Source organism: Herbaspirillum sp. SJZ107, from assembly GCF_006715485.1.
In the GTDB taxonomy this organism is placed as follows: domain Bacteria; phylum Pseudomonadota; class Gammaproteobacteria; order Burkholderiales; family Burkholderiaceae_D; genus Telluria.
Map to the genome: position 1 here is coordinate 1,761,815 of NZ_VFNH01000001.1, position 55,733 is coordinate 1,817,547.

A 55,733-nucleotide genomic window follows, 5' to 3' on the forward strand; every position below is an offset into this window, starting at 1 on the left:
TAGCCGCGCCGCTCGAACGAGCGGCCGAGGGTGCGGGCAAAAGCGTCGTCGTCTTCGATGATCAGGAGCAGACGCTCGTTATCGAAGGCGCTATCGGTATCGGTATCAGTGTTGGACATGGTCTGGTTTCTTGTCCAGGGCAATTGCCGACAGCGGCAGGGTCAGCCTGACCTCGGCGCCGCCCTCGGGACGGTTGGTGGCGGCGACGAAGCCGCCCAGCGTGCGCGCCACGTTCACGGCCAGGAACAGGCCGAGTCCACCGCCGGGACGGCCCTTGCTGGACTGGTAGGGTTTGCCGAACTGGGCCAGCATGCTCGGCGCGAAGCCGGGGCCGCGGTCGCGCACGGTGAGGTTCAGGGTGCCGTCGTCGACGCCCGCTTCCAGGCTGACCCAGTCGGGCGAGGCTTCGAGTGCGTTGTCGAGCACGTTGTCGATCATCTGCTTGAGGGCCGAATCAAAGGCCACCGGCAGGTCGTCCTCGATGTGGTTGTCGTAGGCGAAATCGCGCACCGGGCGGCTGTCCTGCCATTCGTCGACCAGCTCGTCGAGGAAGCTGCGGATGGTGGTCCTCACCGCCGATTCGCCGCGCGTTTCGCCGGCCGACAGCAGGATGCTGGTGACGATCGACTTGCAGCGCTTGAGCTGGGTCTGCATCTCGTTCAGCTCTTCCAGCATTTCGGGGCTGCGCTTGAACTCGGGCATGCGCTTCCAGTCCCCCAGGATCACGGACACGGTCGCCAGCGGCGTGCCAAGCTCGTGGGCGGCGCCCGAGGCCAGCAGGCCCATGCGCACGATGTGCTCTTCCTCGGCGGCGCGCTGGCGCAGGTCGGCCAGCTGCGCGGCCCTCACCCTGAGCGTGGTCGAGATGCGCGAGATGAAGACCACCAGCAGCGCCGCATTCAGCACGAAGCAGATCAGCATGCCCTGCACGTACAGGCTGGCTATCCCGCGCGCGTGGTCGAACGGCAGCGGCAGCGGCTGGGCGAAGATCGAGAGGCCGGCCAGGCAGGCCAGCGTGATGCCGACGATGGTCCAGGTCGACCAGGCTTCCAGCAGCACCGCCGACAGGATCACCTGCAGCAGGTAGAGGAAGGCAAAGGGATTGGTGGTGCCGCCCGACAGGTAGAGCTGGATGGTCAGGCTGGCGACGTCGACCAGCAGCGCGAGGAACAGCTCGTTGTTGGTGACGGGGCGGTGTTCGTGCCAGCGCAGGTGGCTGGCGACGTTGAAGGCGATCAGGCAGGCCAGCACTTCGAGCATCTGCACCAGCGGCAGCTGCACCCCGAACACCAGGATGGCGGCGGCGATGGTGGTGACCTGGCCGATGACGGCGATCCAGCGCAGCTCGATCAGCTGCAGCATGTTCTTGTGGCCGGCCGCGTATTCGACGTCGGCAGCGGAATGCGCGCGCCGCAGCGCGGCCGCTATCGGTTTGCCGTCAGTTGTCGCGCTCATCGTCGTTTGCCCTGGTTCTGACTCCGGCGCGCATGGCCCACCACCACGCGCCGCCGACCATCAAGGCAAGAGCATACCAAGTGACCGCATAGACCAGGTGGCTGTTCGGGAATTTCACGACGGTGAGGCCGCCGATCGGGCGGTCCGGCGAATCCGGCGGGTTCTGGTCGGCGGCGGCGTCGACGAAGAACGGGGCCGCCTGCGGGACGCCGCGCGCGGCGGCGATCGCGCGGATGTCGCGCACGAACCAGCGGTTGGCGGCAGGGTCGTTGTTGCGGGTAAAAGCGCCGCCCTGCTCGCCGATGCGCAGCAGGCCGGTGATCGTCGTGGCCGCGGACGGCGCTGCCGTGCAGGGCGCCGGGCCGGCCTCCTGTGCCGCATAGCGCGTCGGCGCGCCCAGGTCGGACGGGATGAAGCCGCGGTTGACGATGATGATCTGGCCGTCGACGGTGCACAGCGGCGTCAGCAGCCAATAGCCGCTGCCCTGCTCGGTGAGCGCCTGGACGGGGGTGGTGAGGTCGTACAGATAGGTGCCGCGCAAGACGGTGCGACGGTATTCGTCGCCGGCGGCGGTGATGCCGGCCCAGCGCGCCGCGGGCGGCGGCGCCACCGGGGCGGCGTGCACGCGTGCTTCCACGCGTGCGATGAGGTCCAGTTTCCATTGCAGGCGATAGACCTGCCAGGTTCCGAGACCCGCGAACAGCACGATCAAGAGCAGTGCCAGGATAACCAGGAAGGGGTTGGACCGCTTGCCGGCGGCGCCCGGTACTGCTGCTTGATCGCTCTCTCGCATCGATGCTGCTTACTGCATGTCGTGCATGCCGTGCACGGCGGATCCGTCGTTGCTCATGTGCGGCATCATGTTGGCGTTCATGTGCATCATGACCCAGATCGAACCGACCATCACGATCGCCAGCAGGATGATGGTGAGCAGCAGCGCCATGAAGTTCCAGCCGCCTTCCGACTTGGTGTTCATGTGCAGGAAGTAGATCATGTGCACGACGACCTGGACGGCCGCGAACGCGAGGATCACGTACTTGGTCGTGCCCGGCTGCAGCTGGTGGGTCATCACCAGCCAGAACGGGATCGCGGTCAGGATCACCGACAGGATGAAACCGATCGCGTAATCCTTCAGGCTGCCATGGGCATGCAGGTGTTCGTCGTGATCGACGTGGTGGCCGTCGTGGCCGTGGCCGTGTGCGTGGTGCAGGTCGCTCATGGCAGGACTCCAATCAGGTAAACATAGGTGAACACGCCGATCCAGATGACGTCCAGGAAGTGCCAGAACATCGACAGGCAGGTCAGGCGGCGGTAGTTGGCGCCGTTGATGCCGTGCTTGCCGAGCTGGAACATCAGCGTGATGAGCCACACGATACCGAAGGTCACGTGCAGGCCGTGGGTGCCGACCAGCGCGAAGAACGAGGTCAGGAAGCCCGAACGCCACGGGCCGAAGCCTTCGTGGATCAGGTGCGTGAACTCGTACAGTTCCAGGTACAGGAAGCAGGCACCCAGGATGCCGGTGATGCCCAGCCAGATCTGGGTCTTGCCCAGGTTCTTCTTCGCCGCGGCCAGCATGGCGAAGCCGTAGGTGATCGACGAGAACAGCAGGAAGCCCGTGTTCAGGGCCACCAGCGGCAGGTCGAAGATCTCGGCGCCCGACGGGCCGCCTGCGTAGTTGCGGCCGAGGACGGCATAGGTCGCGAACAGGCAGGCGAAGATCAGGCAGTCGCTCATCAGGTAGATCCAGAAACCGAGCAGCGTGCCCTGTTCCGGATGATGTTCGCGCACGAAGTAGCGCGAGCTTGCGTCGGCGCCGCGAACGGCGCCTGCAGTGGTTGCTTTGATATCAGACATGGGCATTCAGCAGTCGGGTATGGGCTTCTTCCGTACGTGCCACTTCTTCCGCAGGGATGTAGAAGTCGCGCTTGTAGTTAAAGGTGTGGTAGATGATCGCGGCGAGCATCGCGATGAACGATGCGCCCACCAGCAGCCACATGTGCCAGATGATGCCGAAGCCGACGCCGGCCGACAGCACGGCGATCACGAAGCCGGCCCAGGTGTTCTTGGGCATGTGGATCGCGACGAAGTCGTTCAGCGGACGCTGGTAGCCGTTCTTCTTCATGTCGGCGAAGGTGTCGTTGTCGTACACCACCGGGGTGAAGGCGAAGTTGTAGTCAGGCGGCGGCGACGAGGTGGCCCACTCCAGGGTACGGCCATTCCACGGGTCGCCGGTCACGTCGCGCAGTGCCTTGCGGTTCATGATCGAGACGACGAACTGCATCAGCATGCAGCCGATACCGGCGGCGATCATCAGGGTGCCGAACAGCGAAACCTGGAACAGCCAGTGGATCGACGGGTCTTCGAAGTGGCTCATGCGGCGGGTGACGCCCATGAAGCCCAGCACGTACGGCGGGATGAAGGCGAACCAGAAGCCGATCGACCACAGCCAGAAGGAGCGCACGCCCCACTTCTTGTCCAGCTTGAAGCCGAACATCTTCGGCCACCAGTAGTTCACGCCGGCGAACAGGCCGAACAGCACGCCGCCGATGATCACGTTGTGGAAGTGAGCGATCAGGAACAGCGAGTTGTGCAGCACGAAGTCGGCTGCCGGCACCGCCAGCATCACGCCGGTCATGCCGCCGATGGTGAAGGTGATCATGAACGAGATGGTCCACATCATCGGCAGTTCATAGCGGATGCGGCCCTTGTACATGGTGAACAGCCAGTTGAACAGCTTGGCACCGGTCGGGATCGAGATGATCATCGTGGTGATGCCGAAGAACGAGTTCACGCTCGCGCCCGAGCCCATCGTGAAGAAGTGGTGCAGCCACACGAGGTAGGACAGGACCATGATGACGGTGGTCGCGTACACCATCGAGGTGTAGCCGAACAGGCGCTTGTTGCAGAAGGTCGGGACGACTTCGGAGAAGATACCGAAGGCCGGCAGAATCAGGATGTAGACCTCGGGGTGGCCCCAGATCCAGATCAGATTCACGTACATCATGGCGTTGCCGCCCAGTTCATTGGTGAAGAAGTGGGTGTCGAACAGACGGTCCAGGCCCAGCATCGCCAGCACGGCGGTCAGGATCGGGAAGGCCATCACGATCAGGATGTTGGTGCACAGTGCGGTCCAGGTGAAGACCGGCATCTTCATCAGGCCCATGCCCGGCGCGCGCATCTTGACGATGGTGACGACCAGGTTCACGCCCGACAGCAGCGTGCCGACACCGGCGATCTGCAGCGACCATATGTAATAGTCGACCCCGACATCAGGACTCGCCAGGATACCGGACAGCGGCGGGAAGGCCAGCCAGCCGGTGCGGGCGAATTCGCCGACGAACAGCGAAGCCATCACCAGGGCGGCGCCCATCGCGGTCATCCAGAACGAGAAGTTGTTCAGGAACGGGAAGGCCACGTCGCGCGCGCCGATCTGCAGCGGCACGATGTAGTTCATCAGGCCGGTGATCAGGGGCATCGCCACGAAGAAGATCATGATCACGCCGTGGGCGGTGAAGACCTGGTCGTAGTGATGCGGCGGCAGGAAGCCGTGCGAATCGCCGAACGAGAACGCCTGCTGGGCGCGCATCATCAGGGCGTCGGCGAAGCCGCGCAGGAACATGACGAGACCGAGGATCATGTACATGATGCCGATCTTCTTGTGGTCGATACTGGTGAACCAGTCCCTCCACAGGTAGCCCCAAAGCTTGAACTTGGTAATGGCGGCCAGGACGACGATGCCGCCCAGGATCACCGCGATGAAGGTACTGATCAGGATCGGCTCATGGTAGGGAATCGCTTCCCAGCTGAGCCGACCGAAGATCAACTTTGCTAAGTCAAATTGGTCGTTCATTGTGATTACTTCTTCTTCACAGTTTCGTTGGGCGTGGTGCATACCTCGCCGTTGGCCTGGGCCAGGCGGGTTGCCGCGGCTTGCGGCATGCGGGCCATGGCCATCTCATGCGACTTGCGCGCATCGTCCATCATCATCTTGTCCATGCAGACGACGCCGTCGACGACGCAGCGGTTCAGGACGCGATAGAACAGGTCGCCGTCGACGCCGGCGTAGCGGCGCACCGGATCCTTGATGGACGGCTTCTCGAGCGTCAGGTAGTTGGCGCGGTCGAGGTTGCCGCCGCCGGCTTTCACCGACTGCACCCAGCCGTCGAAATCGCCCTGGGCGACGCCGCGGTAGGCGAACTTCATGTCCGAATAGCCTGCGCCGCTGTAGTTCGACGAGATGCCGAAGGACGTGACCGGCTTGTTCTGGACGGCGTTCAGCGTGGTTTCCATGCCCGGCATCGCGTAGATCATGCCGGCCAGTTCAGGAACGTAAAACGCGTTCATGACCGAGGTCGCGCTGATCTTGAAGCGCACCGGCACGTCGACCGGCACCACCAGTTCGTTGACCGTCGCGATGCCCTGCTCCGGATAGATGAACAGCCACTTCCAGTCCATCGCGACGACCTGCACCACCAGCGGCTTGGTCGATGCCGGGATCGGACGGCCGGCGTCCAGGCGGTCGAGCGGACGGTAGGGGTCGAGCTTGTGGGTGGTAATCCAGGTGATCAGGCCCAGCACGATGATGATCAGGAGCGGTGCGCCCCAGATGACCAGTTCGAGCTTGGTCGAGTGATCCCAGTCGGGTTCGTAGGCGGCCTCGGTATTGCTCGCGCGGTACTTGCGGGCAAAGTAGATGACCAGGAAGATCACCGGGACGATAATCAACAGCATCAACAACACCGAAACGACGATGAGCTGTGCCTGCTGTGCAGCGATGTCACCGGACGGGTTCAGCACCACCGTGTTACAGCCGGAAAGCAGCGCTGCAGCCAACGGGGCGAGGAACAGTCCTCGACGGAGGGTTTTAGGAATCATGCTTGTGTTTTACGTTACATGGGAAAGATAACATGATAATGTAACGCCATCGGTGCACGTTTGGCGATTGGACGTTTTGTCCCACCCGTTTTTGTCCACCCGTTTTTTACCGTTTCGCAGCCGTAGCAGTCGTAGTCTTTCCGAGCAAGTCCAAACGCGCCGTTTGACATGAGGAGACGAAATATGCAGAGCACGAACACCACGTACGGCGACGCAGGCGCCGCACCCATCACCAGCCCGCAAAGCGGCGCACGCAACATCAACGCCCGCGACGGCCACGTCTCCCCCGGTGACATCGCAGTCGGCGTGGTCATCGGACGCGCCTCCGAGTATTTCGACTTCTTTGTATACGCGATCGCCTCGGTGCTGGTATTCCCGGCGGTGTTCTTCCCGTTCGCCGACCGCCTCGAAGGCACCCTGTATTCGTTCGCCATCTTCGCCCTTGCCTATATTGCACGTCCGATCGGCACCCTGGTCTTCATGTTCATCCAGCGCCATTTCAGCCGCGAAGTGAAGCTCACCATCGCCCTGTTCATGCTGGGCAGCGCCACCGTCGCCATTTCCTCGCTGCCGACCTACGCGCGCTGGGGCGAATGGTCGATCGTCGCACTGGCGGTCCTGCGCTGCGGCCAGGGCGCCGCGCTGGGCGGGTCCTGGGACGGCCTGCCTTCGCTGCTCGCGCTGAACGCGCCCGAGGGAAAACGCGGATGGTACGCCATGCTCGGTCAATTGGGAGCACCGGTGGGTTTCATCATCGCCGCCGGCATCTTCGCCTACATGATGACCCAGCTGTCGCAGGACGATTTCCTGGTCTGGGGCTGGCGTTTCCCGTTCTTCGTCGCCTTCGCGATCAACGTGGTCGCCCTGTTCGCCCGCCTGCGCCTGGTGTCCACCCACGACTACGTGCACCTGCTGGACGAGCACCAGCTCGACGCCGTGCCGGCGCGTGAAGTCTTCGGCAAGCAATGGACCACGATCGCCCTGGGCGCCCTCGCCGCCCTGGCCAGCTACGCGCTGTTCCACCTCGTGACCGTGTTCCCGCTGTCCTGGATCCAGCTGTACGACACCCGTTCGGTGGCCGACTTCCTGGTCGTCCAGATCTGGGGCGCGGGCGTCGCCATCCTCGGCGTGCTGGCCTCGGGCCTGATCGCCGACAGGTTCGGGCGCCGCAATACGCTCGGCACGCTGGCGATTCTGATCGCGATCTTCTCGTTCTTCGTGCCGACCCTGATCGATGGCGGCGTGTCGGGCCAGAACACCTTCATCCTGCTCGGCTTCCTGCTGCTCGGCCTGTCGTACGGCCAGGCCGCGGGCGCCGTCACCTCGAACTTCCTGCCGCAGTACCGCTATACCGGCGCCGCCTTCACCTCCGACCTGGCCTGGCTGGTGGGCGCGGCCTTCGCGCCGCTGGTTGCCCTCGGCCTGGCTGCCAACTTCGGCCTCGGTTACGTCAGCCTGTACCTGCTGTCGGGTGCGGTCGGCTCGCTGGCGGCACTCAGCCTGAACCGCGCCCTGGAGATCAGGAACTGAGCAGGCACTGAATCAGCAGAGCTTGAGCCCCGGTCGATACCGGGGCTTTTTTTTTGCTGCCCAGCCGTGCGCTGCGTCCGGGGCGGAGCCGCGATAATGAAGCCATCCAATGGATGGAGGCTGCCATGCAGCGTCGCCGTCTTCTCATGCTCGGCCTTGCTTGCGCCCTGCCCGCCAGAGTGCCCGCCGGGGTGCCCTCAGCAGAACTCTGGCAGCGCCTGCAGGGCGGAGGACTCGTGCTGCTGGTCCGGCATGCCGCCACCGACCCGGGCATCGGCGATCCGCCCGGCTTCGCGCTGGCCCAGTGCCGCACCCAGCGTAACCTGTCCGCCAGCGGCCGGCGCGACGCCGAGGCGCTCGGCGCATTGGTCCGTGCCCACGGCGTTCCGGTCGGCCAGGTGTGGTCGAGCCGCTGGTGCCGCTGCCTCGATACCGCCCGCCTCGCCTTCGGCCGGGCCGAACCCGAACCGCTGCTCGATTCGCTGTTCCAGCAGGATGCCGGCCATGTCCGCGCCGCCACCGCCGCGCTGCGTGCGCGTCTGGCGGCTCCGCCAGCCGGTGCCAATACCGTGCTGGTCACGCACGACATCAATATCCGCGCCCTGGTCGACGAATCGGTCGCGTCCGGCGAAGTCCTGGTCCTGCGCCCCGCTCCGGGCCGTCTGGAAGTCCTCGGGCGCCTGTGGCGGCCTGGCTGATCCGCAATCTCACTCACGGGAGTCACCATGAAACGCCGCCTGCTGCTCTCCGCCCTGCTCTCCACCCTGCTGGCCGGTACCGCCTGGGCCCACCATGGCTGGAGCGAGTACGACGACAAGAAGCCGCTCGAGCTCAAGGGCACCATCGAATCCTCGGGTTACCAGCAGCCGCATGGCTTCGTCGCGCTGAAGACCGCCGGCAAGACCTGGCACGTGGTCCTGGCGCCGCCGGGCCGCATGGACAACCGTGGCCTGGCCAGGGAGATGCTGGCCGCCGGCACCGCCGCCACCGTGTACGGCTATCCGCACCGCAGCAAGCCGGAGGAATTGCGCGCCGAGCGCATCACGATCGCCGGCAAGACCACCGAGCTGCGCTGACCGTGCTCGCGGGCGCGGCACCGGGCGGCCTGGCCGGCCTGGCGCAGTGGATCGCGGCGACCGCCCCGGCCCAGGCCATGCGCACCAATGCCTGGCTGTACCCGGCGGTCGAGACCGTGCACATCGTCGGCTTCGTGCTGCTGGTGGGCGCGGTGGCGATGTTCGACCTGCGCGTGCTCGGGTTCGGGCGCGCGCTGCCGCCGCGCGAACTGGCGCGCCACCTGCTGCCGTGGTCGGCCGGCAGCTTGCTGCTGGTGGTGCCGAGCGGGCTGCTGCTGCTGTCGGCGCAGGCGGCTGACATGCTGCGCAATCCGGTGTTCCTGCTGAAGATGGTTCTGGTGGTGGTGGCCGGGCTGAATGCGCTGGCCTTTCACCTCGGGTCGTGGTGGCGCACCCGCGGCAGCGGCGCGCCGACGGTCGCGGCGCGCGTGAATGCGGCGCTGTCGCTGCTGTTCTGGGTGGCGGTGATTGCGTGCGCGCGCATGCTGGCTTACGTGTGAGCCTGTACGATGCGTGGACGGCGAGCCGTCCACCCTACAGCAAGCGCGCCATTTGCATCAGCCCAGCGCGGTATCGAGCACCGTCATCAGGATGAAGCCGAACACCAGTGCCCCGCTGGCCCAGGTGCCGTTGCCGTTTTCCTGCGACTCCGGCACCACGTCGTTGACGATCACGAACAGCATCGCCCCAGCAGCCGCCGCCAGCGCAAACGGCAGCAGGCCCGCCGAGACGCCGATCACGGCCACGCCGGCAGCCGCGGCGATCGGCTCGATCACGCCGGACAGCATGCCAAGCGCCGCCGACAGCACGCGGCCATAGCCGACCGTGCGCAGGGCCAGTGCCACCACCAGGCCTTCCGGGACGTCCTGGATCGAAATGCCGGTCGCCAGGGAGTTCGCCTTGGACAGGTCGATGCCGCCGTAGGCGACGCCGATCGCCAGGCCTTCCGGCAGGTTGTGCAGGGCCACCGCCCAGACGAACAGCCAGGCGCGCCGCATCGAGTGCGACAGGCGCGCATCCTCGGTGTCGAGGATGCCGTCGGTGCTGATGAAGCGGCCCATCAGCAGCAGCAGGGTGGCGCCGATCATGATGCCGGCACCGACGGTCAGGCTGGCGCCCCAGTTGCCGGCACCGGCCGCCTTGGAGGCGGCCAGCGCCGGGATCACCAGCGAGAACGCGGTCGCGCCGAGCATCACGCCGGCACCGAAGCCGAGGAAGCAGTCGTAGGTCCGTTTCGAGAAATTCTGGGAGAACAGGATCGGCAGCGTGCCGAGCGCGGTCGCGGCGGCGGCAGTACCGCCGCCCAGCAGCGCGGCGCGCAAATTCGGGGAGGCATGCGTGATCTGGTTGACCAGGCCGGCGATCAGCAGCAGGCAGCCGAGCACGCAGATGAACATGCCGACCGCGCGGCGCGGGGTCGACAGGCGTGCAATGCCGCCCGCGGGCCGGGCTTTGTGCGCATGCGTTTCCATATTGATATCCTAAACGAAAAACAGCGCCGCACAGCACGAGGCTGCGCGGCGCCGGTTGCCGATGCGAAGCCGCGTCCTGCGGGCATTCGCATCGTGACTGGCGTGCCGCGACCTTATTTCGGGGCGCCCGGGCTCGGGATCGCGCCCGGTTGCACGGTCAGGCCGTCGGCGGTGGTCTGGTTGCCCATGCCCAGTTCGGCGCCGGTCGGCGGATCGACAGCCGGATTCGACATGGTGCGCTCGGCAAACGCCTTGAGGATGTCGATGTCTTTCGCCGGCAGCTTGACCTCGGCTTCGCCGGTGCCGCCATCGACTGCCATCTGCTTCTCGCGGTCGGTGACGAATTCCCACTGCTCGCCCTGGTTCCACGAACCGCGCATTTCGCCCGGGCCCTGGGACATGTTGAAGTAGGTGTTGGAAAAACGCGGATCGACCGGCATTTTCCCTGGCGGGAAGTTCGGGTTCATCGAGTACAGCGCTTTTTCGAAGGACTTCTGGTGCGCCACTTCGCGCGTCATCAGGAAGGTCAACGCTTCCTTGACGCCCGCATCGTCGGTACACGCAATCAGACGCTCGTAGACGATCTTGGCGCGGGCTTCGGCGGCAATGTTCGAACGCAGGTCGGCACTCGGCTCGCCGATGGTGTCGATGTAGGCCGCAGTCCAGGGCACGCCGGCCGAGTTGATCAGTGGGGTGCCGGCACCGTACAGGATCTGGGTGACGTGGCTGTCATTGCCGCCGCCGCTGATCTTGCGATACATCTCCGCTTCGGTATCGACCGCTTCGGCCAGCTGGCCCTTGGCGCCCTTGTTCAGCATCGCGATGATGTGGCCGATGATTTCCAGGTGGCTCAGCTCCTCGGTGGCGATGTCGTAGAGCATGTCCTTGCGGCCCGGATCGTCTTCGCTGACGGCCTGGGTGAAGTAACGCATGGCGGCGGCCAGTTCGCCCTGCGGCCCGCCGAACTGTTCCAGCATCAGATTGGCCAGGCCCGGATTCGGTTCGCTGACGCGCACCGTGTACTGCAAGCGTTTGTTGTGTGCAAACATGCGTAGTCCTCCTAGATAGTTGTGTATCAGAAACGTCCTGCGGACATACTCCTGATTCGGGGGTGTGGTCACACTTGCCTTGTGACTAACCATGGACCCATCATCGCAGGCTGAGGATTTGTCGGAATCGGAGCGTTTGCCGTGTCTGTGTAGGACAAAAGACGACAGCCTGTCGAGCTAGCTTGATAGCAATGTTATGATGCAACTTTTCGAGCCGATAGTTTTTGACAATAACTCTAATAGCCTTTTCTAGCGGCTTACCTTGAGGTGTAATAGACTCGTTTAATTGAATTTTTTCCCTTCTGGAAAGTGAACGATGACCGCTTCCGAATCCGTCCTGCGCGATGCCTGTGCCGCCGACGCCGCTGCCATGGCCGCGATCTATAACCACTACGTAGCCACGACCGTGATTTCGATGGAATCGGACCCGGTCGGCGCCGACGAGATGATGCGCCGCCTCGCCGACGTGCAGGGCGCCGCCCTGCCCTGGCTGGTCCTGGTGGACGGTGGCGTGGTCCTGGGCTATGCCTACGCCAGCAAATGGCGCGCCCGGCCCGGCTACCGTCATGCGGTCGAGTCGAGCGTCTACGTGGATGCCGCGCAGCGCGGCCGTGGGCTGGGATCGACGCTGTACCGCGCTCTGATCGCGCGCCTGGCCGGGCGCTTCCACTGCGTCATCGGGGGCATCGCCCTGCCCAACCCGGCCAGTGTCGGCCTGCACGAACGCCTCGGCTTCCGCCAGGTTGCCTGTTTCACGGAAGTCGGTTACAAGTTCGGCGGCTGGATCGACGTCGGTTACTGGCAGCTGCACCTGCCGGCCTCGCCGTCGCCGGAAATGTCAGCGTAGGAGACTGTGGGCCGCGAACTGACAACCCCTTGCGTAGAATTCCTACGTGCGTGTCATGGCATTAAGCATAAGATGGACATATCGACAAAACCACTGGAGCAGATGATGTTTTCTCTCAAAAAGCTGAGCCCGTCCATCACCGACATGATCCGCTTCGACCATTCGCACGTGATGGTCACCTTCCACCAGTACACCCGCGACAAGCGTCCGAGCGTCAAGAAGGCATTGGCCGAAACCATCTGCGATGCACTGGAAATCCACGCCACGCTGGAAGAGGAAGTCTTCTACCCGGTGATGCGCCCGAAAGCACATGACCAGAAGGTCATGGAAAAGAGCGAGCCGGAGCACGACGAAATGCGCGCCGTGATCGCCGAGCTGCGCCGCACCGATCCGAAATCGCCGCGCCACGACGAGCTGGTGTTCGAACTGATGCGTGACGTGGTGCACCACGTGGCCGACGAGGAAACCGTGCTGCTGCCGGATGCCGAGCGCACCCTGAGCAAGGACCGTCTGTCGGAATTGGGCGCCCAGATGACCAGGCGCCGCCTGGAACTGGTGACGCCGAAGGCCGGCAAGATTGCCAAGAACACCGCGGTCGGTTTCTCCGGCAGCACCGCTGCACTGGTGGTCGGCGTGGCCAGCGCGCTGTTCGCCGCCAAGGCGTTCGGCCGCAAGACTGCCTGAGCGGCGTTTCGCGCCAGCTATCTGCCCGCAAGCATGTTCGCGCACGCTTGCGGGCATTTCGTTTGTACTAGGTCATTTCCCCGCGGCCAGCCGGCGGCAACCTTCCAGGCCACGCTCGGGATTGGTGCCCCAATCCGCGGTGTGGATGGCGTCGCCGATCCGTTCCAGCAGGACCGCCAGCGTCTGGCGGTCTTTCGCGACGCACGCCATGTAGGCGTAGCGGTTCAGACGATGGGGACTGTCGGGGAAACGGGCCAGCAGATCCTCGAAGGACGCTTTCATCCGCGGCCAGTCCGCCAGGCTGTCCTCGAACAGGTCGAAGCCATACTGGTCGCCGGCGGCCATCGAATACAGCCGCGCATACATACTGGTCCCGAACCGGGCGCGCGTCTGCTGGACCGCGTGGTTGACGTAACTGTCGAGTATCCTGGCATCGCCGTGCCATTTCGGTAGCAGGCTGAACGCCACTGCGAAGATCAGCTCGGTATCCTCGGGATTGCGCTTCAGCCCATCGTCGGCGATGGCGATGAGCTGTTCGGGTTTCCATGCCAGTCCCCTGCCGATCTGGATCAGGACATGGTGGGCATAGCTGTCAGTCAATGCCACGTCGGCATGCGCATGCAGGTATTCTGCTGCGCGGCGCAGATAGGCATGGAAATCCTGCCAGGCCGCGGGCGGAACATCCTTTGCATAGCTGCCGCCGCGGTAGGACCAGCCATGCGCATACAGTGCCCTGGCGTGCAGGACGTGGGCAAAGGCCGACTTCGGGTGCTCGGTGGCCCACTGCAGCGTCAGGCGGTCGACTTCCTGCAGATAGGCCTCGACGTTGCCGACGTCATTCGAGAAGACAGTGTTGAGTCCGCCGCGGAACAGGTCGAGCTGGGAGGTCGCGTCGGGCTCGATACGGCCCGGCTGGCTGTAGTAGGCGTTCTGCCGTTCGAGTTCGGCAAAGTCGCCGGTCCAGAATGCTTCCTGGGCGGCCTGCGTGATCGGCGGCAGCGGCTTGTCGGCCGCGCATGCCGAGGCGGCCGCCACGCAGGCAAGCACGCCCGACAGCAGGATCGATGATGCGAACTTCATGGCTTGCCTCCTTGCGTGGCGGCACCGCGGGTGGACGGCTCCAGGTCCCATACCATCTCGAATGTCTGCGCCGGCCCCGACCCGGACGGTGCGACGCTGGCGCCGCCCAGGGCGTAATGCACGGCGAGCGCGTCGAAGGTATCCTCGAACGCGACCGGCCGCACGCCGCGGATGCCGCGCACCTGGATGCGGCGGTCGATCACGCTGGCCTGGACCGGCTTGCCGCCGGCATCGAAACGGCGCGTTACGCGGGTGACGCCGGTGACGTCGAAGCGTGCCGCCATCTTCGGATAGGCCGGCGGCGCGGCACTGGCTGCCGTCCTGGGCTTGGTACGCGCGGTGCCCGCTTCGCGCTCGAAGGCGTCGCCGAAACCTTCGCCCGCAGTGATCAAGGTGCCATAGCGGAAGGCAGTCAGCGCCTCGGCGGCCGGACGGCCCTGCGCCAGGCTGACGCCGAGCCACCAGCGCTGGAATGCGCAGCGGGTCGGCCAGGGCATGCTGTCGTAGCGCTCGCGCTCCGCCAGCAGGATCGACGCCAGCACCGGACTCAGGGCCAGCGGCGGCCGCGCGCCGCCGCTCCGTATCTGCACGACGGCTTCCATGCCCGCCTCCTGCGGCAGCGGATCGGGCCACGGCGGCGGCGCCGGGTGCGGCTTGCCCCAGGCTTCCAGCAGGCGGCGCTCGGTGGCCAGCGCCGCCGCGCGTGCCTGGGGCGGCATCGCCTGTACGCGCACGATCCGGGTCAGGAAATCGTGATGGCGATCATGGCCGGCGTTGGCGCACACCGCCGGCGTGGCCCGGATGGCGTCGAGGGTCGCCTTTTCGTAGGCGGCATCGCCAGGTGCCAGCTGCCACAGTGCCAGCTCGTTCAGCATGCGCGCGAACACGGCGTAATACACCGGTCCTGATGGCGCCTTGCCGTCGGGACCGGCCTGCAGCCGGCGTTCTTCCTCGATCCACCGCGGTACCAGTGTGTGCATGCGTGCCAGGTGGGCAGCGGCGATGGCATCGGCTTCCGTACGCAAGCCAGGGTCGAGCTTGATGTCAGGCGGCATAATGAAGACCAGGCCGAGATCGCGTTCCACGCGCTGCGCCATCGCCGCGTCTTCCTCGCTCGGCACGTTGGCCGCGGCAGGTGGAACGGCGCAGGCGCTCCCGGCGAGGATGCCGATCGACAGCAGGAGACCGATGCGCAAGCTGAATGTGCTCATGACTTTCCGATCGAAAATAGATCAGATCAGTTTAATATGTCATTTAAGCAATAGCCAGCGTTTCGTGCCGTCTATTCGCACGGCATGGGGCGGCGTTTCAGCCGCCCATCCAGGCCATCAGGTGCGGGACCAGCCAGGGCGCCAGCAAGGCGGTGAGCACGCCGTTGACGCCCATCCCGAGGCCGGCGTAAGCACCCATTTCAGGGCTCACCTGGAAGGCGCGCGCGGTGCCGATGCCGTGTGAAGCCACGCCCAGCGCCAGGCCGCGCGCGGCATGCGATTTCACGCCCAGTGCATTCATCAGGAAGCGCGCGAAAATGGCGCCGAAGATGCCGGTGCAGATCACCAGCACCGCCGTCAGTGCCGCCACCCCGCCCAGGTGTTCCGAAATCGCCATCGCAATCGGCGTGGTGGCCGACTTCGGCGCGATCGAGGCGGCCAGCTGGGGCGAGGCACCCAGCAGCAGCGCGACGCCCACCGCGCTGACGATCGCGGTGACGCAGCCGCACACCAGGGCGCAGGCCAGCGGCAGCAGGTTGCGGCGCAGGCGCGGCACCTGGCGTGCCATCGGCACCGCCAGCGCAACCGTTGCCGGCCCGAGCAGGAAGTGGACGAACTGGGCGCCGGCAAAATAACGCTGGTAGGACATCCCGCTCGCCGTCAGGACCAGGCTGATCAGGGCAATGGCGATCGCCACCGGATTGGCCAGCGGCGAGAAGCCGCAGCGCGCATACACCCACTGCGCGAACAGGTAGGCGCACAGGGTCAGGGTCAGGCCCAGCAGCGGCGATGCCGACAGGTAGACCCAGAAATGGCTGAGTTCCGCGAAATTAAACACGGCGATCCTCCTCGCCCGGGGCCGGCGCATCGATGCGGCTGCCGAAGGCCTGCAGGACCAGGGCGGTGACGGCCAGCGTGGCGAGCGTGCTGAAGATTACCGAGGCCGCGATCGCCAGCCAGTGCCCGCTGCCGCTGGCGGCAGCTGCGACGATGCCGACCCCGGCCGGCAGGAACAGCAGCGACAGGTGGCGCAGCAGCTCGTTGGCGCCGTTCTCGACCACGTCGTGCAGGCGTGGCCAGGCGATCAGGGCCGCCAGCAGGGCCAGCATCCCGGCCACCGGTCCGGGCACCGGCAAGCCCAACAGAAACACCAGGCCCTCGCCCAGGCACTGGAACGCGAGTAAGACGGCAAACGCTTGCAGCAAGATTTCTCCTCATCATGGCGGCGGCGGCGCAGCAGCGCACCAACCTCGACCGCCCGAGGCATCAAGCATAACAGCTGGATTCAGAAGCGGCGGCTCAGGGTCATGACCAGCGCACCGCTGCGGCTCTTGCTGCCCGACAGCGGACGCAGGTCGGTGCGCGGCATCGCGCTGGCATAGCGGTCGAAGGCCCCGCCGGCACCGGCGCCGAAGGCCCGGCTGTAGGTGCCGGACAGCGCCCAGCCGCCTTCGAACCTGCGGCTCAGCCCTGCCTTGAGGTCGTGCCAGTCCATGCCGCCATTGCCGGCCCCGGCGACGCGGCCGTCGCCGGCATGCAGGTTCAGGGTCATGGCGCCGCCGATCTCGTGCTTGACGCCGACGTCGAGGTAGCCGGACCCGCGCGCGTCGGCGATCCCGAAGAAGTCGCGGGTGAAGGTGCGGTAATAGCGGGCGTACAGCGAGCGGTAGCTCAGGCCGGCGGCGACCTCGCCGTAGTCGTAGCGGCGGCCGTCGCCGCCGACACGGGCGCCCGGGTACATGTAATAGTAGGCCATGCCGCTATAGCCGATCCCGCCTGCCGTGGTCCCGCCATAGCCGCCATACACGTCCCACTCGAGCCAGCCGTCGTCGACTGCGCGCTCGCCGATACTGGAAGCCCAGGTGCCCGCCGACCAGCCGCCCGGGCGGCGATAGTCGAGGCTGAACTGGGCCGCCGGGCGGCCGTCCGACTGGCGGATACCACGCCACAGGTATTGCGAGGCCAGCGTGGCGGTCGCGGTGACCGGCGCCATGCTGGCGGAATACGGTTCGATGCTGCCGTTGCCGGCGGCGTGGGAGTCATACGATGCGAAGCTCAGGAGCGCGAGCGGCAGCAGCCGTTGTGCAAGTGTCATGGGACAGCGGGAGTCGTCGGGAGGTGCGGGTGAATTACATTCCGTACGGAAATTCTATGCGGAATAGGACGACTTTTGGTTGCTTCCCGGGCAGATAATTGACCGAGACCCATGATGTGCGGCGCGTATGCAACACGGATGCCGGGAATTGCTGACAGGCCGGCAAGTTGTTGAAAATACGGCTATATGACGGATTCTGCGAGTATGAGGCACATGCAGAACAGGGGGCATCGCTGCCGAGATAGACGATTAATGGTAACTCAACAACGTCGCCCCTGCGCAGGCAGGGGCGACGGTTATGCCACTGGTTCAGGCAGCGGTTTTCAGCGCGCCGCGGCGCAGCTGGTCGCGCTCCATCGACTCGAACAAGGCCTTGAAATTGCCCTCGCCGAAGCCGTCGTCGCCCTTGCGCTGGATGAACTCGAAGAACACCGGCCCCAGCTGGTTTTCCGAGAAGATCTGCACCAGCAGGCGTTTGCTGTCGCCGTCGACCTTGCCATCGACCAGCAGCCCGCGCGCCTGCAGCGCGCTGACGTCCTCGCCGTGGCCCGGCAGGCGATCGGCCAGCATTTCGTAATAGGTCGCCGGCGGCGGCGACATCAGCGGCACGCCGCTGGCGCGCAGGCCGTCGACGGTGGCATAGATGTCGTCCACCAGCAGCGCGATGTGCTGGATGCCCTCGCCGTTGAACTTGAGCAGGAATTCCTCGATCTGGCCCCCGCCCGCCTGCGACTCCTCGTTGAGCGGAATGCGGATCTTCCCGTCCGGCGCAGTCATTGCCTTCGAGGTCAGGCCCGTGTATTCGCCCTGGATGTCGAAATAGCGGATTTCGCGGAAATTGAACAGCTTTTCGTAGAAACCGGCCCAGTAAGCCATGCGGCCGCGGTAGACGTTGTGGGTCAGGTGGTCGATGATCGACATGCCGTGGCCTTTCGGGCGGCGCTCGACGCCATCGATGAATTCGAAGTCGATGTCGTAGATGGACTTGCCGTCCTCGAAACGGTCGATCAGGTACAGCGGCGCGCCGCCGATGCCCTTGATGGCCGGCAGGCGCAGCTCCATCGGACCGGTCGGGATTTCCATCGGGATCGCGCCCAGCTCGAGCGCGCGCGCGTAGGCCTTGTGCGAATCCTTGACACGGAAAGCCATGCCGCAGGCCGACGGGCCGTGCTCGGCCGCAAAATACGCTGCGTGGCTCTTCGGCTCGTTATTGATGATGAAATTGATCTCGCCCTGGCGGTACAGCGCCACGTCCTTCGAGCGGTGCACGGCGACCCTGGTAAAACCGAGCGCTTCGAACACGGGTTCCAGCACGCCGGGGGTGGGCGACGCGAATTCGACGAACTCGAAGCCCATCAGGCCCATCGGATTCTCAAACAAGTCAGCCATGGTGTCTTTCCTCATGTAGTTATAGTTTCCAGCTCCTCCACCGCATCCGCCCGGCTCTATTCGGCGAATACGTCGGCAATCAATCCCCGCAGCCACTGGATGCCGGGGTCGTGGTTGAAGCGCCGGTGCCAGAACACATTGGTCTGCAGCGTGGGCAGCTGCAGCGGCGGTTCGATCCACTTCAATCCAAACGGTGCCGCGGCGCTCTCCGCGAGCTTTTGCGGCACGGTCACCACGAGATCGGACGTGGCGACAATGTAGGGCACCGCGGTGAAATGCGGTACCCGGAACCTGGCGTTGGCGGTCACGCCCGCCTTTTCCAATAAAACATTGACCCTGTCATAGGGACTGTGTGCTGCGTCCACCACCAGATGGGCCGCCGCCGTGAAGCGCGCCAGGTCCACCGTCCCGCTCGCCAGCGGATGTCCCTTGCGGAACATGCTCACGAAGGCCTGGCGGAACAGCTGCCGCTGGAACAGCGCGTCCGACATGTCCTCGAAGGCGCCGATGGCGAGGTCGACGCGGCCGGTTTCCATCTCGTCCTTCAGGCCGATGCTGCTCGCACGCACGGAGGCGATTTCCACGTTCGGCGCCAGCGTTCGGCAGCGCTCGGTCAGTACCGGCATGAAATACACCTCGCCGACGTCGGTCATCGCCAGCGTGAAGCGGCGGCGGCTGGTGGCCGGGTCGAAACGGCTGCGCTGGCTGAGGGCGAGCGCGACCTGCGCCATCGCAGCGCCGATCGGCTCGGCCATCTGCTGCGCCAGCGGCGTCGGCTGCATGCCGTGTGCCGTGCGCACGAACAGTTCGTCGCCGAAGGTGCGGCGCAGGCGCGCCAGCGCATTGCTGACCGCGGACTGCGTCAAGCCCAGGCGCCGCGCCGCGGCCGAGATCTGGCGTTCGCGGTACACCTCCTGAAAGACGGACAACAGATTCAGGTCGATGCTAGAGGGTTCGATCATGCCGGAGATAGGGTTATTGATGTGCTGAATAGTCTACATTTTTCTATTCACCTCGTAAAATGTCCGGCCCTGCTACAGAATGAGGCGAAAGAACCGGAGACTCGCAATGCACCTTCAGGAAGGCTATTTATCCGGCTTCGGCAACGAATTCGCTACCGAAGCCCTGCCCGGCGCCCTGCCCGCGCACCGCAATTCGCCCCAGCGCGTGGCTTACGGCCTGTACGCCGAACAGATCTCGGGCACGGCCTTCACCGCGCCGCGCGGACAGAACCGGCGCTCGTGGCTGTACCGCATCCGCCCGGCGGCAATGCACGGCCCCTTCCGCCCGCTCGACAGCCGCCGCATCGCCAGCGATTTCGAGACCGGTGCGCCCTCGCCCAACCAGATGCGCTGGAGCCCGCTGCCAGTCCCGGATGCACCCACCGATTTCATCGACGGCTGGGTGACCATGGCCGGCAACGGCGCGGCGGCGGCGATGAGCGGCTGCGCGATCCACCTGTATGCAGCCAACCGCTCGATGACGGGCCGCTATTTCTACTCCGGCGACGGGGAATTGCTGGTGGTGCCGCAGCAGGGCCGCCTGGCGATCGCGACCGAACTCGGCTTGCTGGAGGTCGAGCCGCAGCAGATCGCCGTGATCCCGCGCGGCGTGCGCTTTAGCGTCGGCCTGCCCGACGGCACGGCACGCGGCTATATCTGCGAGAACTTCGGCGCCCTGCTGCGCCTGCCGGACCTCGGCCCGATCGGCGCCAACGGCCTGGCCAATCCGCGCGATTTCCTGACCCCGGTGGCGCGTTACGAGGATGTCGAAGGTGATTTCGAACTGGTCGCCAAGTTCGGCGGCAAACTGTGGTCGGCGCGGATCGGCCATTCGCCGCTGGACGTGGTCGCCTGGCACGGCAACCATGCGCCCTATAAATATGACCTGCGCCATTTCAATACCATCGGCTCGATCAGCTACGACCACCCGGACCCGTCGATCTTCCTGGTCCTGCACGCGCCGACCGACACGCCCGGCGTGGACAGCCTCGACTTCGTGATCTTTCCGCCGCGCTGGCTGGCCGGCGAAGACACCTTCCGCCCGCCCTGGTTCCACCGCAACGTGGCGAGCGAGTTCATGGGCCTGATCCACGGCGCCTACGATGCCAAGGCCGAAGGCTTCGTCCCCGGCGGCTCCAGCCTGCACAACTGCATGAGCGGACACGGCCCTGATGCGGCGACCTTCGACAAGGCCAGCAGCGCCGATACCAGCCGCCCGCACAAGGTCACGGACACGATGGCCTTCATGTTCGAGACGCGCAATCCCCTGGTCGCGACGGCACAGGCCCTTGCCTCGCCCCAATTGCAGGGCAATTACCAGGACTGCTGGGCCGGTATCCAGAAGCATTTCGACCCGGCGCGCCCCTGAACGCGCCCCTGGCTGCCCCTTAATTTTCCCTTGGCTGCCTGTTTCAGCCGTGCGCCCGTTGGCGCACGCTGGCCGGCATGCGATGATCAGGCCGAATAGTGTTGTAACCGGCATAACCATCCTGACATCGCATGACCGACATCATCATCATCCTCGTTCTCATCCTGCTCAACGGAGTCTTTTCGATGTCGGAACTGGCCGTGGTGTCCGCCAAGCGCCTGCGGCTCGAAAAACTGGCGGCGGAAGGCAGCGGCGGTGCAGGTACCGCGATTGCCCTGGCCGACGACCCCAGCCGCTTCCTTTCCACCGTCCAGGTCGGTATCACCCTGATCGGCATCTTCAACGGCGCCTTCGGCGAAGCGTCGCTCACGGCGCGCCTGACACCGGCCCTGGCCGAACTCGGCGTGCCGGAAGCCTGGGCCCGTCCCACCGCGCTGGGCGTGGTCGTGGTGTCGATCACCTTCCTGTCCATCGTGCTCGGCGAGCTGGTCCCGAAGCGCATCGCGATCCTGTATCCGGAGTTCATGGCGACGGTGGTATCGCGCCCGATGCACTACCTGTCGCGGCTGATGCATCCCTTCGTCGCCCTGCTCGGGATGACCACCGACTTCATCATGCGCCTGCTCGGCATGCGCCAGCGCAAGGACGAGGTGCCGACGGAGGACGAAGTCACCGGGATGATCCGCGAAAGCACCGACGCCGGCGTGTTCGAGCGCACCGAATACGACATCGCGGCGCGCGCCCTGCGGCTCGACGACTGGCACCTGCGTGCGCTGATGACGCCGCGCGTCGACCTCGAGTTTCTCGACCTCGACGAGCCGCTCGAACGCAGCCTGCAGCGCATCGCCGAATCGCCCTACAGCCGCTTCCCGGTCTACCGCGGCGACCGCTCGCAGGTGGTCGGCGTGGTACGCGCACGCAACCTGTTCGAGCAGGCGATCCGGGCCCGGACCCTGCAGTCCATCGACGTCGGCGCAGCCGTCGAACCGCTGCTGTTCGTGCCGGAATCGGTCAGCGCGATCGATCTGCTGGAACAATTGAAGAAGCATCGGGCCGAACTGGCGATGATCGTCGACGAGTATGGCGATATCCAGGGCATGATCACCCTCACCGACGTGATGGGTGCCCTGGTCGGCGAAGTCCCGACCGGCGAAGACCACGACCCGGGCGACGGCGTCCGCCGCGAGGACGGCAGCTGGCTGATGGATGGCGGCATGATCCTGGACCGCTTCCGCTACCTGACCGGCGTCGAGTTCGTGTTCCCCGACGAGGATGCGGCGGCCTACCACACGCTGGCCGGCTTCGCCCTTTACCGCTTGGGCTACATCCCGAAAGTCGGCGAGACCCTGGAATGGAACGGCTGGCGTTTCGAGGTGGTCGACATGGATGGCAACCGCATCGACCGGCTGCTGGTCGTGCCGGGCACGTTGCAGGATGAGGGAGAAACCCGGGACGCCGCGCCTGCCGGCCGTTCGGCAGACTAGTCTGCCTGCCGGTTTTTTGCATCTTGGCTTGCGTCCTTCGGCCTCGCCTGTGTTGGTGGCTGGGGTTGTTTTTGGTTTTTTGGCCATTGTCGGTTAGTTGCATTATTAAGATAAAGTCGAAGCTGCTCGTATCGCCATGCGCTGGTCAAACGACAGGCGCTGGCTACAATGCCTGGTGAGACTTGTACATGCACGCGGCACAAGCAAGCTCGACGCAACCATGGAGACTCCCATGCATATCGACTGGACCCACTTCACGCCGCTGGCCTCGCTCGGCGGCGGCATCCTGATCGGCCTGGCGGCCGTCCTGCTGCTGCTGGCGAATGGCCGCATCGCAGGCATCAGCGGTATCGCCGGCGGCTTGCTGCGCCCTGCCGGCGGCGACATCGGGTGGCGTCTCGCCTTCCTGCTCGGCCTGGCCAGTGCGCCGCTGGCGTGGCTCGCCTTCGGCGCGATGCCGCCGGCACAGATCGACCATTCGCCTGCCCTGCTGACGGTTGCCGGCCTGCTGGTCGGCATCGGCACCCGCTTCGGCTCCGGCTGTACCAGCGGCCACGGCGTATGCGGCATCTCCCGCCTGTCGCCGCGCTCGCTTGCCGCGACTGCCTCCTTCATGGCGGCCGGCTTCCTCATGGTTTTCGTGATGCGTCACGTAATAGGAGCCTGATGCCATGCCCCTCGTTACCGCCTTCCTTGCCGGCATCCTGTTCGGCAGTGGACTGATCCTCTCCGGCATGACCAACCCGGCCAAGGTACTCGCCTTCCTCGACCTCGCCGGACCGTGGGACCCGTCGCTGGCCTTCGTGATGGTCGGGGCGATCCTGGTCGCCGCGATCGGCTTTCGCTTTGCCGGCCAGCGCGGGCGCTCGCTGTTTGGCGGCAAGCTGCACCTGCCGGGGGCCGTGGGAATCGACCGGCGCCTGCTGCTCGGCAGCCTGACTTTCGGTGTCGGCTGGGGGCTGGTGGGCTACTGCCCCGGTCCGGCGATCGCGGCGCTGGCGGTCGGCGGACGGCCGACGCTGATGTTCGTCGGCGCCATGATTGCCGGCATGGCCGTGTTCGAGGTCATCGAGCGCCTGGCATCGGTGCGTGCCGCGCGCCTGCAGCCGCCCGCGCACGCGGGGGAATAGGATGCCGCGCAAGCCGGAACGCGTGCGGCGCTCCGCCATCGGCGGCGCCACCCTATACTGAGCCGGCGCCTGCGCCGCTGCGGCCACGCCGGCCCCGGCGCATGACGCAACACTCTACTGAGGGAACTGAACATGTGGAAATCACCGTGGCTCCGCTGGGGCGCCGCTCTCGGCTTCGCGCTCGGCGGCTTTTTCGACGGCATCCTGCTGCACCAGATCCTGCAGTGGCACCATCTGCTGAGCCTGGTCCGCGGCCTGGACGACTTGCGCGTGCAGGTCTTGTGGGACGGCTATTTCCACGCACTGATGTACGTGATCGCGGTCGCCGGCCTGTGGGGCATGTGGCGGGCACGCCGGCGCGGCGTCCAGGCGCCGCCGGCGGCCGTGCTGGCCGGCATGCTGATGCTGGGCTTCGGCACCTGGCACCTGATCGATGCGGTGCTGTCGCACTGGATACTCGGCATCCACCGCATCAGGCTCGACAGCCCGCAACCGCTGGCGTGGGACCTGGCCTGGCTGGCGATCTTCGGGCTGGCGCCGCTGTTCGCCGGCCGCGTGCTGGTGCGACAGGGGCCGGCGCGTCCGGGCGGGGCGGCAGCCGCACTGTGCCTGGTGGGCGCGCTGACCGGCGCCGCCGGCGCCTGGGCGCTGCGCGAGCCGCCGGGGCAGCGCTTCACGACCGTGGTGTTCGCACCCGGCACCGGGGCGGCGCAGGTGTTCCGGGCGCTGGATGCGACCGGGGCGCGGCTGGTGTGGAGCGACCGCAAAATGGGCGTGGTCGTGGTGGATGTGGCGCCTGGGGAGCGCTGGCGCCTGTACCGGCATGGGGCGCTGCTGGTGGGCGGGACGGTGCTGGGGGCGGGGTGTGTGAGTGCGAGTGGGGTGTGAGCGAGTCGTTTCCGGCAATGCCGGGAACGACTCCCTGGATGCGCGCATCAACACTGCGCTGACGACATGCTACATGCCGGGTCCGCCACCACCCGGCCCGCCACCGAAGCCGCCACCCGGGCCGCCAGGCCCGCCCGGCGGCGGACCGCCGCGCCAGCCTTCGCCATCCGGGCCTTCGCGTCCGGTGCGCGGGCGCTGCGGCACGCCGCCGAAGCGCCATGACAGGCCGACGTAGGCAATCCGCCCATCGAAGCGGCGGATCGAACGTTCCTTCAGCGTGGCCGAATCGGTCACGGTTTCCATTTTCTGCGAACTGAACACGTCGGTCACGTTCATCACCAGCGACAGCGTCGGCGTGAGGTTGCGGCGCCAGCTCAGGTTCAGGGTCGACATCGGCTGGCGGTAGCCGGTGCCGGCCAGGGTCTTGCCCTGGGCGTTGATCATCAGCTGCAGCGCGTCCTGCGGGGTAATCTGGTAGTTCACGCGGCCGCGCACGCTCAGCGAGTTGGCGCTGCGGCGGGTCTCGGCGCCGTTCAGGTCGATCTGTTCCTGCTCGGTGAAGGCGAGGTTGCCGCTGGTGCTGATCGACAGCTTCGGCGTCAGCTTGCCGCTCAGCGTGAATTCGAGGCCGCCGGAGCGGTTGCTGCCGCCATTTTCCAGCGTGGTGAGCAGGGTGTTCTCGCCGACCGGCACCTGGCGGCTGCGGATGGTATCGCGATCGTTGCGGAAGTAGCCGCGCAGGTTGGCGTCCAGGCCGCCGGCCTTGGTTTCGTAGCCGATCTCGAAGGAATCGGTCTGCACCGGCTTGAGCATCGGATTGCCGCTGCTTTCGTTCAGTTCGTCGACGTAGACCACGAACGGGTTCAGCTGGTTGGCATTGGCGCGCCGCAGGCGGTGCGAATAGGCGAAGCGCAGGTTGCTCTTCTCGCCCAGTTTATAGGTGGCGAACGCGCTCGGGATCCAGTTCAGATAACTGTTGGTGGCGTTCAGTGCGGTCGTGACCTGGTCCAGGTCGAGACGGGTGTACTCGGTGCGCAGGCCGACCAGCGCGCCCCAGCGCTCGCTCAGCTTCCATTGGTAAGAACCGTACAGGGCCACGTTCCTCTCGTCGACCTGGAAGGCGTTGGTGCGGCGGCCGTTGACCACGTCCAGCGCCGTGAGCGGATCGACGTCGAAGTAGCGCGTGTCGAAGCCGCTCTTGTTGTCGGCGATCTTGTAGCCGAGCTTCAGGATGGCGCCGCCGTCGAGCGGGCGCTCGTAGTCGCCGGTGTAGTCGACGATGCGGGTGCTGTTCGCCACCGACTGGCTGCTGTCGGCGCTTTCCGCGTTCGGCGGCGCCACGGTATAGGTGTTGGCGTAGCGGGTATCGCTGTCGTTGCTGCTGCGCGAGACGCGCAGGTCCATGCGGAACAGCTCGCCGATCTTTTCGCCCTTGTGGTCCCAGCGCAGCCCGCCCATGCCGTTGCTGTTGTCGCCGTTGCGGCGCGTGGTGCGCAGGTAGTCGCTGGCCGGCACGCCGTCGGCGTCGACCCGGTAGTGCTCGAGGCCGGTCTGGTCGTTGGTGCGCTTCATGAAGCCGACATTGGCTTCCAGCGTGTCGTCGTCGTTCAGGTTGTAGGTGATCTGCCCGCGCAGGCCGGCGCTGTCGTTGAGGCCGGTGCTGGCCGAGGTCTGGCTGCTGTGGCGGTCGGCACCGGTGACCGGGTCGATCTGGTCGCGCTCGGTGTCGCCGGTCGAATTGCGGCCGTCGTGGCGCACGTTGACGCCGCCCTGCATGCCCCAGCGCCCGGTATTGTACGAGCCGTTGACGGCCGAATTGTAGCGGCCCGCGGTCCCGTAGTTGGCATTGACCACGCCGAAGCCGCCGGCGCGGCGGTTGCGTTTCATGACCAGGTTCAGGATCGGACCGCCGCCACCCTCGTTGCCGAACTCGGCGCCGGGATTGTTGATGACTTCGATCGAGTCGATGTCTTCCGAGGGCATCGCCTGCAGCGCCGGGCCGCGGTTGTCGCCCTGCAGCATGGCCGAGGGCTTGCCGTCGACCAGGATCTGGACGTTGCTGCTGCCGCGCAGCGACACCGTGCCGTCCGGGTCGACCGATACCGAAGGGACGTTGCCCAGGGCGTCGGCAGCGGTGCCGTTGGTGCTGCCGACATCCTGCTTGACGTCGTAGACCTGGCGGTCGATGCGGTTGTTCTGGCGCTCGCCGACCACATTGACCGAGGTGACCGTGCCGCTAGCCGCCGGGCCGGGGGCGCTGGTGGCGCTGGTGGCGCTGGTGGTGCCAGCGGCCGCGGCCGCCGCGCCGGTCGCAGTGCCGGCGGCGCCCACGGTCGCCTGCGCCTGCGCCAGGCCCGACCCCAGCGTCGCCAGCGCGAGTGCAACGTAATGCAGTTTTAAGGAAGAAATACGATGAACCATCTGCAAGCTTGTCTCGGTATAAAGGTATTGGATAAAGTTTCCAGATTTTAAGACAACCCATCCCGCGTGGCGGCGCCGGCCGTGTAAAGAAAAGTAAATCAGCGGTCTCCCCTGCCCGACCGTTTCCTTTAGAATCCTGTCTTTTCCAACAAGTATTTTCACCCTGGCAGATCCAATGGCCCCAGAAGACAACCAACTCCACCGCGGCCTCAAGAACAGGCACATCCAGCTGATCGCGCTCGGCGGCGCCATCGGCACCGGCCTATTCCTCGGCGTGGCGGAAAGCGTCAAGATAGCCGGACCGGCCGTGCTGCTCGGTTACGCCTTGGCCGGCCTGATCGCCTTCCTGATCATGCGCCAGCTCGGCGAAATGATGGTCGACGAACCGGTGGCCGGCTCCTTCGGCTACTTCGCCGACAAATACGGCGGGCGCTTCGCCGGCTTCGTCTCGGGCTGGAACTACTGGGTGCTGTACGTGCTGGTCAGCATGGCCGAGCTGTCGGCAGTCGGCATCTACGTCCAGTACTGGTGGCCGGACGTGCCGACCTGGGCCTCGGCGCTGGCGTGCTTCTTGTTGGCGAATGGCATCAGCCTGATCAACGTACGCGCCTTCGGCGAGAGCGAATTCTGGTTCTCGGTGATCAAGGTGGCGGCGGTGGTGGCGATGATCGTGTACGGCGTATTCCTGCTGCTGAGCGGCGGCGCCGGTCCGCAAGCCTCGGTGGCCAACCTGTGGCAGCACGGCGGCTTCTTCGCCCACGGCATCGAAGGGCTGGTGATGTCGATGGCGATCATCATGTTCTCGTTCGGCGGCCTGGAGGTGATCGGCATCACGGCCGCCGAAGCCGCGGACCCGAGCCACTCGATCCCGCGCGCGACCAACCAGGCGCTGTGGCGCATCCTGGTGTTCTACGTCGGCGCGCTGGCGGTGCTGCTGTCGCTGTACCCGTGGAACCAGATCGTGCCCGGCGCCAGTCCCTTCGTCCTGATCTTCAAGGCGCTGGACGCCAACGTCGTCGCCCACGTGCTCAACCTGGTGGTGCTGACCGCGGCGCTGTCGGTCTACAACAGCTGCGTGTATTCCAACAGCCGCATGCTGTACGGCCTGGCGACCCAGGGCCACGCGCCGAAGTCGCTCTTGAGGGTGAACGAGCGCGGCGTACCGCTGGCGTCGCTCGGCGTGTCGGCGCTGGCCACCGCGCTGTGCGTCGGCGTGAATTACGCGTTCCCGGGCAAGGCGCTGGGCATGCTGATGGGCCTGGCGGTGTCCGGCCTGCTGATCAACTGGACCATGATCAGCTGGACCCACCTGCGCTTCCGCGCCGCCAAGCGCGCCGCCGGCCAGGGCACGACCTTCCCCAGCCCGGCCTACCCGCTGACCAATTACCTGTGCCTGGTGTTCCTGGCCGGGATCGTCGCCGTGATGCTGGCGACGCCGGAGCTGCGGGTCTCGGTGTACCTGATTCCGGCATGGCTGATCGTGCTGGCGATCGGTTACCGGCTGGCCGAAGGACGGCGCAGCGCGGCGCGCGCCGGCGCCCCGGTTCGCTAACGACCACAGGGTGGACGGGTTTCCCGTCCACGCGCCCCGTCAGCCCAGCTTCGTCACCTCGAACGCTGCGCCGGTCTCCATGAAATGGCCGCCGGCCACGTAGTGGATGCTGCGCTTGCCGCCCTCTTCCATGTGCCAGTGGCCGTCGGTGAACACCGCCGGATCGGCCCACGCGCCCACCACCTCGCCGAGGAACAGGTCGTAGGCCTGCTGGATGTGCGGCTCGGGAATCAGGCGGCACTCGAGCCACGCCAGGCAGCCCTCGACCAGCGGCGCGCCGGTGTGTTCGCCGGGTGTCCATTCGATGCCGTGGGCGGCGAACTTGTCGATCTCGCGGCCGGATTCCGAGCCCACGGCCAGCGTCAGCGCCGCCAGCTCGCGCGAGGGCACCGCCAGCACGAAGGCGCCGGAGGCTTCGATCAGCCCGCGCGTGAAGGTCGACTTGTCGATCACCACGGCGACCTTGGGCGGCGCGAAATCGAGCGGCATCGACCAGGCGGCCGACATCACGTTGGCCTTGCCGGCGTGGACGCTGCTGACCATCACGGTGGGACCATGGTTCAGCAGGCGGTACGCTTTGGCCAGGTCGACCGGCACACGGGTGGGTTGCATCGTCATCGGGACTTCCTTATTGCGTTGGATTCATTGGAAAGTCCCATTATCGCGGCTCGGGCGCAAACCTGCTGGCGGCGCCAGGCGCGGCGCCCGATGTTGCTGAGCGGTATTTTGACCGACCGGGTACAATCGGGGCGTTCAAAACACCTAAGGAGAACGACTATGTCGGGTTACAGCATCAACATCGAAGAAAAAACACTGGCCGGTAATAATTTCCGTGAAGTGCTCTACACCACCGCGCGCAGCCAGCTGGTCATCATGACCCTGCAGCCGGGCGAAGACATCGGCCAGGAAAAGCACGAAGGCCACGACCAGTTCATCCGCGTCGAAGCGGGCAGCGGCGAAGCGATCCTGGACGGCGAAAAGCATGCGCTGGAAGACGGCACCGCGCTGGTGATCCCGGCCGGCACCGAGCACAACGTGATCAACACCTCGTCCACCGAGCCGCTGCGCCTGTACACGCTGTACACCCCGCCGGAGCATCCGGACGGCATCGTGCATGCGACCAAGGCCGAGGCCGACGAGTACGAGAAGCAGCACGGCCATCACTGATCTTCATGGGGGCACATCGGCCCCCATCACCCCGCCCCTGCAGGCCAGCCCGAAGCGGGTCATCTCGCATTCGCGCCGTATGCACTGGCCTTCGTCGTAACCGAGCGCCCGGCACTGCAGCAGGGTTTCCTCGCGCCGGCGTCGGTCCGACTGCACCCGTTCCACAGGCGCTCTCGACGCCGCTTTCGACACGGCGTGCTCGCGCCGGATGCCGGGCATCGCCGGCTCCGTCGACACCGGCGCGGCCGGCTTGACGACCTCTTCCAGGATGGTCGGGGCTGGCCGCGGCGAGGACAGCACCGGGGCCAGCGTCGGCTTTGGTGCCGGCACGGGGGCCGGCACCAAAGCCGGCGAGCCTGCGGCCGGCGTCCCTGACGTCGACGTCCCCGCGTCCGGCGCGCCGCCCGCCGGAACGTCTGCCGCCGGAACGCCGGCCGCCACCACCGCCATCGCACCGTCCACCCGGCGCGCCTCCGTCATCCACAGCGCCCCTGCTGCCACCAGCGCCAGCAGGCCGGCGCCGATACTCCAGCCGAACACACGGCGCCGCCAGCGCCCGGCCTTTTGCTGCGCGTCCGCGCGCGCGGCATCCTGGCGCATCAGCTCGGCGAGCCAGTCCGGTTCGGGGGCCGTGGCGACATCGTCGGCGGGGTCGACCGAGGGCTCGATCCGGCCTTCGGGTTCGGGTAATTGTGCAGTCGCATCGGGCGCCGCCTGGGCGCGATGCCAGACCGCCGGCCGCACCTTGTGCGCAGCCGGCCCGGCTGGCGCTGCGGCGCCGCTGTCGCCGATATCCTGCAGGAGTTGGGTTTTCATGGTGCGCTCGACGTCTGCCTCGCATGATCGCAGTCTAGCCGATCATGGACGCAGCGCCAGCGCACCCGGCAGTACGACGATCAGAGCGTGATCGCCACTTTCATGGCCGTGTCCGCCAACGGCGGCAGGCTCACTTGCAGCAGGCGGCGCTTGGCGTCCCAGGCGAAGGGCAGCGATTTTCCGGCGGCCTGGACCGCGCGCGGACGGGTGCCGACGTTGTGCACCTTGAGCGCAAACGTGCGCGCCATCGGCGTCGCGTTCGCACCACGTTCCGTGCGCAAACCGATCTCCAGCCGGCCGGCGCTGGCCTCGCTGTCGAAACGCACCAGCGTCGACTGGCCCGACTCGAAGGCGTGGGCAGTCGTGCCGTCGTCGTCGTAGAGCTGGCCCGACGCGGCGCTCACCGAGGCGTCATGGTAATAGTGCAGCTCGAGCGCCTTGCCGCTGTAGTCCTGGGTGCTGTGCCCGACCCTGGCCAGCGGGATGAAGGCGCCGGCGCGCACGTAGGTCGGGATGTGCTCTGGCACCGTCGATACCGTCTCCAGGATGCCGCCGCGGTGCGGCTGGTCGCTGTAGAAGTCGAACCAGACGCCGCCCGCCTTGCCGCCCTGGTTCGGGAAATAGACTTCCTTGCGCAGCTGGCCGGCTTCGACCACCGGCGCCACCAGGAAGTCCGGCCCCCACAGGTAGGTGCTGGAGATGGCCGGGGTCGGCACCATGTCGTTGTCCGGGTCTTCGAACAGCACCGGACGCATCAGCGGCATGCCGGTGCGGCTGTTCTCGAAGGCGGCCGTGTAGTTATACGGCAGCATCGCGTAGCGCAGGCGCACCGCATCGCGCGCCAGCGCTTTGGTACGCGCCTCGCGGAACACCGGCTCGGCCGGCACCGCTTCCTGCGCGTGCGGGCGGAAGACCGGCTGGAACACGCCGTACTGCAGCCAGCGCACGTACAGCTCGTCGTCCAGCACCGGCCCGGCAAAGCCGCCCAGGTCCGAGTGCATGTAGGCCTGGCCCTGCATGCCCATCTGCAGCGAGATCTCCATCTGCGACTGCAGGCCGCCCCAGCCGCGGCTGACGTCGCCCGACCACGGGATCATGCCGAAGCGCTGCGAGCCCGAGTAACCCGAGCGCATCAGGATGAAGGGACGCTCCTTCGGGAAGTCGCGCGCGTAGCCGTCGGCGATCAGGTGCGCCCATTCGTGGCCGTAGATGTTGTGGACCTCGTCGGCGCTGCCGGTGGCGTGGCGCGCTTCGCTCGGGTGCATCTCCGGTTCGCCCAGATCGCCCCACCAGCCGGCCACGCCGCCGGCCTTGAGTTCCTTGTAGATGTCCCAGAACCAGCTGCGCGCGGACGGCTTGAAGACGTCGACCAGGCCGGTGTTCCCGAAATAGAAATCGAAAGTGAAGGGCTTGCCGTCCTTGTCCGTCGCCAGCACCTGGCGCTCGGCCGCTTCCTGCCAGCGCTTCGAGCTGGTGAGGATGAAGGGTTCGGTGATGACGACGGTCTTGACGCCCTGGCGCGAGAAATCGGCCATCATCTTTTCGGCGTGCGGGAAGCTGTCGCGGTCCCAGGCCAGGTTGCCCATCGTCCCCTTGACCGTCTTGCCGAACCAGTACAGGTCGAGCACGACGGCGTCGAGCGGGATGTCGTCCTGGCGGAACTTGTCGACCACGGCGCGCGTCTCGGCTTCGCTGTGGTAGCCGAAACGGCTGGCGAAATTGCCGAAGGCCCAGCGCGGCGGCAGCGGCTGGCGCCCGGTCAGGCGGGTGATGCCGTCCATGACCCCGGCCCAGTCATCGCCGGCCACCACCTGGTAGGTCTTGCGGCCGCCCGGCGTTTCGAATCGCAGCGTGCCGTCCTTGTGGCTGTCCATGTCGAGCCAGCCGGCCTGCGGATTGTCGAAGTGGATCGCGTACCTGCGCGAGGACAGCGCCATCGGGATGCCGTAGCCCATCTGCTCGGCGCGGTTGGCGAAGCCGTAGGACGCCTTGTTATACAGGCGGAAGCGGTTGCCGCGGCGATTCATGCCGACCGCGCGCGAACCCGCCCCGTACAGCGCCTCGTCGGGCTCGAGCGCGAATTCGACCGCCTGCAGGCTGTCGGCCCGGCCGAACCCGCCCTTTTCCGCGACCAGCGGCTTGCCCTTGTAGCTGTAGCTGATGCGGAACGGGTTCTTGTCGACCGTGACCGTGATGCCATCCGTGACCAGTTCGATGCGGGTGCCGGCATCCTTCACCGTCGCCTTGGGCGCGCCCAGGGTCAGCACGACGGCGTGCGAGGCCGGCACCGGCGCGTCGCCACGGGCCACGAAGGTGGTTTCGACGATGTTCGGCGCGTAGGGCTTGATGACGTAGCGGCCGTCGCTGGTGGCGATCTCGAGGCCGGCACCGTCGCCGCTGAAGCTCTGGAAGGTGCGCTGGGCGTTCTGGGCTGCCGCGAGCGGGCTGGCGCCAAGGGCGGCGACGGCGGACAGGGTCCAGGCCAGCCGGTAAAAGGTGGGAGTGGTCATGGTCGCGTTTTGATTGGAATTATTGCAGGCGAGAGCATGCCAGAATTTACAGGGTTCAGGTAGTTAATTTACAAGCCACTGCGGACACTGAAAAAACCCGTCCAGAATCGCCGTAGTTTGACTACTTCAACCCGACTTGGGATCATCCGTGCGGCAGCCCGGCCATTCTCCGGTCAAAATAAGGCCATCGAAACACAGGAGTCTGCGCATGCGCGTCGCCACATTCAACGTCAACGGCATCGGCGCCCGCATCGGCGCCCTGCTGCAATGGCTCGACGAAACCCAACCCGATGTCGCCTGCCTGCAGGAGCTGAAGGCGCCGCAGGAAAAATTCCCCGAAGCCGCCATCAGAGAGGCCGGCTACTACCCGATCTGGCACGGCCAGAAAAGCTGGAACGGGGTCGCGATCCTGGCGCGCGGGGTGGAACCGCAGGAAATCACGCGCGGCCTCCCGGGCGACCCGACGGACGAACAGAGCCGCTACCTCGAAGCAGCGGTGGGCGGCATCCTGATCGCCTGCCTGTACCTGCCGAACGGGAACCCGGCGCCCGGTCCCAAGTTCGACTACAAGCTGGCCTGGTTCGAGCGCTTCCACAAGCGCGCGCAGGAACTGATGGACAGCGGCGCGCCGGTGATCCTGTGCGGCGACTACAACGTGATCCCGACCGAGCGCGACGTCTACAAGCCCGAGCGCTGGGTCGACGATGCCCTGTTCCGTCCCGAGTCGCGCGCCGCCTACCGCAAGCTGCTCGACGCCGGCTGGTACGACGCGCTGCGCGAGACGCATCCCGATGAAACCATCTTCACCTTCTACGATTACATGCGCGACGCCTATGGCCGCAATGCCGGCCTGCGCATCGACCACCTGCTGCTCAGCCCCAAGCTGGTGCCGCACCTGAAGACGGCCGGCACCGACCACGCGGTGCGCGGCCGCGAGAAGCCGAGCGACCACGTGCCGACCTGGGTCGAGCTGGACTGGCCGGCCTGAGCCTGGCCTACGGCATACTGAGCCGCAGCGCGCTGTCGGTGACGCGCTCGATGTCCGGCGTATAGCCGTCCTCGATCCAGCGCAGGGCGATGTGAATGACGCCACCGACTACGCCGGCCTGCAGCAAGGGGTCGGGCGGCAGCTCCGAGGGCACCATGCTGGATACCTGCTCGCCGATGGCGCGCAGGGCCGTGTCGAAGGCCTTGTCGACGGAGCGGCTGACGCCGCGGATCTCCACCAGGAACACGCGGGCGGAACGCGGGTCGCGCTGGAGGGCCGCAAAATAGGCGTGCAGCATCGCACGGGCACGCGTCTCGGGATCGGGTCCGGCTGCGCGGGCGGCAGCGACGATTTCGTCCAGCACGGCATAGGTGACCGCATTGAAACAGGCGATCAGCAGTTCTTCGCTGTTGGCGAAGGATTCGTAGAAATAGCGTTCGGTGAGGCCGGCCGCTTCGCACACGGCTTTCACGGTCGCCTGGCGGTAGCCGCGCTCGCCGTAGACGGCGACGCCGGCAGAGATCAGCTGGGCACGGCGCTGGGCACGCCGCTCGTCCTGGGGGATGCCGCGATAGGGCCGGGCTGGGGTGGGTTCTGGAGGCATTCCTCTATTTTGGCACAGAATATTGTCTTTCATATTTTGACAATGTAGAGTGTCAATCTTAAAAATCGACAAGATCCCGAGACAGCATGTCCCCCAACCCCGAACCGCTCGACGTACTGATCGTCGGCGCCGGCCTGTCCGGCATCGGCGCCGCCTGGCATCTCCAGAAGCGCTGCCCCGGCAAGACCTATGCCGTGCTCGAGTCGCGCGCCGCCATCGGCGGCACCTGGGACCTGTTCCGCTACCCCGGCGTGCGCTCCGATTCCGACATGTACACGCTCGGCTACGGCTTCCAGCCCTGGACCGCGGGCAAGGCGATCGCCGACGGCTCCTCGATCCGCCGCTACATCGAAGACACGGCGCGCAAGAGCGGCATCGACCGCCACATCCGCTTCAACCACAAGGTGGTGGGCGCGCACTGGTCGAGCAGCGAGGCGCTGTGGCGCGTCGAGGTCGAGGTCGAGGGTGCGGTCCAGGTCCTGCAGACCCGCTTCCTCTATATGTGCAGCGGCTACTACAGCTACGACGAAGCCTACCGTCCCACGTTCTCCGGCGAGGACAACTTCCGCGGCCGCATCGTGCAGCCGCAGTTCTGGCCGCGCGACCTCGAGTGGCGCGGCAAGCGCGTCGTGGTGGTCGGCAGCGGCGCCACCGCGGTGACGCTGGTGCCGTCGATGGCCGCGGATGCGGCGCACGTCACCATGCTGCAGCGTTCCCCGACCTACATCGTCAGCCGCCCGTCCGAATACCGCTTCGCACAGAAGTACCGGCGCTGGCTGCCCGAAAAGGCGGCCTACCTGGCGACCCGCTGGCGCGTGATCGTCGAAAGCATGCTGCTGTACCGCGTGACGCGCGCCAAGCCCGAACTGGCCAAGCAGAAGATCGTCGCCATGGCGCGGCGCCAGCTGGGTCCAGGCTACGACGTCGATACCCATTTCACGCCGCGCTACAAGCCCTGGGACCAGCGCGTGTGCGTGGTGCCGGACGGCGACCTGTTCAAGGCGATCCGGAGCGGGCGCGCCTCGGTCGTCACCGACCACATCGAGCGCTTCGACGAACACGGCCTGCTGCTGAAATCCGGGCAGGCGCTGGCCGCCGACATCGTCGTGCTGGCGACCGGCCTCAAGGTGAAACTCATGGGCGGCATCGCCATCACGGTCGACGGCCAGCCGTTCAAGGCGAACGACGCCATGTCGTACAAGGGCATGATGCTCAGCGGCCTGCCCAACTGCGTGATGACCTTCGGCTACACTAACGCTTCCTGGACACTCAAGGCCGACCTGACCGCCGAATACGTATGCCGCCTGCTGCGCCACATGGACCGTCACCGTCAAGCCATCGCCGTGGTGCATCGCGAGCCCGGGGTCGAGCCGCGGCCCTTCCTCGGCTTTACCTCGGGCTACGTGGAGCGCGCCGCGCGCGAGCTGCCGCAGCAGGGTTCGCGCGCGCCCTGGCACGTCTACCAGAACTACCTGCAGGACATGCTCATCATCCGTTTCGGCCGCATCGCCGACGGCATCATGCACTTCGGTGCCAAAGGAACCCTGCCATGACGTCTTCCGCACTCAACCTGAACAACCGCGTCGCCGTCGTCACCGGCGCCGGCGGCGGCATCGGCCGCGCCACCGCGCTGGCGCTGGCGCGGCGCGGCTGCCACCTGGCGCTGGCCGACATCGACGACACCGGCGTCCAGGCCACCGCGCGCGACGCCCAGAGCCTGGGCGTGCGCGCGAGTGCGCACCGCCTCGACGTCGCCGACCGCGCCGCCGTCGCCGCCTTCCCGCAACTGGTGGAGAGCGTGCACAAGCGCGTCGACCTGTTGATGAACAACGCCGGCGTGGCACTCGGCGGCACCTTCGAACAGGTGTCCGCCGACGATTTCGACTGGCTGATGGAGGTCAACTTCCACGCCGTGGTGCGCATGACGCGCGCCTTCCTGCCTAACCTGCACCGCAGCGACGACGGCCGCATCGTCAACGTCTCCAGCATCTACGGCATCATCACGCCGCCCGGCCAGGCCGCCTACGCCGCCAGCAAGTTCGCGGTGCGCGGCTTTTCCAACGTGCTGCGCAACGAACTCGAAGGCAGCAGCGTCGGCGTGTCGGTGGTGCACCCGGGCGGGGTCGCCACCTCGATCGCGAAGAATGCGCGCATCCCGGCCAGCGCCCCGCGCGAGGAAGTGGAACGCGGCCGCAAGAACATGGAAAAGCTGCTGCGCATGCAGCCGGACGAAGCCGGCGAGATCATCGTGCGCGGCATCGAGAAGCGCCAGGCGCGCATCCTGGTCGGCAGCGACGCCAAGGCCGCGGCGCTACTGGAACGCCTGGCGCCGGTCGGCTACTGGAACCTGCTCAAGAAGGCGATGAAACGATGAGCATCGTGCTGACACTCCTCGGTTTCCTGGGCGGCATCGTGGTGGCCGGACTGGCCGGCTGCTGGCTGATCACGCTGGCGCTCAAGCGCAAGGTCGAATCGCTGCTGCCGCCGAAAGGCCGCTTCGTCGACGTGCCGGGAGCCCGCCTGCACGTGCGCGAGTTCGGCGAGGGGCCGGCAATCCTGATGATCCACGGGCTGGGCGGCCAGATGGCGCACTTCACCTATGCCGTCACGGCCCGGCTGGCCGGACGCTTCCGCGTGGTGGTGGTCGACCGTCCGGGCAGCGGCTGGTCCGCGGCAAGCGGCGGCGCCGACCTGTCGACCCAGGCGGCCGCGCTGGCGGCCCTGACCGAGCGCCTGGCCCTGGGCCGGCCGCTGGTGGTCGGCCACTCGCTCGGCGGCGCGGTCGCGCTGGCACTGGCGCTGGAGCACCCGGACCGGGTGTCCGGCCTGGCGCTGCTGGCGCCGCTCACCCACATGCCCGAAGGCGACCGCGTCCCGGACGTGTTCAAGGGCCTGATGGTCCGTTCGGCGCCGCTGCGCACGCTGCTGGCCTGGACCCTGGCCACGCCGCGCTCGATCGGCAAGAGCAAGCAGACCCTGGACCAGGTGTTCGGCCCGGACAAGGTACCCAACGATTTCGGGATGCGCGGCGGCGGCCTGCTGTCGCTGCGCCCGGCCGCCTACCTGGCGGCGTCGAGCGACCTGCAGGCCCTGGAGGGGCGCCTGCCGCTGCAGCAGGGGCGCTACGGCGAGCTGCGCCTGCCGCTCGGCATCCTGTTCGGCCGCGACGACCGCATCCTCGACTGGCGCCACAACGGCCAGGCGCTGGCGGACAAGGTCGACGGTGCGCGGCTGGAACTGGTCGATGGCGGCCACATGCTGCCGGTGACGAAGCCGGACGCCTGCGTCGCCTTCATCGAGCAGATGGCGCAGGCCAGCGGCCTCGCCGGCGGTGCTGCCCAACAGGCTGCCGGCGCGCGCTGATTGCGCCGGCTGGGGTAGAGTAGCGCCATGGACCTCGACCGCATACTCATCGCCACCGGCGCCATCTCCGCCTTCCTCGGCGTCGGCCTCGGCGCTTTCGGCGCACACGGCCTGCGCAAGCGCCTCTCTGCCGACATGCTGGCGGTATTCGACATCGGCGTGCGCTACCATCTCTACCACGCGCTGGCCCTGCTCGGTGCGGGCGCGGCGGCGTCCCGTTTATCCGCGGGTGCGCTGGCCGCCGCCGGCGTGCTGTTCGTCGTCGGCACGCTGGTGTTTTCCGGTTCGTTGTACGTGCTGGCCCTGAGCGGCCGCAAATGGCTGGGCGCCATCACGCCGCTCGGCGGACTGGCGCTGCTGGCCGGCTGGGCCAGCCTGGCCTGGGCCGCGGCCGGCGCCTGATCGGCGTCAAGCCGCCGCCGGCGCCAGCACTTCCATCAGCGATTGCAGGTTGTAGGGCTTGCGCAGCACCACCGCGTCCGGCCAGTTGTTCACTTCGCCGGTACCGGTGGCAAACACGATACGGATCGCCGGCGCCAGCGCGCGCGCCTGGGCCGCCAGCAGGTCGCCCGACATCCCCGGCAACATCACGTCGGTGATCAGGAGATCGGAGGATCCCGAGATCAGCGCCAGCGCCCGTTCGGCGTCGGCCGCCTCCGCCACCTCGTGGCCCAGGTGGCGCAGCAGCGCGGCGGTTGCCTCGCGGATGTCGTCCTCGTCCTCGACCAGCACGATGCGCAGGCGTTCCGTGTTTGCGGCGGCCCCTGGAGGCGGCACCGGTGCGGCGGCTGCCGGCTGCGCCCTGCCGCGCCCGGCCGCGATCACCTGGCGGATGCGCCGTGCCAGGCTTTCGCGCGTGTACGGCTTGCCCAGCAGTTCGACCCCGGGGTCGAGGCGGCCGCCGTGCACGATCGCGTTCTCGGTATAGCCGGAGGTGAACAGCACCGCCAGGTTGGGCAGCCGCTCGCGCGCCATGCGCGCCAGCTCCGGACTGCGCAGGGTGCCGGGCATGACCACGTCGGTGAACAGCACGTCGATCGGCACGCCGGATTCCACCACCGCCAGCGCGCTGGCCGCATCGGCCGCCTTCAGCACGCGGTAGCCGAGCGCGGTCAGCATCTCGACCACGGTGGCGCGCACCGCCTCGTCGTCCTCGGCCACCAGGATGGTCTCGCTGCCGCCCACGGCCTGCTGCGGCTCGAGCGCGCCGACCGCCTCTTCGGTGGCCAGGGTGCGCGGCAGGTAGATCTTGACCGTGGTGCCCTGCCCGGCTTCGCTGTAGATCTTGACGTGGCCGCCGGACTGCTTGACGAAGCCGTACACCATCGACAGCCCGAGGCCGCTGCCCTTGCCTTCTTCCTTGGTCGAGAAGAAGGGTTCGAAGGCCTTGGCCAGCACCTCGGGCGCCATGCCGGTGCCGGTATCGGTCACGGCCAGCATCACGTACTGACCGGGCGTCACCTCGGCGTGCGAGCGGCAATACAGGTCGTCCAGCACGGCGTTGTTGGCCTCGATCGTCAGCCGGCCCGCCGCCATGCCGCCGGCGCTCATCGCGTCGCGCGCGTTGATCGCCAGGTTCAGCAGCGCATTCTCGAGCTGGGCGACGTCGATCGCGGTATTCCACAACCCGCCCGAGATCACCAGCTCGACCTCGATCTCTTCGCCCAGCGAGCGGCGCAGCATGTCTTCCATGCCGATCACCACGCGGCTGAGCTTGACCACGCGCGGCTCCAGGGGCTGGCGGCGCCCGAAAGCGAGCAGGTAGCTGGCCAGCTTGGCGCCCTTTTCCACCGCCGAACGCGCGTTCGCGATCCAGCGCTGCAGGCTGGGGCCGTCGCCGTCCATCTCCATCAGCTGCAAATTGCCGGAAATGATCTGCAGCAGGTTGTTGAAGTCGTGCGCGACGCCGCCGGTGAGCTTGCCGATGGTCTCCATCTTCTGTGCCTGCTGCAGCGCCAGCTCGGTGCGGCGGATCTGCTCGGCCTGTTCGCGATCGGCTGTGATGTCGCGCCCGATCGCGTGGATGAGACCGGCGTCCGGCGCGGCATTCCACGACAGCAGGCACCAGCTGCCATCCTTGCGCCGCAGGCGGCTCTCGACCTTGTGGATCGATTGGCCACGGCCCAGCAGGGCCATCTGGGCGACGACGGCGCCACGGTCTTCCGGGTGCACCAGCTCCAGGTGGTTGCGGCCGACGATATCGGCCTCGCTCCAGCCGAGCAGCGCGCCGAAGGCCGGGCTGACCGCCTGCACGATGCCGTCGAAACCGGCCACCATCATGATGTCCTTCGACAGGCGCCACATGCGGTCGCGTTCCGCGGTGCGCTGTGCCACCGCCTGCTCGAGGCCGGCGTTGAGCTGGGCCAGCGAGCGCGCGGACTGCTTCTGCTGTTCGATATCGGTGTTGGTGCCGATCCAGTACAGCACCTTGCCGCCGGCTTCGCGCACCGGCACCGCGCGCGACAGGTGCCAGCGGTAGGCGCCGTCGCGTGCGCGCAGGCGCAGCTCGGCCTCGAACGCGCCGCCGCCTGCCACCGCGGTTGCCCAGCGCGTGGTCAGGCTCCGTAGATCCTCGGGATGCACCATTGCCGTCCAGCCGATGCCGGCCAGCCGCGCCGGCGCCAGGCCGCTGTAGTCGACTGCGCGCTCGTTGAACCAGTCGGCGTGGCCATCCGGGTCCGTGGTCCAGACCTGGTGCGGCATGGCCTGGGCGAAGGTGCGGAACTTGGCTTCGCCGGCACGCTCCGCGCGTTCGGCGCGCACCCGTTCGGTCACGTCGCTGCCCTGCACGAAGATGCCGAACACCTCGCCGTCGGCGCCGCGCAGTGGCTGGCACACGAAGTCGACGAACACCTGGCGGCGATTGCCGCAAGGTTCGGCCAGCCACAGCTCGCGCGCCTGGGCTGCATGGGCGGTGCCGCTGCGGTACACCCGGTCCAGCAAGCCGATCACGCCCTGCGGCAGCGTCTCCGGCAGTGCCTCGCGCACCGGTTTGCCGACCAGCGGACGGCCGCTCACCAGCGCCATCGAGGCCGCGTTGGCAAGCTGGAACACGTGGTCCGGCCCCGCCAGCTGCAGCATGAAGCCGGGGGCCTGCTCGAACATCGCCTGCAGCCGGTCGCGCTCGCCGTCGCGGTAGCGCTGCGCGGCCACTTTATCGGTGGTCTCGATCACCCAGGCGATCACGCCGAGTACGCTGCCGTTTTGGTCGACGATGGGCGAGTAATCGAGGTTCAGGAAGGCCGGTTCGATGCGGCCGCCACGGCTCAGCGGCATTTCCTGGTCGCGGTAGGACAGTGTGCCGCCGGCCATGCCGACCTTCATCACGTGGTCGTTGAAGGCCGCGGCTTCGGGCCAGCCGTCGCGCACCGGCATGCCGAGCAGCGCCGGATGGCGTTCGGCGGCGATGTCGGCGTAGCCCTGGTTATAGATCATCACGCCTTCGTCGCCCCATAAGGTGACGCAAGGCAGCGCCGAGCGCAGGACCAGCTCGACCGTGGCATGCACGACGGCCGGCCAGCGCGAGACCGGCCCCAGGCAAGTGCCGGCCCAGTCGTATTGATCGATGAGCTCGCCCAGCTGGCCGCTGAACGTCCCGAAGGTCCTGGCAGGCGCCGCTACTTCTGTCAACATCTTGTCACTGTGCATATTACCTTGTGAAGTCAGCAATTGTATCCGGGTTTGGATTTCTGGGAGGCACAATTTGAGGAGCCGGCAGCACGTCCGCCGAGGGCAGGCGCAGGGGACCGCGCTTCGCTTGCCGCAATCGACTCTGCATCGCTGCGCTGCGTGCTACCGTCGCAGCCTGTGCCTGCGGGCGATGGGGCGTTGGACCTGGTGAAGCGTGCTGCAGTACAGCATCGAAATAGTTCGCCAGCCCAGCCGTGCGACGCGTTGCCGCACTTAATATGTTCCCTGCCGCACATACCTTACCGAGGGAGAAAGCGAATATGAGCCAGAGTGAACCTCTGTCGCTGCACGTCCCGGAGCCTACCGGCCGCCCGGGTTGCAAGACCGATTTTTCGTATCTACAAATGAGCCCTGCCGGCTCGGTGCCGCGACCCGGCGTCGACGTCGGCTACCAGGACACGGCCCCGATCGCCGCCAGCCTGATCCGCGTCCTCGACGAGGACGACAATGCCGTCGGCCCATGGGACCCGGCGCTGGACCGCGAGACGCTGCGCTTCGGCCTGCGCACGATGATGAAGACGCGCATCTTCGATGCGCGCATGGTCATCGCCCAGCGCCAGAAGAAACTGTCGTTCTACATGACCTCGCTCGGCGAGGAAGCCATCGGCACCGCGCATGCGCTGGCGCTGAAGGATGGCGACATGTGCTTCCCGACCTACCGCCAGCAGAGCCTGCTGATGGCGCGCGAGTACCCGCTGGTCGACATGGTGTGCCAGCTGCTCTCCAACGAGCGCGATCCGATGAAGGGCCGCCAGCTGCCGGTCATGTACTCGGTCAAGGCGAAAGGCTTCTTCACCATTTCCGGCAACCTGGCGACCCAGATCCCGCAGGCGGTCGGCTGGGCCATGGCGTCGGCGATCAAGGGCGACACCAGGATCGCCTCGGGCTGGATCGGCGACGGCGCCACCGCCGAGAGCGACTTCCACACCGGCCTCACCTTCGCCCACGTGTACAAGGCGCCGGTGATCCTGAACGTGGTCAACAACCAGTGGGCGATCTCGACCTTCCAGGCGATCGCCGGCGGCGAGTCCGTCACCTTCGCCGCCCGCGGCGTCGGCGCCGGCATCGCCTCGCTGCGCGTCGACGGCAACGACTTCCTGGCCGTGTACGCGGCCTCCTGCTGGGCCGCCGAGCGCGCCCGCCGCAACCTGGGTCCGACGCTGATCGAATGGGTGACCTACCGCGCCGGCCCGCACTCGACCTCCGACGATCCGTCGCGCTACCGTCCGGCCGACGAATGGACCTACTTCCCGCTGGGCGACCCGATCGGCCGCCTGCGGCGCCACCTGACGAAAAAGGGCTGGTGGTCGGATGCCGAGCACGAGGCCCTGCAGGCCGAACTGGAAGCCGAAGTCGTGGCCGCGCAAAAGGAAGCCGAACGCCACGGCACGCTGATCGACGGCCGCGTGCCGAGTGCGGCATCGATGTTCGAGGACGTCTATGAAGAGATGCCCGAACACCTGCGCCGCCAACGCCAACAACTGGGGGTTTGAGTGAAACGCGACATCGATAAAGACGCGGTTGCCGAGGATGCAGCCGCGCAGGAGACCAAGACCGTGCCCATGACGATGATCCAGGCGCTGCGCTCGGCCATGGACGTCATGATGGAACGCGACGACAACGTGGTCGTCTACGGCCAGGACGTCGGCTATTTCGGCGGCGTGTTCCGCGTCACCGATGGCCTGCAGGCCAAGTACGGCAAGCAGCGCGCCTTCGACGCCCCGATTTCCGAGGGCGGCATCGTCGGCACCGCGGTCGGCATGGCCGCCTACGGGCTGCGCCCGGTGATCGAGATCCAGTTCGCCGACTATTTCTATCCGGCGACCGACCAGATCGTGTCCGAAGCGGCGCGCCTGCGCTACCGCTCGGCCGGCGACTTCACGTCGCCGCTGACGATCCGCATGCCCTGCGGCGGCGGCATCTACGGCGGCCAGACCCACAGCCAGAGCCCCGAAGCCTTTTTCACCCACGTGTGCGGCCTGCGCACAGTGATGCCGTCGAACCCGTACGATGCGAAAGGCTTGCTGATCGCCTCGATCGAGAACAACGACCCGGTGATCTTCCTGGAACCGAAGCGCCTGTACAACGGTCCCTTCGACGGCCACCACGACCGCCCGGTCGTGTCCTGGTCCAAGCACGAGATGGGCAAGGTGCCCGAAGGTTACTACACGGTCCCGCTGGACAAGGCGGCCGTGTTCCGTCCCGGGGCCGACCTGACCGTGCTCACCTACGGCACCATGGTCTGGGTGTCGGAAGCGGCGGCCAACGAAACCGGCATCGACGCCGAGATCATCGACCTGCGCACCCTGTGGCCGCTCGACCTCGACACCATCGTCGAATCGGTGAAAAAGACCGGCCGCTGCGTGATCGTCCACGAAGCGACGCGCACTAGCGGCTTCGGCGCCGAACTGGCGGCGCTGGTGCAGGAACACTGCTTCTACCAGCTGGAAGCGCCGATCGAGCGCGTCACCGGCTGGGACACGCCCTACCCGCACGCCCAGGAATGGGCCTACTTCCCGGGACCGGACCGCGTGGGCGCGGCATTCAAACGTGCGATGGAGGCGTAAGCGATGGGCATTCATGTGATCAAGATGCCCGACCTGGGCGAAGGCATCGCGGAAGTGGAAGTGGTGGCCTGGCGCGTGCAGCCGGGCGACGCCGTCACGGAAGACCAGGTGCTGGCCGACGTCATGACCGACAAGGCGACCGTCGAGATTCCGTCGCCGGTGCACGGCACCGTCACGGCGTTGGGCGGCAAGGTCGGCGAATCGCTGGCGGTGGGCGCGGAGCTGATCCGGCTCGAGATCGAAGGGGCCGGCAATATGGCCGCCGCGGCGCAGCATGCGCATCAGGCCACCGCGCAGGCTGCACAGCACGCTGCGGCCGCCGAGCCGGCGTCGCAGGCGGACCTGGCGCCGAACCGGGTCGGTCCGGACATGGGCACCAAGGCCGCCGCGCAGCCGGCGGCCGCCACCCCGGCACCGGCGGCCGTGGCGCGTGAGCCGGCCGCTACCCGCAGCACGGGTGCACCACGCAGCGCGCAGCCGCAGCGCCCGGCCTTCCGTGCCGAGGGCGACAAGCCGATGGCCGCGCCGGCAGTGCGCAAGCGCGCCTGGGACCTGGGCATCGAGCTGCAGTACGTGGCCGGCAGCGGCCCCGCCGGGCGCATCACGCATGCCGACCTGGATGCGCACGTGGCCGGCCGCGGCCGCGCATCGCGCGCCGGCGGCCATGCCGACGAGCGCTACGCCGAGCTGTCCGGCGAAGAAGCGGTGCCGGTCATCGGCCTGCGCCGCAAGATTGCCGAGAAGATGCAGCAGGCCAAGCGCCAGATCCCGCACTTCACCTATGTCGAGGAAGTCGACGTCACCGAACTGGAAGCGCTGCGCAACCAGCTCAACGCCCGCTACGGGGCCGAGCGCGGCAAGCTGACGCTGCTGCCGCTGCTGATGCGCGCGGTGGTCCTGGCCGTGCGCCAGTTCCCGGAAGTGAATGCGCGTTACGACGATGTCGCCAATGTGGTCACGCGCTACCAGCCGGTCCACCTCGGCATCGCGACCCAGACCGAGGCCGGCCTGATGGTGCCGGTGGTGCGCAACGCCGAGGCGCGCGACCCGTGGGCCAGCGCGGCCGAGATCATGCGCCTGGCGGAAGCCGCGCGCACCGGCAAGGCGGCGCGCGACGAGCTGTCCGGCTCGACCATCACCATCACCAGCCTGGGGCCGCTGGGCGGCATCGTCCACACCCCGGTGATCAACCATCCGGAAGTGGCGATCGTCGGCGTCAACAAGATCGTCGAGCGGCCGGTGGTGCGTAACGGCGGCATGGTGGCACGCAAGATGATGAACCTGTCGTCCTCGTTCGACCACCGCGTGATCGACGGCATGGTGGCGGCCGAATTCATCGGGGCGATCCGCGGCTACCTCGAGTGCCCGGCGACCCTGTTCGTGGAATGAGGTGACGCGCATGAACATGGAAAACACGACCCTGCTGGTCATCGGCGGCGGCCCCGGCGGCTACGTGGCCGCGATCCGCGCCGGCCAGCTCGGCATCCCGACCGTGCTGGTCGAAGCCGAGGAGCTGGGCGGCACCTGCCTGAACATCGGCTGCATCCCGTCCAAGGCGCTGATCCACGCGGCCGATGCCTTCCATCAGGCCGCCAGCTATAGCGGCGAGTCCGCGCTCGGCATCCGCGCCGGCGCGCCCAGCATCGACGTTTCGAAAACCGTCGGCTGGAAGGACGGCATCGTCAAGCGCCTGACCGGCGGCGTCGGCACCTTACTGAAAAAGAACAAGGTGAAGGTAGTGCGCGGCTGGGCCACCATCCTGGACGGCAAGACGGTCGAGGTGCGCCAGGCCGCGCAGGGTGAAAATGCGGGCGAACCCTTGCGCATCCGCTGCGAGCACCTGCTGCTGGCCACCGGTTCGCAGCCGGTCGAGCTGCCCTTCCTGCCCTTCGGCGGCGCGGTGGTGTCCAGCACCGAGGCGCTGTCGCCCGCCAGCGTGCCCGAGCACCTGGTGGTGGTCGGTGCCGGCTACATCGGGCTGGAACTGGGCACCGCCTACCGCAAGCTGGGGGCGCGCGTCAGCGTGGTCGAAGCGGCCGGGCGCGTCCTGCCGGCCTACGACGACGAGCTGGTGAAGCCGGTGGCGGCGGCCCTCAAGCGCCTCGGCATCGAGCTGCACCTGGAGTCGAGCGTGCTCGGTCCGGCCGCGGACGGCCAGGGGGTACGCATGAAGAATGCCGGCGGCGAGGAAGTCACGCTGGCCGCCGACCGGGTGCTGGTGGCCGTCGGCCGGCGCCCGCGGACCGAAGGATTTGGCCTCGAGAGCCTGCTGCTCGACATGAACGGGCGAGCCGTCCGCATCGACAACCAGTGCCGCACCTCGATGCGCAACGTGTGGGCGATCGGCGACCTGGCCGGGGAGCCGATGCTGGCGCACCGTGCGATGGCGCAGGGCGAGATGGTGGCCGAGATCATCGCGGGCAAGCGCCGCCATTTCATGCCGGCGGCGATGCCGGCGGTGTGCTTCACCGATCCCGAAGTGGTGGTGGTCGGCCTGAGTCCGCAGGAGGCGGCGCGCCAGGGCCTCGACTGCCTCAGCGCCAGCTTCCCGTTCGCCGCCAATGGCCGCGCGATGACGCTGGAGGCGACCGACGGCTTCGTGCGCGTGGTGGCGCGCAAGGACAACCACGTGATCGTCGGCTGGCAGGCAGTGGGCGCTGCAGTATCGGAACTGAGTGCGGCGTTTGCGCAGTCGATCGAGATGGGGGCGCAGCTGGAGGACGTCGGCGGCACGATCCACGCGCATCCGACGCTGGGCGAGGCCGTGCAGGAAGCGGCGTTGCGTGCGCTCGGCCACGCGCTGCATATATAAAAGCAGGGTGGGCACGGCGTGCCCACCCTGCTTCCTTCGGCTAGCCGCCGCTTATTTCTGTTTCTGGTCGTTCAAGGCATCGCCTTCCGGACGCGCATCGCCGGCCGATTGGCGGCTGCCTGCATTCCCGGTGCTGAGGCTGCCGATGCCGGCCATGCCGGTCTGGATCTCGCCGGCTTCCTCGCGGATGAAACCGCTATCCTGGTCCGAGCCGTCGCTCAGCAGGTCGTCGGTACGCACGTCGGCCTGGGCATTCCCGCTGCCCGCCAGCTGGTTGTTGCCGGCCTCGGCCATGCGGCCGACGTCGCCCGTGCCGCCGGCGCCCATGGTGCCGACCGAGGTGCTGCCCTGCTTGGTGACGTTGTCGTAGTTGCGGCCTTTGGCGTCCTTGCCTTCGCTTTGCATCGACATGATGATCTCCTTTGCATGAATTTTCTTGCCATTCATGATAGACCGCCTGGCAAGAATGGCAATCGGCACGCGCCTGGCCGCCTTGTAGGAGTGGTCGGGCGCGGATGTGCTATAAAACGCATGCCTAGACTGCCAAGAACACAACAATGACCGCACCCGACATCCTCGTCCTGTACGCACACCCTGCCCCGCAACGCTCCCCGGTCAACCGCCGCCTGGCCGACGCCGCGCGCGCCATCCCCGGCGTCGCCGTCCAGGACCTGTACGAGCTGTATCCCGATTTCGACATCGACCCCGACCATGAACGCAGCCTGCTGGCGGCGGCCCACCTGGTGGTGTTCATGCACCCGATCCGCTGGTACGGCATGCCCTCGATGCTGAAGGAATGGATGGACGTGGTGCTGCGGCCCGGCTGGGCCTACGGCCAGGGCGACTGCGCCCTGCGCGGCAAGGGCTGCTGGCTGGTGACCACCACCGGCAGCGGGGCCGACGCCTTCCAGGCCGGCGCGCTGCACGGCCATCCGTTCGACGCCTTCCTGCTGCCGATCCGCCAGGCCGCGGCGCTGTGCGGCATGGACTGGCTGGCGCCGCTGGTACTGCACGGCGCCGCCGACGCATCCGAGGCCGTGCTCGAGGCCCACGTGCATGAATTCACGCGCCGCCTGGCCGGCTACGCGAGCCAGGCCGCCATGAAGGAGGTCCGCCATGGAGCATAGCCTGCTGCTGAACGCCTGCGTCTACCTGGCCGCGGCCGTGATCGCCGTACCGCTGTCGAAGCGCCTCGGCATGGGGGCGGTACTCGGCTACCTGGTGGCCGGCATCCTGATCGGCCCGTTCGGCTTCAAGCTGATCGCCGAAGCCGAGGATGCGCTGCACTTCGCCGAATTCGGCGTGGTGCTGCTGCTGTTCCTGATCGGCCTCGAGCTGGAACCAAGCCGCCTGTGGGCGCTGCGGCGGCCGATCTTCGGCTGGGGCGGCGCCCAGGTCGGGCTGGTCGCCGCGGTGCTGTTCGGCGCCGCCCTGCTGGCCGGGGTGAGCTGGAAGATCGCGCTGATCGCCGGTCTCGGGCTGTCGCTGTCCTCGACCGCGATTGCGCTGGCCTCGCTCGACGAACGCAACCTGATGCCAACGCCGGCCGGCCAGGCCAGCTTTTCGATCCTGCTGTTCCAGGACATCGCCGCGATCCCGATGATTGCCATCGTGCCGCTGCTGGGCATCCCGGAAAGCGCCGGGGGCGGCGGCAACGCCTGGATCGCGGTGGTCAAGGTGATCGTTGTGCTGGCCGGCCTGGTGATCGGCGGCCGCTTCCTGGTGCGGCCGCTGCTGCGCTTCATCGCCAAGACCGACGCCCGCGAGATCTTCACCGCCTTCGCCCTGCTGCTGGTGATCGCCATTTCGCTGCTGATGCAATCGGTCGGCGTGTCGATGGCGCTGGGCGCCTTCATGGCCGGCGTGCTGCTGGCCGACTCCGAATACCGCCACGCGCTCGAGACCGACCTCGAACCGTTCAAAGGACTGCTGCTCGGGCTGTTCTTCATCGCGGTCGGCATGTCGGTCGACTTTTCCGTGTTCCTGGCGCGCCCGGCCATCGTGCTGGGCCTGGTCGCGGGTTTCCTGGTCCTGAAGATCGGCGTGCTGTATGGCCTGAGCCGGGCGTTCGACATGGCACGCGGCCAGCACCTGCAGTTCGCGCTGATCCTGTCGCAGGGCGGCGAATTCGCCTTCGTGGTGTTCGGCGCTGCCGCCACCGCGCGCGTGTTTTCAAGCGAGGTGGCGTCGACGCTGGTGGTCGTGGTCGCGCTGTCGATGGTGGTCACGCCGCTGATGCTGATGGCCTACGACCGCGTGTCGGCGCGGCGCCAGGGCGCCAAGCGCGACGACCAGGCCGACGAGATCGAACCCAACGAGGACCACGTGATCATCGCCGGCTTCGGCCGCTTCGGCCAGATCGTCGGCCGCTTCCTGAACGTCAGCGGCGTCAAGCTGACGGTGCTCGACCACGACCCGGACCAGGTCGACGTGCTGCGCCGCTTCGGCTTCAAGGTGTTCTACGGCGACGCCACCCGCGCCGACCTGATACGCGGTGCCGGCGCCGCCAAGGCGCGCGCGCTGGTGGTGGCGATCGACGACATCGAGGACAGCCTGGCGCTGGTCGAGGCGGTACGGCGCGACTACCCCGACCTGCCGATCTTCGCGCGCGCCCGCAACGTCACCCATTATTACCAGCTGATGGACCGCGGCGTGCAGATGATCGAGCGCGAGACCTTCGAGGCCGCCGTCAAGCTGGGCCGCAGCGTGCTGACCGCCGGCCTGGGCCAGAGCGCCTACCGCACGCGCCAGACCGCCGACAAGTTCAGGAAGTACAACCTGCAGAACGTGCTGGCCGTCTACCCGTACTACAAGGACCGCGATACCTACGTGTCGATGGCCAAGCGCGGGCGCGACGAGCTGGAGACCATGATTGCGCGCGACCGCAAGGCGGTGGAAGACGAGACGGGGCATGACTGGGACTGAGTTCGCCAGTCACCGTCGTTCCCGCTTGCGCGGGGACGACGCTCATGGCATTCGGCTGCTTGCGCTCACCCGCCGGCCGGCCCCGCCTGCTCGGTCCACGTCGGTCCCTTCGTCACCGGCTTGCCATCGACCCAGTCCAGCCGGTCGATGCACATGCGCCGCGCCGTCTGCGCCAGGTCCCAGGCGTGGTACACGATCCAGGCCTCGCTGCCGCTAGGGGACAGCGTGAACGAATTGTGCCCCGGCCCCAGCAGCTGGCCGTCGCGCGGGGTGCGCATCAGGAGTGCCTGTTCGCCGCCCTCGGGCCGCGTGTACGGGCCCAGCGGATGGTCGGCCACCACATAGCTGACGCCGTAGTTGTCCTTCTCCCAGGCGCCGCCGCTGTAGAAGCAGTAGTAGCGGCCGCCGTGGACCTGCACCGCCGCCCCTTCGACCGTGTGCCAGTCATACACGCCGCCGTACATGCTGCGTCCCTTGCGGAACACGTGCCAGTCATGGTGCGGGCGCACCACCACGCGCGGCTCGCCGGCCAGCGTGGTCATGTCGAGCAGGCGGTCGACCACGATGCCGGTGCCGGCGCGGTGGTCGCCCTCGATCTCGAGAAAGTCGACGCAGTAGAACAGGTACCACTGGCCATCATGGTCGCGGAACGGGTGGGCGTCGATCGAGAACGGCTGGTCCGGCACCAGCAGCTTGCCGGCGTCGACGAAGGGGCCGGCGGGATGGTCGGCCAGCGCCACCCGCAGCTTCTGGTCGGTGCCTTCGGCCGCGCCGGCGCCGGACGAGTAATACATATGGAAGCGGCCGTCATGGAAGGCCACTTCCGGTGCCCAGATATGGATGTCGTCGGGCATATCACCCGAGCCGCCGCCGGGCGGCACCAGCGCATGGCCGAGCGCTTCCCAGTGCACCAGGTCGGTCGAGCGCAGCACCGGCACCTGGCGGCCATCAAGCCCGCCCGGCCCGGTGCCGTAGGCGTAGTACACGCCCTCGTGGCGCAGGACGAAGGGATCGGCGAACACGTCCGGGTAGACCGGATTCACATAAGTACTCATGGTTCAGCTTTTAAAGCGAGAAACGCAGGCCAAGGCCGTAAGTGGTCGGATTGTAGCGGATGTCGCGCGGGCGGATCGGATCGTTCAGGTAGCTTTCGTACTTCTCCTTGGTGATGTTGATGGCGTCGAACTGGATCGAGATGTTCTTGTTGATCGCGTAGGACAGGCTCAGGTCGACGAAGGTCGCGCCCTTGACGATGCGGTCCTGGCCGAAGCGCGGCTCGGCGATCTGGTCGACGTAGTCGCCGCGGTGGGTGGCGCTGAGGCGGCCGGTGAGTCCCATGCCCTCGTACAGCAGCGCGGCGTTGTAGTTCTGCTTGGCGACGTTGGTCAGGGCCGTGGTGCGGTATTGGCCATCAGAGCCCAGGGTCTGGTTGTCGCCGTCGATCCAGGTGTAGTTGGCCTGGACGCCGAAGCCGCTCCAGAAACCGGGCAGGAAGTCGAAGAACTTCTGTACGCCGAGTTCGGCGCCGCGCAGCGTGCCCTTGCCCGAGTTCTGCGGACGCGTCACGCGGTAGGTCTGGCCGTTGATCACCTCGGCCGACTCCAGGTTCTGCAGGTAGCCGTCGATGTCACGATGGAACAGCGCGGCCTGGACGAAGCCGTTCTTCGGGAAGTAGTACTCGAGCGTGGCGTCGCTGTTGGTCGACTTGGTCGGACGCAGGCCCGGATTGCCGGCGCTGCCGGTCGCAGGCGAGTTGACGGTGCCCGGGATCAGGTTGAGCGCCGGATTCAGGTCGGCGAAATTCGGCCGCGTGATGGTCTTGCCGACCGAGACGTGCGACTGCAGGTTTTCGCGCCAGCCGATCACGGCGGCCGCGCTCGGGAGGAAGTTGTTTTCGCGCGTGGTCTCGTTGAGCGGGGCGATGAGGTTGCCGGTACGGACGTTGCCGCGCAAATCGCGCGTGACGTGGATGTAGCGTCCGCCCACGGTGCCGCTCAGGTCGATGCCGGCCAGCTCGGTCTTCCAGCGCGCCGCCAGGTACAGGGTGGTGCTGCCTTCGCGCTGGTCGAAGGCGCGGATCGGATCGTCCGGCACGCGGCCGGGGTCGACGCCGTAGGCCGTCCGCACCGCGTCGGCCTGGTCGATCAGGAAATCGCGCGATGGCGTCAGCCACGGGCCGCCGAGGCGGTCCAGGCCCGGCACCAGCGATTCGAAGCCGGGACCGAACACGCTCGACGGCGTCGGCCGCACGGCGCCGGGATAGTCGGTGGCGCGCTCGGCGCTGTGATAGCTGACGCGCCGCTGCGACAGGCGCAGGCCGGCGTCGATGCCGCTGAACAGGCCGTCGCCGAGGCGGTACGAGGCGTCGTTGCGCCACTGGACCTGCTCGCCCTTGGACACGCCCCAGTTCTGCACCATCCCGCGCAGTACGAACTGGCTCTGGTCGCGCAGGGCGGCGTTGCTGTACGGGGTGTAAACCGCGTTGTAGCCGCCGTGGCCATCGCCGCCGCCGGCATAGATGCTGGCGCTGGCGCCGGGGACCTGCTGGTCGACGATGACGGTGTCGTTGATATAGGTCGACTTGGTCAGGGCGACGGCCGAAATCAGCTTGACGGGCCCTTCGCGGTATTGCAGGTTGAGCTCGCCGAAATGCTGGACCGTGTGCTCCTTCGCGCCCCACGAGCTGGTCGCGATGTAGGGTGTGCCGTCGTAGGGGCCGGCGGCGCCGGTGGCGGAGACCAGTGCCGACTGGATCGGGCACACCGCGCCTTGCGCGATGGTGCTGCAGTAGCTGCCGGCCGGCGCCAGCACCACGTTGCTGAGGCTGGTCGGATTGGTGGCCAGGATGTAATCGACCTCGCTGCGCTGGCGGTAGCCGGTGCCGAGGTACTGGGCGGTCAGCTCGAGGGTCGGGTTGACCTTCCACTGGAATGCGCCATGGATGCTGCCGCGGTCGCGGTCGCCCGCGTTGTAGATGCCGCCGACGTTCGGGAACTCGCCGAGGCGCTGCCCGGCGGCCAGCGGGGTGGTGCGGCTCTCGTCGAGGCGGTTGGCGGTGCCGTCCGGGTTGACCACGAACAGCGCATCGGGCCGGTCGACCCATTGCACCGGATAGCCCCAGTGCTCGCGGTTGAAGGCGACGTCGAGCAGCGCGCCCATCTCGCCCATGCCAGTATTCCAGCGGTTGCTGACCGAGAAGCCGCCGCCCGGGTTGTTCTTGTCCTTGGTGGCGCTGGAGCCGTCCACTTTCTGGCGCCGCTCCTCGAGGTAGCCGGTGGCATTGAAGCCCTTGAGGTCGAAGGGCGCGCGCAGGCGCACGTTGATGCTGCCGGCGATACCGCCTTCGATCTGGCTCGGGGTGACCGACTTGTACACGTCCAGCCCGCCGATGGATTGCACCGGCAAGTCCTGGTAGGACAGGCGGCGGCCGGTGCCGGTGAAGATCTCGTTGCCGTCGAGGGTCGTCGCGACGTCCGGCAAGCCGCGGATGATCACCTGGCTGGTTTCGCCGCGGTCGCGTCCTACCTGCACGCCGGCGATGCGCTGCAGGGCGTCGCCGGCGGCGCGGTCGGGGAACTTGCCGATGTCCTGGGCATTGACCGAATCGACCACCTGCACGGAATCGCGCTTGATCGCTTCCGCGCTGCGGATGCTGCTGCGCAGGCCGCTGATCTGGACTTGCTGGATCTGCTGCCCCGCCCCGGTCTGGGCAGGCTGGGTCGGCGCGGCCGGGCCGGGGTTGCCGGCGGGTGCGCCCGCGGCGGCGGCCTGGCCGGCGTTCTGGGTATCGGTCTGGGTGCCGGGCGGGTCCTGCACGGCGGTCTGGGCAAAGGCGGCGTGGGCGGCGTGGGCGGCCAGGATCAGGACGGCGGCGCACACGGGTTTGAGCCGCAGGCTCGTTGCATAAGAAGTCATCTCGGTCTCCGGATTGTTGTTTTATCTATCCAGAAACTAAAGCAATCTCGTCCGCGGCGGCGCCCGCTTGCACCGGATTGACGCGTCCGCGCCACAGTGGCGCTCGCTTCCGGTGCGCGCCTTGACAGCGCGCGCGGCAAACCTTATTGGAGGCCCGCATGCACCGCCTCGCGCGTGCGGCTGGGCGCGAAGGCCAGGCCGGCGTCGTCGAACAGGTAGGCGTGGCCGGCGTCGAAGCGCAGCCCGACCCGCGACCCCACAGCGGGCACGGCGCTGCCGGCATTCACCTTGGCGGCCAGCGTGCCGTCGACGCCCGCCACCTGCAGGTGCACCAGCACGACGTCGCCCAGGTATTCGACCAGCACCACGACGGCAGGAATGCCGCTCTCCGCCGCGGGCGCCAGGCGCAGGTGCTCGGGGCGGATGCCCAGCGTCAGCGCGGCGCCGGCCCGCACTCGCCCGACGTCGGCCGCCACCTCGGCGATGCTGCCGTCCGCCAGGCGCACCGCCGCGGTGGCGCCCTCCTCGCCGGCCAGCGTGGCCGGGATGAAGTTCATGCGCGGCGAGCCGAGGAAGCCGGCCACGAAGCGGTTGGCCGGGCGCTCGTACAGCTCGAGCGGGGTACCGGCCTGCTCGATGTGGCCGCCGTTGAAGACGACGATCTTCTGGCCCAGCGTCATCGCCTCGACCTGGTCGTGGGTCACGTAGATCATGGTGCTGCCGAGCTCACGGTGCAGGTGGGCCAGCTCGACCCGGGTCTGGGCGCGCAGGGCGGCGTCCAGGTTCGACAGCGGCTCGTCGAACAGGAACACCTCGGGCTTGCGCACGATGGCGCGTCCGATCGCCACGCGCTGGCGCTGGCCGCCGGACAGCGCCTTCGGCTTGCGCTCCAGCAGGTGCTCGATCTGCAGGATGGCGGCGGCGCGCCGCACCCGCTCCGCGATCTCGGCCTTCGGCACCTTGGCCAGCTTGAGGGCGAAGCCCATGTTCTCGGCCACCGTCATGTGCGGGTACAGCGCATAGCTCTGGAACACCATCGCGATGCCGCGCCTGGCCGGATCGACGTCGTTGCACGGCTTGCCGCCGAGTTCCAGCGTGCCGGCGCTGATGTCTTCGAGACCCGCGATCATGCGCAGCAGGGTCGACTTGCCGCAGCCGGACGGGCCGACGAAGACCACGAACTGGCCGTCTTCCACGTCGAGGTCGATGCCCTTGATGACCAGGTTGTCGCCGTAGCGTTTTTGAATTCCACGTAATCTTACCGATGCCATTTCTTGTCCTTGTTATCAGCCTTTGAGTCCGCTTGCAGCCAGGAACCCTTGCGTCACCTTCTTCTGGAACACCACGTAGGCCAGCGCCACCGGCAAGGCGCCCAGCAGTGCCGCCGCCATCAGCTGGGCGTAGCGCACGCCGAAGGCGTCGTAGGTCTGGGTCAGGCCGAGCGGGACCGTCATCATGTCGTTGGAAGTGACGATGATGAAGGGCCACAGGAAGTTGTTCCAGGCCGCGATGAAGGTCACGATCGCCATCGCCCACACGATATTCCCGGAAATCGGCAGGTAGACGCTCCACAGCACGCGCAGCGGGCCGGCGCCGTCCATCGTCGCGGCTTCGCGGAAGTCGGCCGGGATGCCGTCGAAGAACTGCTTGAACACGTAGATCACCACCGGCGACACCACCTGCGGTAGCACGATGCCGGCATAGCTGTTGATCATGCCGAGCTGGTTCATGGTGCGGAACAGCGGCACCAGCAGCGCTTCAAAAGGTA

Annotated in this window: 51 protein-coding genes (2 of these 51 running past the window's edge); 24 read left to right on the forward strand and 27 right to left on the reverse strand. The window is 67.1% G+C overall.

Going from position 1 to position 55,733, the window contains the following annotated elements; genetic code table 11:
- The 7 genes in view from FBX97_RS07890 to cyoA are tightly spaced (at most 9 nt apart) and all read right to left on the reverse strand, a layout consistent with a single transcriptional unit that may run on beyond the window.
- Window positions 1-119, reverse strand: the beginning of a protein-coding gene (locus tag FBX97_RS07890) for a response regulator transcription factor (RefSeq protein WP_141830105.1). It extends 451 nt beyond the left edge of the window; the window shows 119 of its 570 coding nt (coding positions 1-119); its start codon is at window positions 117-119; its stop codon lies off the left edge, out of view.
- Window positions 106-1,455 (reverse strand): ATP-binding protein, encoded by a 1,350-nt coding sequence (locus FBX97_RS07895; RefSeq protein ID WP_141830107.1) that lies wholly within the window; start codon window positions 1,453-1,455, stop codon window positions 106-108. Before FBX97_RS07895 ends, FBX97_RS07890 begins: the two co-directional genes overlap by 14 nt.
- Complete coding sequence (locus tag FBX97_RS07900; RefSeq protein WP_141830108.1) at window positions 1,439-2,248, reverse strand: SURF1 family protein; 810 nt, start codon at window positions 2,246-2,248, stop codon at window positions 1,439-1,441. The genes FBX97_RS07895 and FBX97_RS07900 overlap by 17 nt, the downstream gene beginning before the upstream one ends.
- A 9-nt stretch (window positions 2,249-2,257) precedes the next feature.
- Window positions 2,258-2,674 (reverse strand): cytochrome o ubiquinol oxidase subunit IV, encoded by a 417-nt coding sequence (gene cyoD, locus FBX97_RS07905; protein WP_141830110.1) that lies wholly within the window; start codon window positions 2,672-2,674, stop codon window positions 2,258-2,260.
- A complete protein-coding gene (gene cyoC, locus FBX97_RS07910) occupies window positions 2,671-3,309 on the reverse strand; it encodes a cytochrome o ubiquinol oxidase subunit III (RefSeq protein WP_141830112.1) in 639 nt (212 codons plus the stop codon). Before cyoC ends, cyoD begins: the two co-directional genes overlap by 4 nt.
- On the reverse strand, window positions 3,302-5,305 hold the full coding sequence (cyoB, locus tag FBX97_RS07915) for a cytochrome o ubiquinol oxidase subunit I (RefSeq protein WP_141830113.1): 2,004 nt from the start codon (window positions 5,303-5,305) through the stop codon (window positions 3,302-3,304). The genes cyoC and cyoB overlap by 8 nt, the downstream gene beginning before the upstream one ends.
- Before the next feature lie 5 nt (window positions 5,306-5,310).
- Window positions 5,311-6,330 (reverse strand): ubiquinol oxidase subunit II, encoded by a 1,020-nt coding sequence (cyoA, locus tag FBX97_RS07920; RefSeq protein ID WP_141830115.1) that lies wholly within the window; start codon window positions 6,328-6,330, stop codon window positions 5,311-5,313.
- Window positions 6,331-6,513: 183 nt separating this feature from the next.
- Between cyoA and FBX97_RS07925 the strand changes: the two genes are divergently transcribed.
- The 4 genes from FBX97_RS07925 to FBX97_RS07940 all read left to right on the forward strand — a co-directional run bounded on the left by FBX97_RS07925 (window position 6,514) and on the right by FBX97_RS07940 (window position 9,436).
- On the forward strand, window positions 6,514-7,860 hold the full coding sequence (locus FBX97_RS07925) for an MFS transporter (RefSeq protein WP_141830116.1): 1,347 nt from the start codon (window positions 6,514-6,516) through the stop codon (window positions 7,858-7,860).
- A 125-nt stretch (window positions 7,861-7,985) separates the two neighbouring features.
- The gene (locus FBX97_RS07930; RefSeq protein ID WP_141830118.1) at window positions 7,986-8,558 is read left to right on the forward strand and encodes a histidine phosphatase family protein; all 573 of its coding nucleotides are present in this window, start codon (window positions 7,986-7,988) and stop codon (window positions 8,556-8,558) included.
- A gap of 27 nt (window positions 8,559-8,585) precedes the next feature.
- Window positions 8,586-8,936 (forward strand): DUF6152 family protein, encoded by a 351-nt coding sequence (locus FBX97_RS07935; protein WP_141830119.1) that lies wholly within the window; start codon window positions 8,586-8,588, stop codon window positions 8,934-8,936.
- 2 nt (window positions 8,937-8,938) lie between these two features.
- Window positions 8,939-9,436 carry a hypothetical protein gene (locus FBX97_RS07940; RefSeq protein ID WP_255517345.1) on the forward strand — a complete coding sequence of 166 codons (498 nt, stop codon included), beginning with the start codon at window positions 8,939-8,941 and terminating at the stop codon, window positions 9,434-9,436.
- Between the two features lie 57 nt (window positions 9,437-9,493).
- Here FBX97_RS07940 and FBX97_RS07945 read toward each other — a convergent pair whose 3' ends face one another.
- Window positions 9,494-10,408 carry a ZIP family metal transporter gene (locus tag FBX97_RS07945; RefSeq protein ID WP_141830121.1) on the reverse strand — a complete coding sequence of 305 codons (915 nt, stop codon included), beginning with the start codon at window positions 10,406-10,408 and terminating at the stop codon, window positions 9,494-9,496.
- A gap of 113 nt (window positions 10,409-10,521) precedes the next feature.
- Window positions 10,522-11,457 (reverse strand): manganese catalase family protein, encoded by a 936-nt coding sequence (locus FBX97_RS07950; RefSeq protein WP_141830122.1) that lies wholly within the window; start codon window positions 11,455-11,457, stop codon window positions 10,522-10,524.
- A 316-nt stretch (window positions 11,458-11,773) separates the two neighbouring features.
- On the opposite strand from FBX97_RS07950, the gene FBX97_RS07955 reads away from it, so the two are divergent.
- Window positions 11,774-12,304 carry an arsinothricin resistance N-acetyltransferase ArsN1 family B gene (locus FBX97_RS07955; protein WP_141830124.1) on the forward strand — a complete coding sequence of 177 codons (531 nt, stop codon included), beginning with the start codon at window positions 11,774-11,776 and terminating at the stop codon, window positions 12,302-12,304.
- Window positions 12,305-12,409: 105 nt separating this feature from the next.
- Window positions 12,410-12,988: a hemerythrin domain-containing protein gene (locus FBX97_RS07960; protein WP_141830126.1), complete on the forward strand. Its 579-nt coding sequence runs from the start codon at window positions 12,410-12,412 to the stop codon at window positions 12,986-12,988.
- Between the two features lie 72 nt (window positions 12,989-13,060).
- On the opposite strand, the gene FBX97_RS07965 is transcribed toward FBX97_RS07960, so the two are convergent.
- The 7 genes from FBX97_RS07965 to FBX97_RS07995 form a co-directional block, all read right to left on the reverse strand.
- The gene (locus FBX97_RS07965; protein WP_141830127.1) at window positions 13,061-14,068 is read right to left on the reverse strand and encodes a DUF4034 domain-containing protein; all 1,008 of its coding nucleotides are present in this window, start codon (window positions 14,066-14,068) and stop codon (window positions 13,061-13,063) included.
- Window positions 14,065-15,279 (reverse strand): hypothetical protein, encoded by a 1,215-nt coding sequence (locus FBX97_RS07970; protein WP_141830129.1) that lies wholly within the window; start codon window positions 15,277-15,279, stop codon window positions 14,065-14,067. The genes FBX97_RS07965 and FBX97_RS07970 overlap by 4 nt, the downstream gene beginning before the upstream one ends.
- A gap of 97 nt (window positions 15,280-15,376) precedes the next feature.
- Window positions 15,377-16,117, reverse strand: a complete 741-nt coding sequence (locus FBX97_RS07975; RefSeq protein ID WP_255517346.1) for an LrgB family protein — start codon at window positions 16,115-16,117, stop codon at window positions 15,377-15,379.
- Window positions 16,110-16,484, reverse strand: a complete 375-nt coding sequence (locus FBX97_RS07980) for a CidA/LrgA family protein (protein WP_141830132.1) — start codon at window positions 16,482-16,484, stop codon at window positions 16,110-16,112. The genes FBX97_RS07975 and FBX97_RS07980 overlap by 8 nt, the downstream gene beginning before the upstream one ends.
- 80 nt (window positions 16,485-16,564) lie before the next feature.
- A complete protein-coding gene (locus FBX97_RS07985) occupies window positions 16,565-17,374 on the reverse strand; it encodes a TorF family putative porin (protein ID WP_141830134.1) in 810 nt (269 codons plus the stop codon).
- Between the two features lie 309 nt (window positions 17,375-17,683).
- Entirely contained in the window at window positions 17,684-18,763 is a 1,080-nt protein-coding gene (hppD, locus tag FBX97_RS07990; RefSeq protein WP_141830135.1) for a 4-hydroxyphenylpyruvate dioxygenase, read from the reverse strand.
- Window positions 18,764-18,819: 56 nt separating this feature from the next.
- Window positions 18,820-19,725 (reverse strand): LysR family transcriptional regulator, encoded by a 906-nt coding sequence (locus FBX97_RS07995; protein ID WP_141830137.1) that lies wholly within the window; start codon window positions 19,723-19,725, stop codon window positions 18,820-18,822.
- A gap of 106 nt (window positions 19,726-19,831) precedes the next feature.
- On the opposite strand from FBX97_RS07995, the gene hmgA reads away from it, so the two are divergent.
- From hmgA to FBX97_RS08020, 5 genes are all read left to right on the forward strand, one after another.
- On the forward strand, window positions 19,832-21,133 hold the full coding sequence (hmgA, locus tag FBX97_RS08000; protein ID WP_141830139.1) for a homogentisate 1,2-dioxygenase: 1,302 nt from the start codon (window positions 19,832-19,834) through the stop codon (window positions 21,131-21,133).
- Window positions 21,134-21,264: 131 nt separating this feature from the next.
- Window positions 21,265-22,617 (forward strand): hemolysin family protein, encoded by a 1,353-nt coding sequence (locus tag FBX97_RS08005; protein WP_141830141.1) that lies wholly within the window; start codon window positions 21,265-21,267, stop codon window positions 22,615-22,617.
- Between the two features lie 232 nt (window positions 22,618-22,849).
- Window positions 22,850-23,284, forward strand: coding sequence for a YeeE/YedE family protein (locus FBX97_RS08010; RefSeq protein ID WP_141830143.1), 435 nt, complete (start codon window positions 22,850-22,852; stop codon window positions 23,282-23,284).
- Between the two features lie 4 nt (window positions 23,285-23,288).
- Window positions 23,289-23,747 (forward strand): DUF6691 family protein, encoded by a 459-nt coding sequence (locus FBX97_RS08015; protein ID WP_141830144.1) that lies wholly within the window; start codon window positions 23,289-23,291, stop codon window positions 23,745-23,747.
- Between the two features lie 132 nt (window positions 23,748-23,879).
- Window positions 23,880-24,635, forward strand: a complete 756-nt coding sequence (locus FBX97_RS08020) for a DUF2243 domain-containing protein (protein WP_141830146.1) — start codon at window positions 23,880-23,882, stop codon at window positions 24,633-24,635.
- A gap of 69 nt (window positions 24,636-24,704) precedes the next feature.
- On the opposite strand, the gene FBX97_RS08025 is transcribed toward FBX97_RS08020, so the two are convergent.
- On the reverse strand, window positions 24,705-27,056 hold the full coding sequence (locus tag FBX97_RS08025) for an outer membrane beta-barrel family protein (RefSeq protein ID WP_141831026.1): 2,352 nt from the start codon (window positions 27,054-27,056) through the stop codon (window positions 24,705-24,707).
- 175 nt (window positions 27,057-27,231) lie between these two features.
- Between FBX97_RS08025 and FBX97_RS08030 the strand changes: the two genes are divergently transcribed.
- Window positions 27,232-28,608 carry an amino acid permease gene (locus FBX97_RS08030; RefSeq protein ID WP_141830148.1) on the forward strand — a complete coding sequence of 459 codons (1,377 nt, stop codon included), beginning with the start codon at window positions 27,232-27,234 and terminating at the stop codon, window positions 28,606-28,608.
- 39 nt (window positions 28,609-28,647) lie between these two features.
- Here FBX97_RS08030 and FBX97_RS08035 read toward each other — a convergent pair whose 3' ends face one another.
- Window positions 28,648-29,226 (reverse strand): flavin reductase family protein, encoded by a 579-nt coding sequence (locus FBX97_RS08035; RefSeq protein ID WP_255517347.1) that lies wholly within the window; start codon window positions 29,224-29,226, stop codon window positions 28,648-28,650.
- A gap of 159 nt (window positions 29,227-29,385) precedes the next feature.
- Here FBX97_RS08035 and FBX97_RS08040 point away from each other — a divergent pair, with 159 nt between their 5' ends.
- Complete coding sequence (locus tag FBX97_RS08040) at window positions 29,386-29,775, forward strand: cupin domain-containing protein (RefSeq protein ID WP_141830149.1); 390 nt, start codon at window positions 29,386-29,388, stop codon at window positions 29,773-29,775.
- A 3-nt stretch (window positions 29,776-29,778) separates the two neighbouring features.
- Here FBX97_RS08040 and FBX97_RS08045 read toward each other — a convergent pair whose 3' ends face one another.
- Window positions 29,779-30,591 (reverse strand): hypothetical protein, encoded by an 813-nt coding sequence (locus FBX97_RS08045; protein WP_141830151.1) that lies wholly within the window; start codon window positions 30,589-30,591, stop codon window positions 29,779-29,781.
- Between the two features lie 80 nt (window positions 30,592-30,671).
- Entirely contained in the window at window positions 30,672-33,101 is a 2,430-nt protein-coding gene (locus FBX97_RS08050) for a TIM-barrel domain-containing protein (RefSeq protein ID WP_141830152.1), read from the reverse strand.
- A 208-nt stretch (window positions 33,102-33,309) separates the two neighbouring features.
- Here FBX97_RS08050 and xth point away from each other — a divergent pair, with 208 nt between their 5' ends.
- Complete coding sequence (gene xth / locus FBX97_RS08055) at window positions 33,310-34,089, forward strand: exodeoxyribonuclease III (protein ID WP_141830154.1); 780 nt, start codon at window positions 33,310-33,312, stop codon at window positions 34,087-34,089.
- 7 nt (window positions 34,090-34,096) lie between these two features.
- Here the strand turns inward: xth and FBX97_RS08060 are convergent, their stop codons facing one another.
- Complete coding sequence (locus FBX97_RS08060) at window positions 34,097-34,693, reverse strand: TetR/AcrR family transcriptional regulator (protein WP_141830156.1); 597 nt, start codon at window positions 34,691-34,693, stop codon at window positions 34,097-34,099.
- 86 nt (window positions 34,694-34,779) lie between these two features.
- Here FBX97_RS08060 and FBX97_RS08065 point away from each other — a divergent pair, with 86 nt between their 5' ends.
- Genes FBX97_RS08065 through FBX97_RS08080 form a run of 4 tightly spaced genes read left to right on the forward strand, consistent with a single transcriptional unit; the run spans window position 34,780 to window position 38,458 of the window.
- Complete coding sequence (locus tag FBX97_RS08065; RefSeq protein WP_141830157.1) at window positions 34,780-36,246, forward strand: NAD(P)/FAD-dependent oxidoreductase; 1,467 nt, start codon at window positions 34,780-34,782, stop codon at window positions 36,244-36,246.
- The gene (locus FBX97_RS08070) at window positions 36,243-37,067 is read left to right on the forward strand and encodes an SDR family oxidoreductase (RefSeq protein WP_141830160.1); all 825 of its coding nucleotides are present in this window, start codon (window positions 36,243-36,245) and stop codon (window positions 37,065-37,067) included. The genes FBX97_RS08065 and FBX97_RS08070 overlap by 4 nt, the downstream gene beginning before the upstream one ends.
- A complete protein-coding gene (locus FBX97_RS08075; RefSeq protein WP_141830161.1) occupies window positions 37,064-38,056 on the forward strand; it encodes an alpha/beta fold hydrolase in 993 nt (330 codons plus the stop codon). Before FBX97_RS08070 ends, FBX97_RS08075 begins: the two co-directional genes overlap by 4 nt.
- Window positions 38,057-38,083: 27 nt before the next feature.
- Window positions 38,084-38,458, forward strand: a complete 375-nt coding sequence (locus tag FBX97_RS08080; RefSeq protein WP_141830163.1) for a DUF423 domain-containing protein — start codon at window positions 38,084-38,086, stop codon at window positions 38,456-38,458.
- Window positions 38,459-38,464: 6 nt separating this feature from the next.
- On the opposite strand, the gene FBX97_RS08085 is transcribed toward FBX97_RS08080, so the two are convergent.
- Entirely contained in the window at window positions 38,465-41,689 is a 3,225-nt protein-coding gene (locus tag FBX97_RS08085; protein ID WP_141830165.1) for a PAS domain-containing protein, read from the reverse strand.
- Between the two features lie 317 nt (window positions 41,690-42,006).
- On the opposite strand from FBX97_RS08085, the gene FBX97_RS08090 reads away from it, so the two are divergent.
- The 4 genes from FBX97_RS08090 (at window position 42,007) to lpdA (ending at window position 47,125) form a co-directional block, all read left to right on the forward strand.
- Complete coding sequence (locus FBX97_RS08090) at window positions 42,007-43,239, forward strand: 3-methyl-2-oxobutanoate dehydrogenase (2-methylpropanoyl-transferring) subunit alpha (protein ID WP_141830167.1); 1,233 nt, start codon at window positions 42,007-42,009, stop codon at window positions 43,237-43,239.
- Between the two features lie 69 nt (window positions 43,240-43,308).
- The gene (locus tag FBX97_RS08095) at window positions 43,309-44,313 is read left to right on the forward strand and encodes an alpha-ketoacid dehydrogenase subunit beta (protein ID WP_141831030.1); all 1,005 of its coding nucleotides are present in this window, start codon (window positions 43,309-43,311) and stop codon (window positions 44,311-44,313) included.
- A gap of 3 nt (window positions 44,314-44,316) precedes the next feature.
- A complete protein-coding gene (locus tag FBX97_RS08100; RefSeq protein ID WP_141830168.1) occupies window positions 44,317-45,702 on the forward strand; it encodes a dihydrolipoamide acetyltransferase family protein in 1,386 nt (461 codons plus the stop codon).
- A 10-nt stretch (window positions 45,703-45,712) separates the two neighbouring features.
- The gene (gene lpdA / locus FBX97_RS08105) at window positions 45,713-47,125 is read left to right on the forward strand and encodes a dihydrolipoyl dehydrogenase (RefSeq protein ID WP_141830170.1); all 1,413 of its coding nucleotides are present in this window, start codon (window positions 45,713-45,715) and stop codon (window positions 47,123-47,125) included.
- Between the two features lie 51 nt (window positions 47,126-47,176).
- On the opposite strand, the gene FBX97_RS08110 is transcribed toward lpdA, so the two are convergent.
- Window positions 47,177-47,536, reverse strand: a complete 360-nt coding sequence (locus FBX97_RS08110; protein WP_141830171.1) for a hypothetical protein — start codon at window positions 47,534-47,536, stop codon at window positions 47,177-47,179.
- A 146-nt stretch (window positions 47,537-47,682) separates the two neighbouring features.
- On the opposite strand from FBX97_RS08110, the gene FBX97_RS08115 reads away from it, so the two are divergent.
- Window positions 47,683-48,252, forward strand: coding sequence for an NAD(P)H-dependent oxidoreductase (locus tag FBX97_RS08115; protein WP_141830173.1), 570 nt, complete (start codon window positions 47,683-47,685; stop codon window positions 48,250-48,252).
- On the forward strand, window positions 48,242-50,050 hold the full coding sequence (gene kefC, locus FBX97_RS08120) for a glutathione-regulated potassium-efflux system protein KefC (protein ID WP_141830174.1): 1,809 nt from the start codon (window positions 48,242-48,244) through the stop codon (window positions 50,048-50,050). The genes FBX97_RS08115 and kefC overlap by 11 nt, the downstream gene beginning before the upstream one ends.
- A 65-nt stretch (window positions 50,051-50,115) precedes the next feature.
- Here the strand turns inward: kefC and FBX97_RS08125 are convergent, their stop codons facing one another.
- The 4 genes from FBX97_RS08125 to FBX97_RS08140 form a co-directional block, all read right to left on the reverse strand.
- Window positions 50,116-51,105 carry a glycoside hydrolase family 43 protein gene (locus FBX97_RS08125; RefSeq protein ID WP_141830175.1) on the reverse strand — a complete coding sequence of 330 codons (990 nt, stop codon included), beginning with the start codon at window positions 51,103-51,105 and terminating at the stop codon, window positions 50,116-50,118.
- A gap of 10 nt (window positions 51,106-51,115) precedes the next feature.
- Window positions 51,116-53,965, reverse strand: coding sequence for a TonB-dependent receptor (locus FBX97_RS08130; protein ID WP_141830177.1), 2,850 nt, complete (start codon window positions 53,963-53,965; stop codon window positions 51,116-51,118).
- Between the two features lie 143 nt (window positions 53,966-54,108).
- Window positions 54,109-55,236: an ABC transporter ATP-binding protein gene (locus tag FBX97_RS08135; protein WP_141830179.1), complete on the reverse strand. Its 1,128-nt coding sequence runs from the start codon at window positions 55,234-55,236 to the stop codon at window positions 54,109-54,111.
- Between the two features lie 15 nt (window positions 55,237-55,251).
- A protein-coding gene (locus FBX97_RS08140; RefSeq protein WP_141830180.1) for a carbohydrate ABC transporter permease crosses the window boundary here: on the reverse strand, window positions 55,252-55,733 show its 3' portion. 367 nt of this gene lie beyond the right edge of the window; 482 of the gene's 849 nt are visible here — the last part of the coding sequence; its start codon lies off the right edge, out of view — the gene reads right to left on this strand; the stop codon is at window positions 55,252-55,254.

What these genes read in the sequence shown, in the direction of transcription:
- FBX97_RS07895 (WP_141830107.1), bottom strand. Translation starts at nt 1,455, where the DNA reads ATGAGCGCGACAACTGACGGCAAACCGATAGCGGCCGCGCTGCGGCGC.
- FBX97_RS07900 (WP_141830108.1), bottom strand. Translation starts at nt 2,248, where the DNA reads ATGCGAGAGAGCGATCAAGCAGCAGTACCGGGCGCCGCCGGCAAGCGG.
- cyoD (WP_141830110.1), bottom strand. Translation starts at nt 2,674, where the DNA reads ATGAGCGACCTGCACCACGCACACGGCCACGGCCACGACGGCCACCAC.
- cyoC (WP_141830112.1), bottom strand. Translation starts at nt 3,309, where the DNA reads ATGTCTGATATCAAAGCAACCACTGCAGGCGCCGTTCGCGGCGCCGAC.
- cyoB (WP_141830113.1), bottom strand. Translation starts at nt 5,305, where the DNA reads ATGAACGACCAATTTGACTTAGCAAAGTTGATCTTCGGTCGGCTCAGC.
- cyoA (WP_141830115.1), bottom strand. Translation starts at nt 6,330, where the DNA reads ATGATTCCTAAAACCCTCCGTCGAGGACTGTTCCTCGCCCCGTTGGCT.
- FBX97_RS07925 (WP_141830116.1), top strand. Translation starts at nt 6,514, where the DNA reads ATGCAGAGCACGAACACCACGTACGGCGACGCAGGCGCCGCACCCATC.
- FBX97_RS07930 (WP_141830118.1), top strand. Translation starts at nt 7,986, where the DNA reads ATGCAGCGTCGCCGTCTTCTCATGCTCGGCCTTGCTTGCGCCCTGCCC.
- FBX97_RS07935 (WP_141830119.1), top strand. Translation starts at nt 8,586, where the DNA reads ATGAAACGCCGCCTGCTGCTCTCCGCCCTGCTCTCCACCCTGCTGGCC.
- FBX97_RS07945 (WP_141830121.1), bottom strand. Translation starts at nt 10,408, where the DNA reads ATGGAAACGCATGCGCACAAAGCCCGGCCCGCGGGCGGCATTGCACGC.
- FBX97_RS07950 (WP_141830122.1), bottom strand. Translation starts at nt 11,457, where the DNA reads ATGTTTGCACACAACAAACGCTTGCAGTACACGGTGCGCGTCAGCGAA.
- FBX97_RS07955 (WP_141830124.1), top strand. Translation starts at nt 11,774, where the DNA reads ATGACCGCTTCCGAATCCGTCCTGCGCGATGCCTGTGCCGCCGACGCC.
- FBX97_RS07960 (WP_141830126.1), top strand. Translation starts at nt 12,410, where the DNA reads ATGTTTTCTCTCAAAAAGCTGAGCCCGTCCATCACCGACATGATCCGC.
- FBX97_RS07965 (WP_141830127.1), bottom strand. Translation starts at nt 14,068, where the DNA reads ATGAAGTTCGCATCATCGATCCTGCTGTCGGGCGTGCTTGCCTGCGTG.
- FBX97_RS07970 (WP_141830129.1), bottom strand. Translation starts at nt 15,279, where the DNA reads ATGAGCACATTCAGCTTGCGCATCGGTCTCCTGCTGTCGATCGGCATC.
- FBX97_RS07985 (WP_141830134.1), bottom strand. Translation starts at nt 17,374, where the DNA reads ATGACACTTGCACAACGGCTGCTGCCGCTCGCGCTCCTGAGCTTCGCA.
- hppD (WP_141830135.1), bottom strand. Translation starts at nt 18,763, where the DNA reads ATGGCTGACTTGTTTGAGAATCCGATGGGCCTGATGGGCTTCGAGTTC.
- FBX97_RS07995 (WP_141830137.1), bottom strand. Translation starts at nt 19,725, where the DNA reads ATGATCGAACCCTCTAGCATCGACCTGAATCTGTTGTCCGTCTTTCAG.
- hmgA (WP_141830139.1), top strand. Translation starts at nt 19,832, where the DNA reads ATGCACCTTCAGGAAGGCTATTTATCCGGCTTCGGCAACGAATTCGCT.
- FBX97_RS08005 (WP_141830141.1), top strand. Translation starts at nt 21,265, where the DNA reads ATGACCGACATCATCATCATCCTCGTTCTCATCCTGCTCAACGGAGTC.
- FBX97_RS08010 (WP_141830143.1), top strand. Translation starts at nt 22,850, where the DNA reads ATGCATATCGACTGGACCCACTTCACGCCGCTGGCCTCGCTCGGCGGC.
- FBX97_RS08015 (WP_141830144.1), top strand. Translation starts at nt 23,289, where the DNA reads ATGCCCCTCGTTACCGCCTTCCTTGCCGGCATCCTGTTCGGCAGTGGA.
- FBX97_RS08020 (WP_141830146.1), top strand. Translation starts at nt 23,880, where the DNA reads ATGTGGAAATCACCGTGGCTCCGCTGGGGCGCCGCTCTCGGCTTCGCG.
- FBX97_RS08025 (WP_141831026.1), bottom strand. Translation starts at nt 27,056, where the DNA reads ATGGTTCATCGTATTTCTTCCTTAAAACTGCATTACGTTGCACTCGCG.
- FBX97_RS08030 (WP_141830148.1), top strand. Translation starts at nt 27,232, where the DNA reads ATGGCCCCAGAAGACAACCAACTCCACCGCGGCCTCAAGAACAGGCAC.
- FBX97_RS08035 (WP_255517347.1), bottom strand. Translation starts at nt 29,226, where the DNA reads ATGACGATGCAACCCACCCGTGTGCCGGTCGACCTGGCCAAAGCGTAC.
- FBX97_RS08040 (WP_141830149.1), top strand. Translation starts at nt 29,386, where the DNA reads ATGTCGGGTTACAGCATCAACATCGAAGAAAAAACACTGGCCGGTAAT.
- FBX97_RS08045 (WP_141830151.1), bottom strand. Translation starts at nt 30,591, where the DNA reads ATGAAAACCCAACTCCTGCAGGATATCGGCGACAGCGGCGCCGCAGCG.
- FBX97_RS08050 (WP_141830152.1), bottom strand. Translation starts at nt 33,101, where the DNA reads ATGACCACTCCCACCTTTTACCGGCTGGCCTGGACCCTGTCCGCCGTC.
- xth (WP_141830154.1), top strand. Translation starts at nt 33,310, where the DNA reads ATGCGCGTCGCCACATTCAACGTCAACGGCATCGGCGCCCGCATCGGC.
- FBX97_RS08060 (WP_141830156.1), bottom strand. Translation starts at nt 34,693, where the DNA reads ATGCCTCCAGAACCCACCCCAGCCCGGCCCTATCGCGGCATCCCCCAG.
- FBX97_RS08065 (WP_141830157.1), top strand. Translation starts at nt 34,780, where the DNA reads ATGTCCCCCAACCCCGAACCGCTCGACGTACTGATCGTCGGCGCCGGC.
- FBX97_RS08070 (WP_141830160.1), top strand. Translation starts at nt 36,243, where the DNA reads ATGACGTCTTCCGCACTCAACCTGAACAACCGCGTCGCCGTCGTCACC.
- FBX97_RS08075 (WP_141830161.1), top strand. Translation starts at nt 37,064, where the DNA reads ATGAGCATCGTGCTGACACTCCTCGGTTTCCTGGGCGGCATCGTGGTG.
- FBX97_RS08080 (WP_141830163.1), top strand. Translation starts at nt 38,084, where the DNA reads ATGGACCTCGACCGCATACTCATCGCCACCGGCGCCATCTCCGCCTTC.
- FBX97_RS08085 (WP_141830165.1), bottom strand. Translation starts at nt 41,689, where the DNA reads ATGTTGACAGAAGTAGCGGCGCCTGCCAGGACCTTCGGGACGTTCAGC.
- FBX97_RS08090 (WP_141830167.1), top strand. Translation starts at nt 42,007, where the DNA reads ATGAGCCAGAGTGAACCTCTGTCGCTGCACGTCCCGGAGCCTACCGGC.
- FBX97_RS08095 (WP_141831030.1), top strand. Translation starts at nt 43,309, where the DNA reads ATGACGATGATCCAGGCGCTGCGCTCGGCCATGGACGTCATGATGGAA.
- FBX97_RS08100 (WP_141830168.1), top strand. Translation starts at nt 44,317, where the DNA reads ATGGGCATTCATGTGATCAAGATGCCCGACCTGGGCGAAGGCATCGCG.
- lpdA (WP_141830170.1), top strand. Translation starts at nt 45,713, where the DNA reads ATGAACATGGAAAACACGACCCTGCTGGTCATCGGCGGCGGCCCCGGC.
- FBX97_RS08110 (WP_141830171.1), bottom strand. Translation starts at nt 47,536, where the DNA reads ATGTCGATGCAAAGCGAAGGCAAGGACGCCAAAGGCCGCAACTACGAC.
- FBX97_RS08115 (WP_141830173.1), top strand. Translation starts at nt 47,683, where the DNA reads ATGACCGCACCCGACATCCTCGTCCTGTACGCACACCCTGCCCCGCAA.
- kefC (WP_141830174.1), top strand. Translation starts at nt 48,242, where the DNA reads ATGGAGCATAGCCTGCTGCTGAACGCCTGCGTCTACCTGGCCGCGGCC.
- FBX97_RS08125 (WP_141830175.1), bottom strand. Translation starts at nt 51,105, where the DNA reads ATGAGTACTTATGTGAATCCGGTCTACCCGGACGTGTTCGCCGATCCC.
- FBX97_RS08130 (WP_141830177.1), bottom strand. Translation starts at nt 53,965, where the DNA reads ATGACTTCTTATGCAACGAGCCTGCGGCTCAAACCCGTGTGCGCCGCC.
- FBX97_RS08135 (WP_141830179.1), bottom strand. Translation starts at nt 55,236, where the DNA reads ATGGCATCGGTAAGATTACGTGGAATTCAAAAACGCTACGGCGACAAC.